This is a genomic window from Parabacteroides faecalis, from assembly GCF_022809355.1.
GTDB classification, from domain to species: Bacteria; Bacteroidota; Bacteroidia; order Bacteroidales; family Tannerellaceae; genus Parabacteroides; species Parabacteroides faecalis.
Window position 1 is genome coordinate 57,672 of record NZ_JAKZMM010000007.1, and the last position, 56,869, is coordinate 114,540.

59 protein-coding genes, 1 tRNA gene and 1 pseudogene (1 of these 61 running past the window's edge) are annotated in these 56,869 nt (G+C 46.2%); 16 read left to right on the forward strand and 45 right to left on the reverse strand.

Annotated elements, in window-relative coordinates; genetic code table 11:
- Nucleotides 1–128: 128 nt before the first annotated feature.
- Nucleotides 129–623 carry a thioredoxin gene (gene trxA, locus MUN53_RS03970; RefSeq protein WP_243323527.1) on the reverse strand — a complete coding sequence of 165 codons (495 nt, stop codon included), beginning with the start codon at nt 621–623 and terminating at the stop codon, nt 129–131.
- Nucleotides 624–824: 201 nt separating this feature from the next.
- On the opposite strand from trxA, the gene MUN53_RS03975 reads away from it, so the two are divergent.
- From MUN53_RS03975 to MUN53_RS04000, 6 genes are all read left to right on the forward strand, one after another.
- Nucleotides 825–909: transfer RNA gene (locus MUN53_RS03975), tRNA-Ser, on the forward strand.
- Between the two features lie 273 nt (nt 910–1,182).
- The gene (locus tag MUN53_RS03980) at nt 1,183–2,412 is read left to right on the forward strand and encodes a site-specific integrase (RefSeq protein WP_008648492.1); all 1,230 of its coding nucleotides are present in this window, start codon (nt 1,183–1,185) and stop codon (nt 2,410–2,412) included.
- Between the two features lie 84 nt (nt 2,413–2,496).
- Entirely contained in the window at nt 2,497–3,027 is a 531-nt protein-coding gene (locus MUN53_RS03985) for an ORF6N domain-containing protein (RefSeq protein WP_008648491.1), read from the forward strand.
- Nucleotides 3,028–3,661: 634 nt separating this feature from the next.
- Nucleotides 3,662–4,195, forward strand: coding sequence for an antirestriction protein ArdA (locus tag MUN53_RS03990; protein WP_008648490.1), 534 nt, complete (start codon nt 3,662–3,664; stop codon nt 4,193–4,195).
- Nucleotides 4,196–4,272: 77 nt separating this feature from the next.
- Nucleotides 4,273–4,494 (forward strand): DUF3873 domain-containing protein, encoded by a 222-nt coding sequence (locus MUN53_RS03995; protein ID WP_008648489.1) that lies wholly within the window; start codon nt 4,273–4,275, stop codon nt 4,492–4,494.
- Nucleotides 4,495–4,505: 11 nt separating this feature from the next.
- Entirely contained in the window at nt 4,506–4,988 is a 483-nt protein-coding gene (locus tag MUN53_RS04000; RefSeq protein ID WP_032852536.1) for a DUF7258 domain-containing protein, read from the forward strand.
- A gap of 203 nt (nt 4,989–5,191) precedes the next feature.
- Here the strand turns inward: MUN53_RS04000 and MUN53_RS04005 are convergent, their stop codons facing one another.
- From MUN53_RS04005 to MUN53_RS04080, 16 genes are all read right to left on the reverse strand, one after another.
- Entirely contained in the window at nt 5,192–5,512 is a 321-nt protein-coding gene (locus tag MUN53_RS04005; protein WP_004327301.1) for a hypothetical protein, read from the reverse strand.
- 12 nt (nt 5,513–5,524) lie between these two features.
- The gene (locus tag MUN53_RS04010) at nt 5,525–5,983 is read right to left on the reverse strand and encodes a DUF3872 domain-containing protein (protein WP_008648484.1); all 459 of its coding nucleotides are present in this window, start codon (nt 5,981–5,983) and stop codon (nt 5,525–5,527) included.
- Nucleotides 5,984–5,996: 13 nt separating this feature from the next.
- Nucleotides 5,997–6,578, reverse strand: a complete 582-nt coding sequence (locus MUN53_RS04015) for a conjugal transfer protein TraO (protein WP_007845747.1) — start codon at nt 6,576–6,578, stop codon at nt 5,997–5,999.
- 3 nt (nt 6,579–6,581) lie between these two features.
- Nucleotides 6,582–7,517, reverse strand: a complete 936-nt coding sequence (gene traN / locus MUN53_RS04020; RefSeq protein WP_008648483.1) for a conjugative transposon protein TraN — start codon at nt 7,515–7,517, stop codon at nt 6,582–6,584.
- A gap of 40 nt (nt 7,518–7,557) precedes the next feature.
- Entirely contained in the window at nt 7,558–8,889 is a 1,332-nt protein-coding gene (traM, locus tag MUN53_RS04025; RefSeq protein ID WP_243323528.1) for a conjugative transposon protein TraM, read from the reverse strand.
- On the reverse strand, nt 8,867–9,163 hold the full coding sequence (locus MUN53_RS04030) for a TraL conjugative transposon family protein (protein ID WP_005924209.1): 297 nt from the start codon (nt 9,161–9,163) through the stop codon (nt 8,867–8,869). Before MUN53_RS04030 ends, traM begins: the two co-directional genes overlap by 23 nt.
- Before the next feature lie 4 nt (nt 9,164–9,167).
- A complete protein-coding gene (gene traK, locus MUN53_RS04035; protein ID WP_004308760.1) occupies nt 9,168–9,791 on the reverse strand; it encodes a conjugative transposon protein TraK in 624 nt (207 codons plus the stop codon).
- A 20-nt stretch (nt 9,792–9,811) separates the two neighbouring features.
- Nucleotides 9,812–10,807, reverse strand: coding sequence for a conjugative transposon protein TraJ (gene traJ, locus MUN53_RS04040; RefSeq protein ID WP_007845741.1), 996 nt, complete (start codon nt 10,805–10,807; stop codon nt 9,812–9,814).
- Nucleotides 10,808–10,826: 19 nt separating this feature from the next.
- A complete protein-coding gene (locus tag MUN53_RS04045; RefSeq protein WP_008648479.1) occupies nt 10,827–11,453 on the reverse strand; it encodes a DUF4141 domain-containing protein in 627 nt (208 codons plus the stop codon).
- Entirely contained in the window at nt 11,453–11,803 is a 351-nt protein-coding gene (locus MUN53_RS04050; protein WP_004326111.1) for a DUF3876 domain-containing protein, read from the reverse strand. The genes MUN53_RS04045 and MUN53_RS04050 overlap by 1 nt, the downstream gene beginning before the upstream one ends.
- Nucleotides 11,804–11,814: 11 nt before the next feature.
- Nucleotides 11,815–14,328 (reverse strand): TraG family conjugative transposon ATPase, encoded by a 2,514-nt coding sequence (locus MUN53_RS04055; protein ID WP_243323529.1) that lies wholly within the window; start codon nt 14,326–14,328, stop codon nt 11,815–11,817.
- Complete coding sequence (locus MUN53_RS04060) at nt 14,325–14,660, reverse strand: DUF4133 domain-containing protein (RefSeq protein ID WP_007845738.1); 336 nt, start codon at nt 14,658–14,660, stop codon at nt 14,325–14,327. Before MUN53_RS04060 ends, MUN53_RS04055 begins: the two co-directional genes overlap by 4 nt.
- 10 nt (nt 14,661–14,670) lie before the next feature.
- A complete protein-coding gene (locus MUN53_RS04065; RefSeq protein WP_004308755.1) occupies nt 14,671–14,967 on the reverse strand; it encodes a DUF4134 domain-containing protein in 297 nt (98 codons plus the stop codon).
- A gap of 168 nt (nt 14,968–15,135) precedes the next feature.
- Nucleotides 15,136–15,798 carry a hypothetical protein gene (locus MUN53_RS04070; RefSeq protein ID WP_243323530.1) on the reverse strand — a complete coding sequence of 221 codons (663 nt, stop codon included), beginning with the start codon at nt 15,796–15,798 and terminating at the stop codon, nt 15,136–15,138.
- Between the two features lie 2 nt (nt 15,799–15,800).
- Nucleotides 15,801–16,202, reverse strand: a complete 402-nt coding sequence (locus MUN53_RS04075) for a DUF3408 domain-containing protein (protein WP_008648474.1) — start codon at nt 16,200–16,202, stop codon at nt 15,801–15,803.
- Nucleotide 16,203: 1 nt separating this feature from the next.
- Complete coding sequence (locus MUN53_RS04080) at nt 16,204–16,986, reverse strand: ParA family protein (RefSeq protein ID WP_004308752.1); 783 nt, start codon at nt 16,984–16,986, stop codon at nt 16,204–16,206.
- Nucleotides 16,987–17,547: 561 nt separating this feature from the next.
- Here MUN53_RS04080 and mobA point away from each other — a divergent pair.
- The 3 genes from mobA to mobC are packed head-to-tail and all read left to right on the forward strand — an operon-like array spanning nt 17,548 to nt 21,253.
- Entirely contained in the window at nt 17,548–17,970 is a 423-nt protein-coding gene (gene mobA / locus MUN53_RS04085; RefSeq protein ID WP_007754154.1) for a conjugal transfer protein MobA, read from the forward strand.
- On the forward strand, nt 17,955–19,223 hold the full coding sequence (mobB, locus tag MUN53_RS04090) for a conjugal transfer protein MobB (RefSeq protein WP_008648472.1): 1,269 nt from the start codon (nt 17,955–17,957) through the stop codon (nt 19,221–19,223). The genes mobA and mobB overlap by 16 nt, the downstream gene beginning before the upstream one ends.
- Before the next feature lie 20 nt (nt 19,224–19,243).
- Nucleotides 19,244–21,253 (forward strand): conjugal transfer protein MobC, encoded by a 2,010-nt coding sequence (gene mobC, locus MUN53_RS04095; RefSeq protein WP_007754157.1) that lies wholly within the window; start codon nt 19,244–19,246, stop codon nt 21,251–21,253.
- Nucleotides 21,254–21,296: 43 nt separating this feature from the next.
- On the opposite strand, the gene MUN53_RS04100 is transcribed toward mobC, so the two are convergent.
- Nucleotides 21,297–22,313 carry a nucleotidyl transferase AbiEii/AbiGii toxin family protein gene (locus MUN53_RS04100; RefSeq protein ID WP_007754159.1) on the reverse strand — a complete coding sequence of 339 codons (1,017 nt, stop codon included), beginning with the start codon at nt 22,311–22,313 and terminating at the stop codon, nt 21,297–21,299.
- 9 nt (nt 22,314–22,322) lie between these two features.
- Entirely contained in the window at nt 22,323–23,024 is a 702-nt protein-coding gene (locus tag MUN53_RS04105; RefSeq protein ID WP_007754166.1) for a DUF6088 family protein, read from the reverse strand.
- 545 nt (nt 23,025–23,569) lie between these two features.
- Here MUN53_RS04105 and MUN53_RS04110 point away from each other — a divergent pair.
- The gene (locus tag MUN53_RS04110; protein WP_008648469.1) at nt 23,570–24,892 is read left to right on the forward strand and encodes a DUF3945 domain-containing protein; all 1,323 of its coding nucleotides are present in this window, start codon (nt 23,570–23,572) and stop codon (nt 24,890–24,892) included.
- A 26-nt stretch (nt 24,893–24,918) separates the two neighbouring features.
- Nucleotides 24,919–27,006 (forward strand): type IA DNA topoisomerase, encoded by a 2,088-nt coding sequence (topB, locus tag MUN53_RS04115; RefSeq protein ID WP_243323531.1) that lies wholly within the window; start codon nt 24,919–24,921, stop codon nt 27,004–27,006.
- Nucleotides 27,007–27,104: 98 nt separating this feature from the next.
- On the opposite strand, the gene MUN53_RS04120 is transcribed toward topB, so the two are convergent.
- The 26 genes and pseudogenes from MUN53_RS04120 to MUN53_RS04245 form a co-directional block, all read right to left on the reverse strand.
- Nucleotides 27,105–27,623, reverse strand: a complete 519-nt coding sequence (locus MUN53_RS04120; RefSeq protein WP_243323532.1) for a dihydrofolate reductase family protein — start codon at nt 27,621–27,623, stop codon at nt 27,105–27,107.
- Between the two features lie 408 nt (nt 27,624–28,031).
- Nucleotides 28,032–30,104: a bifunctional DNA primase/helicase gene (locus MUN53_RS04125; RefSeq protein ID WP_243323533.1), complete on the reverse strand. Its 2,073-nt coding sequence runs from the start codon at nt 30,102–30,104 to the stop codon at nt 28,032–28,034.
- Nucleotides 30,067–30,495, reverse strand: a complete 429-nt coding sequence (locus tag MUN53_RS04130) for a helix-turn-helix domain-containing protein (protein ID WP_008648468.1) — start codon at nt 30,493–30,495, stop codon at nt 30,067–30,069. The genes MUN53_RS04125 and MUN53_RS04130 overlap by 38 nt, the downstream gene beginning before the upstream one ends.
- 35 nt (nt 30,496–30,530) lie before the next feature.
- A complete protein-coding gene (locus MUN53_RS04135) occupies nt 30,531–31,433 on the reverse strand; it encodes an RteC domain-containing protein (protein WP_004326095.1) in 903 nt (300 codons plus the stop codon).
- Between the two features lie 31 nt (nt 31,434–31,464).
- Complete coding sequence (locus tag MUN53_RS04140) at nt 31,465–32,307, reverse strand: helix-turn-helix domain-containing protein (protein ID WP_029427657.1); 843 nt, start codon at nt 32,305–32,307, stop codon at nt 31,465–31,467.
- Between the two features lie 30 nt (nt 32,308–32,337).
- A complete protein-coding gene (locus tag MUN53_RS04145; RefSeq protein WP_029427656.1) occupies nt 32,338–32,889 on the reverse strand; it encodes a hypothetical protein in 552 nt (183 codons plus the stop codon).
- Between the two features lie 13 nt (nt 32,890–32,902).
- Entirely contained in the window at nt 32,903–33,094 is a 192-nt protein-coding gene (locus MUN53_RS04150; RefSeq protein ID WP_029427655.1) for a hypothetical protein, read from the reverse strand.
- 30 nt (nt 33,095–33,124) lie between these two features.
- Complete coding sequence (locus MUN53_RS04155; RefSeq protein ID WP_029427654.1) at nt 33,125–33,637, reverse strand: hypothetical protein; 513 nt, start codon at nt 33,635–33,637, stop codon at nt 33,125–33,127.
- 67 nt (nt 33,638–33,704) lie between these two features.
- Complete coding sequence (locus tag MUN53_RS04160) at nt 33,705–34,676, reverse strand: hypothetical protein (RefSeq protein WP_138293998.1); 972 nt, start codon at nt 34,674–34,676, stop codon at nt 33,705–33,707.
- 84 nt (nt 34,677–34,760) lie between these two features.
- A complete protein-coding gene (locus MUN53_RS04165) occupies nt 34,761–35,378 on the reverse strand; it encodes an ankyrin repeat domain-containing protein (protein WP_015532925.1) in 618 nt (205 codons plus the stop codon).
- An 89-nt stretch (nt 35,379–35,467) separates the two neighbouring features.
- On the reverse strand, nt 35,468–36,058 hold the full coding sequence (locus MUN53_RS04170) for a T6SS immunity protein Tdi1 domain-containing protein (protein ID WP_243323537.1): 591 nt from the start codon (nt 36,056–36,058) through the stop codon (nt 35,468–35,470).
- A gap of 74 nt (nt 36,059–36,132) precedes the next feature.
- Entirely contained in the window at nt 36,133–36,507 is a 375-nt protein-coding gene (locus tag MUN53_RS04175; RefSeq protein ID WP_016274266.1) for a hypothetical protein, read from the reverse strand.
- A 57-nt stretch (nt 36,508–36,564) separates the two neighbouring features.
- Nucleotides 36,565–37,281, reverse strand: a complete 717-nt coding sequence (locus tag MUN53_RS04180) for a hypothetical protein (protein WP_016662390.1) — start codon at nt 37,279–37,281, stop codon at nt 36,565–36,567.
- Nucleotides 37,282–37,344: 63 nt separating this feature from the next.
- On the reverse strand, nt 37,345–37,749 hold the full coding sequence (locus tag MUN53_RS04185) for a hypothetical protein (RefSeq protein ID WP_027202915.1): 405 nt from the start codon (nt 37,747–37,749) through the stop codon (nt 37,345–37,347).
- Nucleotides 37,750–38,347: 598 nt separating this feature from the next.
- Nucleotides 38,348–38,905: a hypothetical protein gene (locus tag MUN53_RS04190; RefSeq protein WP_138273168.1), complete on the reverse strand. Its 558-nt coding sequence runs from the start codon at nt 38,903–38,905 to the stop codon at nt 38,348–38,350.
- 125 nt (nt 38,906–39,030) lie between these two features.
- Complete coding sequence (locus MUN53_RS04195; protein WP_055168128.1) at nt 39,031–39,258, reverse strand: hypothetical protein; 228 nt, start codon at nt 39,256–39,258, stop codon at nt 39,031–39,033.
- 69 nt (nt 39,259–39,327) lie between these two features.
- The gene (locus MUN53_RS04200; protein ID WP_065540254.1) at nt 39,328–40,434 is read right to left on the reverse strand and encodes a tyrosine-type recombinase/integrase; all 1,107 of its coding nucleotides are present in this window, start codon (nt 40,432–40,434) and stop codon (nt 39,328–39,330) included.
- A gap of 97 nt (nt 40,435–40,531) precedes the next feature.
- Nucleotides 40,532–41,146, reverse strand: a complete 615-nt coding sequence (locus MUN53_RS04205; protein ID WP_065537820.1) for a TetR/AcrR family transcriptional regulator — start codon at nt 41,144–41,146, stop codon at nt 40,532–40,534.
- 651 nt (nt 41,147–41,797) lie between these two features.
- On the reverse strand, nt 41,798–42,466 hold the full coding sequence (locus tag MUN53_RS04210) for an ABC transporter ATP-binding protein (protein WP_243323538.1): 669 nt from the start codon (nt 42,464–42,466) through the stop codon (nt 41,798–41,800).
- On the reverse strand, nt 42,457–43,299 hold the full coding sequence (locus MUN53_RS04215; protein WP_243323539.1) for a hypothetical protein: 843 nt from the start codon (nt 43,297–43,299) through the stop codon (nt 42,457–42,459). Before MUN53_RS04215 ends, MUN53_RS04210 begins: the two co-directional genes overlap by 10 nt.
- A gap of 314 nt (nt 43,300–43,613) precedes the next feature.
- On the reverse strand, nt 43,614–44,690 hold the full coding sequence (locus tag MUN53_RS04220) for a carbohydrate porin (protein WP_243323540.1): 1,077 nt from the start codon (nt 44,688–44,690) through the stop codon (nt 43,614–43,616).
- A 6-nt stretch (nt 44,691–44,696) separates the two neighbouring features.
- Complete coding sequence (mgtA, locus tag MUN53_RS04225) at nt 44,697–47,345, reverse strand: magnesium-translocating P-type ATPase (RefSeq protein WP_243323541.1); 2,649 nt, start codon at nt 47,343–47,345, stop codon at nt 44,697–44,699.
- A 147-nt stretch (nt 47,346–47,492) separates the two neighbouring features.
- The gene (locus tag MUN53_RS04230; protein WP_243323542.1) at nt 47,493–48,863 is read right to left on the reverse strand and encodes a HAMP domain-containing sensor histidine kinase; all 1,371 of its coding nucleotides are present in this window, start codon (nt 48,861–48,863) and stop codon (nt 47,493–47,495) included.
- Nucleotides 48,860–49,546 (reverse strand): response regulator transcription factor, encoded by a 687-nt coding sequence (locus MUN53_RS04235; protein ID WP_243323543.1) that lies wholly within the window; start codon nt 49,544–49,546, stop codon nt 48,860–48,862. The genes MUN53_RS04230 and MUN53_RS04235 overlap by 4 nt, the downstream gene beginning before the upstream one ends.
- Nucleotides 49,547–49,752: 206 nt before the next feature.
- Nucleotides 49,753–50,295 carry a GNAT family N-acetyltransferase gene (locus MUN53_RS04240; protein ID WP_243323562.1) on the reverse strand — a complete coding sequence of 181 codons (543 nt, stop codon included), beginning with the start codon at nt 50,293–50,295 and terminating at the stop codon, nt 49,753–49,755.
- A 30-nt stretch (nt 50,296–50,325) separates the two neighbouring features.
- Nucleotides 50,326–50,775: pseudogene (locus tag MUN53_RS04245) on the reverse strand (DUF4186 domain-containing protein); the annotation flags it as partial.
- Nucleotides 50,776–51,126: 351 nt separating this feature from the next.
- Here MUN53_RS04245 and MUN53_RS04250 point away from each other — a divergent pair.
- The 5 genes from MUN53_RS04250 to aroC all read left to right on the forward strand — a co-directional run.
- Nucleotides 51,127–53,628 carry a glycoside hydrolase family 95 protein gene (locus MUN53_RS04250; protein WP_243323544.1) on the forward strand — a complete coding sequence of 834 codons (2,502 nt, stop codon included), beginning with the start codon at nt 51,127–51,129 and terminating at the stop codon, nt 53,626–53,628.
- A 26-nt stretch (nt 53,629–53,654) separates the two neighbouring features.
- Entirely contained in the window at nt 53,655–54,323 is a 669-nt protein-coding gene (gene ung / locus MUN53_RS04255) for a uracil-DNA glycosylase (RefSeq protein WP_243323546.1), read from the forward strand.
- 91 nt (nt 54,324–54,414) lie between these two features.
- Nucleotides 54,415–55,587 (forward strand): MalY/PatB family protein, encoded by a 1,173-nt coding sequence (locus MUN53_RS04260; protein WP_243323547.1) that lies wholly within the window; start codon nt 54,415–54,417, stop codon nt 55,585–55,587.
- 83 nt (nt 55,588–55,670) lie between these two features.
- A complete protein-coding gene (locus MUN53_RS04265; RefSeq protein ID WP_022456263.1) occupies nt 55,671–56,249 on the forward strand; it encodes an FKBP-type peptidyl-prolyl cis-trans isomerase in 579 nt (192 codons plus the stop codon).
- A gap of 29 nt (nt 56,250–56,278) precedes the next feature.
- Nucleotides 56,279–56,869, forward strand: partial view of a chorismate synthase gene (gene aroC, locus MUN53_RS04270; protein WP_243323548.1) — the 5' portion only. 489 nt of this gene lie beyond the right edge of the window; 591 of the gene's 1,080 nt are visible here — the first part of the coding sequence; it begins with the start codon at nt 56,279–56,281; its stop codon lies off the right edge, out of view.

A 56,869-nucleotide genomic window follows, 5' to 3' on the forward strand; every position in this document is an offset into this window, starting at 1 on the left:
TTTTTTATGCGTAAAAAGAGGTATTCATTCTTGCCGTTCAAAGAACTGTCAGGATATAAAAAAGCAAGGTTACAAGCCTCTTGATCCTGATAAGAACGGACTTGTAACCTTGCCAATACGTTGTTGGTTTATTTCTTCAATAAGAAATTATCGATTTGTTTTACCAATTCTTCTTTCGGCAGCGCACCTTGTGATATCATCGGGTCGCCTGTTTGCGGAACGAACAGCATGGTCGGTATACTTCTGATACCAAAAGCTGTGGCCAATTCCTTTTCTTTGTCAACATTAATCTTGTAAATAACGATTTTTCCTTTATATTCGGCTGCCAGTTCCTTTAAAATAGGAGCAACAGCCTTGCAAGGTCCACACCAGTCGGCATAAAAATCAATAATACACGGTTTGTTGCCTTCGTAAACCCATTTATTAGGATTCTTTTCGTAATTGAATATTTTGGTAAGGAATTCAGCTTTCGTCATGTTTATCACTTCACCTTCAGCCGAAGTCGTTGTTTCGGTTGCTGCCTTTGGCGCATTCTCAGTCACCTTATCTGTTTTTGCTGACATCGAACAACTGAAAGCGGCGCATACAGTCAAAATAAATAGCGAGCTTCTTAATTTGTGCATAAAGTACTTATTAATGAAATTATTATCGTTCTGCAAATGTAACAAATATAATTCGGGTAAGGTTTATTTCCATGCATGAATTATGAAGGAGAGAGAAAAAATTAGAAAAATATACTTCAAAAATTTGCAGATTCGAAAATAATCCTTACCTTTGCACCGCAATTGAGAACAAAACAATTGCAAAACATGTTGGAAACGACTGGAGAGATGGCAGAGTGGTCGATTGCGGCGGTCTTGAAAACCGTTGAACTGAGAGGTTCCGGGGGTTCGAATCCCTCTCTCTCCGCTGAACGTGCTGGACAGAAATGGTCAGCAAACGGACAAAAAGCTACAAATCAATGATTTGTGGCTTTTTTTATTGCCCGAAAGTCCTGCTTCCAAGACTTCAAAAGTACGGTAAAAGACAAAGTTTCGTTACTAAATCGTTACCTATTCCCTGCCGGACAAAAACGGTAACGAATTGTCCATAAATGACCTGATAATGACTATATTAGTCCATAGTCTGCATAACTCGAAAATGAGAGGTAAAAACTAATTTTGCAACTAAAAATTTTGAGTTATGAAATCGACATTCAAGGTTCTTTTTTATTTGAAGAAAGGTTCTGAAAAGAAAAACGGCGAGGTTATGATTATGGCACGCATCACCATAGACGGCAAACTTTGCCAGTTCAGTACGAAACAGAGCATCCAGCCCGACAACTGGAGCATTGCTGCGGGCAAAGCCAAAGGCAGGGATGCCGGGAGGATAAACGCCCTTTTGGACGACATACGTTCTTCCCTGAATACCATTTACCACGAAATGCAGCGGCGTGACAACTACGTGACCGCCGAGAAAGTGAAAAACGAGTTTTTAGGTCATAGCGAGAGCCACGAAACAATCCTTTCATTGTTCCAAAAGCACAATGACGATGTGAAGCAGCTTGTGGGCATATCCAAGACGATAGCGACCTACCGCAAGTATGAAGTGACCCGCCGCCACCTCGCTGAATTTATCCAAAGCAAGTACAATGTATCGGACATATCCATAAAGGAGATAAGCCCGATGTTCATTACCGATTTTGAGTTGTATTTGCGTACCGCCTGCAAGTGCGGCTACAACACCACCGCCAAGTTCATGCAGTTCTTCAAGCGTATCATCATCATTGCCCGTAACAATGGCATACTGGTGGGCGACCCGTTCGCCAGCTACAAAATCCGGCTGGAGAAAGTGGACAGGGGTTATCTGACAGAGGACGAGATAAAAATCATCCTTAAAAAGAAAATGGTTTCCGAACGGCTGGAACACGTCAGGGACTTGTTCGTCTTTTCCTGTTTCTGCGGTTTGGCTTACAGCGATGTCGCCAACTTGCGGCAGGAGAATATCCAAAAGTCCTTTGACGGTAACCTTTGGATAATCACCAAGCGGCAAAAGACGAATACGGACGTGAATGTTCCCCTGCTGGATATTCCCAAGATGATTTTGAAGAAGTACAAGGGCAAGTTGCCGGACGGCAAGATACTTCCCGTAATCAGCAATCAGAAGCTAAACGCCTACTTGAAAGAGATTGCCGATATATGCGGTATTAAAAAGAACCTGACGTTCCACCTTGCCCGGCACACGTTCGCCACGACCACCACGCTGTCAAAGGGCGTACCCATTGAAACGGTGTCCAAGATGCTGGGACACACAAACATAGAAACCACGCAAATCTACGCCCGCATCACCAACAGCAAGATAGGCAGCGATATGCAGGGGCTTGACAAGAAGTTTGTCGGCATCGAGAAGATTTACAAGGAAGTCGCCATGTAATCTTGATTATTGGGAACTGGTCACAATTTGTGACCAGTCCTTACTATTATTCCAACATTGCTAAATCTCCTAAAATATACGATTATGGATTTGCAGATTATCCAAAACAAGATTTTTGAGGTCAGAGGTTGCCGGGTGATGCTCGATTATCATTTGGCAGAACTCTACCAAGTGGAAACACGAGCCTTGAAGCAGGCGGTCAAGCGCAATATCGAGCGTTTTCCGGGTGATTTTATGTTTGTACTCACCCAAGAGGAAGCTAACTTGCTGTTATCCATAGGGGTATCACAAAATGTGATACCCCCTGATTACAACTTCGGCGTTGCTATGCCTATGGCTTTCACCGAGCAGGGCGTAGCCATGCTTTCTTCGGTTCTCCGCTCCAAAGTAGCCATAGAAGTAAACATTTCAATCATGCGGTCTTTTGTCCTCATGCGCCAAATGGCAATCGGTTACGAGGAACTGTCAAGGCGCATCGAGGAACTGGAGGTAAGCACCGATGCGCAGTTCAACGAACTGTACCAAGCCCTTACCCAGCTTCTAAGCCAGTCGAAACAACAGAAAGAACGCCGTCCGGTAGGTTTCGTTACCTATAACCGTGACAAAAACGAATAGGTAACGATTTCGGTAACGAAATTCCGCCTAACAAACTATATCCCAATAAAGTACATTCTTCCACCTTGCGGGCAGTCCACCGACTACCCGCATTTTTTATATCCTTTTCCAACTGGCACATTCCCCGAAACGCCAGCCGTGCGTGGCATGGCTGACTGTATTTCGTGAAAAGAGCCGTTGGAAACCCGCACAAGCGTACCGCAAGGTAAACTTGCCATACCCTTGCCTTTCCCGCCCGCATGGAGTGTTCCCTAAAAGATGAAAGAGAACAGGCACTTTTTCCCGGTTTCCCTATCTGTAAATCTTCCTCTTACGCAGTCCCCCAGCCGGGACAGTCGTTTTAATCATTTCAATAGGCAAAGGTAGTTACGTGTTCTTCACGATTTTGCAAGGTCGAGCCGTTCCGGTTTGGCGAAAAAATCTTCCCTGCCTTGCGAGGTATTTTTTGCCCAAAACCTTGCAAACTCTAAACACTACCCTTTTACGCCTATGTGAAACGAAAACGACCGACCCGACCGGAAGACGCATAAAAAAAAAGTCGGATTTACGGGAAACAGGAAAAAAGTTCAGTGAAACTTCAACTCCCTCACCTCTCAAATCCGCATAAAATTAAAAACTTAAAAATTACAGCAATATGGAAGCAAAGGTATTATCGGAAGCAAAAGTTTATGTAGGCACTTATGCCAAGTACAACAACGGTTCATTGTCCGGCGCATGGCTCGACCTTTCGGACTATTCGGACAAGGAAGAATTTTATGAAGCCTGCCGGGAACTTCACAAGGACGAGGAAGATGCGGAATACATGTTTCAGGACTGGGAGAACGTGCCGGAGGGCTTAATCGACGAAAGCTGGATTTCTGAAAACTTCTTTGCCCTGCGTGATGCGGTGGAGGATTTGAGCGACACCGAGCAGGAAGCCTTTTTCGTGTGGTGCAACTATAAAAGCCATGATTTGGGCGAGGAAGATGCGGACGACCTTGTACGGGATTTCCGGGATGAATATCAAGGGGAATATGACGATGAAGAAGATTTCGCCTATGAAATTGTAGAGGAATGTTACGACCTGCCGGAGTTCGCAAAGACCTATTTCGATTACAAACAGTTTGCCCGTGACCTGTTCATGTGCGATTACTGGTTTGATGACGGCTTTGTGTTCCGGGCGTCATAACAACCAATCCGGGCGGGGTGTCAAAGCCCTGCCCGCTTAAAACAACCAAGTTTATAACCATAAAAAAATAAGACATCATGCAGTCACTTAACAAAAACGGGGTAAGCATCACCCAGACACCGGGAGAAGAAAAGTTCGTGAAATGCCGTTTAGGGGCTTTCAGGGGACAAATTTATTATCAATATGACTACCGCCACACGGACGGCGAACTTTTCAGCATGGTAGCCAAAACGCTGGACGAGTGCCGCCGCAGGCGTGACGAATGGGTAGTGAAGAAGAACGGAGTAATAAACAAGTAAATTTCAGGGACATGAAAACAACAGAAGTAAACAAGAAGCTTATCGGCAGGCGTTGCGAGTGTATTTTTACGGGCTTAATGGTAACGGGCGTTATCGAGGACACAGAAGAAAACGAACACACCATAGAGGTAAAAGTCCGTTTCGACCACCCGCACCAGTGGGGCGATGATTTGTATAATGATGTGTGGGCGTGGGGGCGCAAAATAGACGAGTTCGGCACGCTGCACCATTTGCAACTGTTGGAGGACAAACCGGACTTTCAGATAATGACGGTAGTTTTCGGCGAGCCAATCAGCCGGATAGACCGCAGTGTTTTTGAAGATGTGGAAACGTGGGGCGTCTGTTCCCTGCAAGGTTGGGTAAACAGCTATGAAAGTGTCCGGTTTGTAGCCATAGACGACCATACGGCAATCATCACGGGCGAATATAACATGGAGCAGGTAAAGGTGTGGTTAGAGAAATACACGTCCATAAAGAGCCTTAAAACCAGTTGATAGAGGACGGCGGCTGCTTGCCGCCGTTACTTTCTTCCGTGAGCCTGCCAGCGGGTGAAGAAAGTAACAAAGAAGCCTTTCGTTTTCCCTATCATGGAAACAGCCCGCCGATGCTTCCCGGCGGGCTGTCTGCCCGATATTTACGCTTTGCGTATCATTCCATACCCGGTTTCCCAAGAGGATGATAAAAACGGATGTCGCAACTATAAATCCTCATAGTGAATAAATTTTACCCCAAGTATGCACACGGTTTCTTCTTCCTCGATGTCATATTTCCATGTCCGTTTAGTGACAAGCATTTCCGTTTCGCAATCGAACCATACCATTACGGGCGCATCATCTTCTTCGTCCGCCCATTTGAAAACCTGATTGGACGGCGTTTTCCATAATTCAGCACTGTCACGTTCGGAAATACAGTCCTTGTCCACAATGATGATGTCACCTACTGCCGGAACTGTATCTGTTTCCAACGTGGTTTCTATGTACCACGAGATACCTTCTATATCCAATTCTATTTTTACCATGTCGTTTTATTATTAGGGGGTTATTGTTTCCGTTCCTTCTTCGCTGTTGTCATTATTAAATGATAGTGTAAGTTGCTGCATCTGCCCGAAGCTGTCGATGATATAAATGTCAATCGTCTGCTGGTCTGTCGATGCCGAGGTGTAGTAGAGCCGGAATGTTTCTTTCTCCAGCGGGTAAAAGTCATTGGGCAGGAACACCGTGCCGTTATCCATTTCCAGCTTCCCTTTGCCGTCCGGCTGGAAGTACCTTATCTGATAGGTAGTCGGCTGGTAGTAGCCGCCACGCACCAGTCGGCAGCGTATTTCGGCGGTTTCCCCGACTTTCAGCCTTTTGGGTACTGGCAGTGTTTCGATGCTGAACGGGTACGCCTGCTGAATATCCAAGTTGTCATTACAGGCGGTCACAAGCACGAGGGCGGCCACGATGCAGCAGCCCATGATGATTTTATACATTACATTCTTCATATACATTATTATATAGCGGTCAGTTGATAATGAATTTCAGTCCCAAAGATACCTGCGTGTGGAACTTGCCGATGTCCGAGCCGAACAACGCCCGTTCCCTTGCGTTCAACAGCAGAGCCACCCGGTCGGTCAGGTAGGTTTCCAGTTCCAGCGTCAGCGCACCGCCGTAAATGAAGCAGTCCTTATCCAGCAAGGTAGAGCCGTCCGGCAGCAGCTTTTCGCTTCGGTTGCTTGTTTCGTACCCGGCGAGAGCCGACAAGCCCAATGAAAGGAAAAAGGTCTTTCGTCTGTCCGATAGGAATTTCAGGTAATAGCCGCCCTCTGCGGTGAACTGTTCTACGGGTATCTGCATATCCTTGTAGTCATACTTCTTGTGCAGGTATTCGCCGCCAATCACCCAGCGGTTGGCGTTCTTGGTGTAAACGCTGTACGCCGCCCCGATGTGGTAGGCGAAATCACTGCCAGCGTTCCAATGCACCCCGTCCGTCATGCCCGCCGTGACCTGCAAGCCTTTCATGCCCGGCAGGTATCTTTGTGCGTGTGCCTGAAACGAGGTCAGGCACAGCGCAAAGAGCATCATTATAAAGATGTGTCTTTTCATTCCCTATTTGATTTTTAGTTCGTCAATCACTTCTGCGTTCACGATGTCGGCGTTTTCCACCCGTATGGTCTGATGCCGCCCGCCGTTCTTCTCGTAGAGTTCCACGACCAGCAGCTTGTCGTCAGGAATGGTAAACTTCGGCAGGGCGTACACCGTGCGCACGGTCGATTTCCCGGCAATCTCTATCACCTCGTTGTAGCTGCGTACCGCATCCAGTACCGTTTCCTGAATAGCCGTGCGTTTGGGCACTTTTTTATCGGTTATCTTAAACCTGATGAAGTCCGTGTCGAAAGGCACGTTGGAACTGTTCTTTGTCTGCGTGTGCACGTAGAGCATCCCGTTATATGTGTAAATCCCCTTGATTAAGAACTGTATGCCGAAACGCTTGCTACCCAAGTGGCGCACTTTCCGGTCATTGTTCTTGTAGATACTCTGCATTATCAGCTTCACCAGCAGCGGGCTTTCATTACCCAGTTCCCGGAAATAGATGTTCATGCGGGTATGCGAAAAGTCGCTGGTGTCCTCGTTCTCCAAGAAGTCTTTCATTTCGATGTTGAGCATTTCCGGTTCACGTGCATATTTGGCGTTGAATGAAAAGAAACTCCCGTCCTCGCAAATGACGGAGAAGTTCGTTTCTCCCGGAAAGCCCTCTGTCGTGGCTTTCACCCGGATTACGTTCTCCGCACCGTCCGCCTTGCCCGCTATGATGTGGTTGCTTCCCAAATCCACGTAGCGGACGGCGGCGGGGAAGATGATATGCACCGTCTTGGCAAAGGTCACTTCCACGCCGTAGGGCGTTACCATTTGTCGGTACGGGAGTTTCCGGGTAATCCCCCGGTACAAGTCGTTGCCAGCCGCATACTTCACTGTGTCGGTTTCCTGTGCGTTTGCTGCACACACGCCCAGCAAGAGGGCGAGCAATACAAAAATCTGTTTCATTGTCAATTAAAATTTTAGTGGATGAATATTTGTTGAGTAATTATTGCTGTTTGGCGTAAAGCATCACCCTGTACCCGGCTTTCAGCTTCACTTTCACGGTTCGGAACTTCTTGGCGAGGTAGCCGGACGTTCCTTGCAGCAAGCCCCTTGTCACGTCCATAGCCACCTGCTGCCCGGCACTTTGGGCAAAGGATATGCTTGTACCCAGCCCGCTTCCGATATTCGCCATAGCTTCGTTGAACGCTTCCTGCTCCATAGAGGACGGGACGGAAAGCCCCTTTTGCCCGTCCGTGTCGAACACGGCGAGTTCCACCGGGATGATGTTGCCAGCGTACTCAATCGAGGACACCAGTATGTCGAGCCGTTCGCCCTGCACCTTTGCCGTTCCCGCCACAAGGGTATTCTTCGGCACAACGATATTTCCCGCCTGCATGGGTTCGAGCAACCGGAGTTTCACCGCCTGCCCGTCCACCAGCGTTTGGTCTTGGTGTATGCAGGCGGCTACCGTGTTCTTTCCCATAGCGTACCCCGTGCCTACCGCCGTGTTGAAGCCGTAGTTTCGTGGCTGGCTGTAAGCCCGGATGAAGTCGGCATCGCTCATGGGCTGCTGCAATCCCGAAACGGTCGTTTCCCGGATAGCCTGCACCGGAATAGCCGGAGTGCCGATACCGCCACCGTTCTGCCCGGCTGTCGGTATTTGGGCAATCTGTCCCCTTTGTCCGTCCTGCCCGTTCATATACTTTGCCGCCAGCTCGTAGGACTTTTCCAAGAGTGCCATTTGGTCGTCAGCCGTAGGCGTGGCGTTCTGCTGCTGTTTCAGTCGGTCGGTCAGTTCCGCCACCTGCCGTTTCAATTCCTCTTTTTCCTCGTCCACAGGGGGCGTTTCGTAGAACGTGCTTAACTGGCGGTTGATGTCCCGGTAAGCCGCCCTTGAAGAAGCACCGCCGCCCCTTTGTGGCTTCGGATCTTCTTCCGGCATCAGATTGATTTCCTCTTGTGGTTCTTCCGTATCATCGTCCAGCGTGAAACCGAAGTCCTGCAAGGATTGTATCTTGTCCTGCTGTTTGCGGTTTGTCACCGCCTGCTCGTAAGCCTTTTGCTTGTCGGCTATAATCCCGTCCTCTGCGGGCAGGGGTATGTCGGCATTGAAGCCGCCCACGCTTTCCACATTCACGTCCTCTTTGCCGGAGGGTGCGAATATCAGGTACATGCACCCTGCAAAGGCAAGGAACATCAGCGGGAAGACTATCATTTTCCTGCGCTGCTGCACCTGCTGCGGGGTAAGTTCCCGTTTGGGTTTATCTTCCTTTTTCGGCTTCCCGTCCGCCTGCGGTACGGTCGTGCCGTTCTCATTCTTCTGTACTTCTTCCATATTGCGGTCTGTTTAACGGGTTGATACTTTTGGTTGTGTCATTGCCGTGCAACGGCAGTTGTCTGATGTGTTCTATTTGCAGCCTTTGCCCGTCCCGTTTCCCGATATTGTAGATTGATGAAACGGTGATGTAGATAGACAAGCCGCCGAAAAAGAAGAACATCAGGAGGATAACCGCCAGCCTTTTGCCCGGCGTAATCCGTCCGCACATTCGGCGCAGGCGGTCGTCCGCCCAGTCCCGCACCTTTTCGATGTGGTTTCGTTTTCTTTCCATAAGGCTATCTTTTAATGGTCTGCAAATCCTTGTTCTCGGTAATGGTGAACGCTTCGATGATAAAGCCGTGCGGGTTGTTGTCGCTCCGTGTGGCGTTAAGCAACCGGCACGAGGTGACAAGGCTTCGCACCGTCAGGCTGCTTTCCCGGACAATCAACTGGCGGGCATACGTGTTCACCTTGTAGGGGTACTGGTCGAAGTCGCACTTCACGCTGTCAATCTCCACCGTCTGCGTGACGTTTCCGGAAATCACCCGGTTGTAGTAGCCCTTTTCCGCCAAGTCCTTGTAATAGTTGAAAGCGGTCTTGTCGGCGAGAAACAACGAGCGTTTGATGTTGCTTTCGATAGCCCCCTTTTCGGGTGATAAGGTGAAGAAAAGTTCGTGGAAACGCCGCACGTGCGACTTCGCTTCCACGGGTCTGTTCTGCGCCATGTCCTGCGAGAGTGCCAGCATCAGGCTTTTGCCGTTGTCGAGGACGTATATCTTCTGCCGCTGCTTTTCGGCGAAGCTGTACGAGTTCCACACGGCAAAGCCCGTCACCAGTGCGCACAGGCAGATGAATACCAGCGCAAAGAGCCGGATTTGCCGGAAACTCGTTTCGATGTTCGTTAATGACTTAAATTCCATATACTAAATATTGATGTTGGTTATTTGAGTAGTTTCCCGGTTACTTTCCCGCTTGCCGCACCGACCGCAGCCCCGGCGATTGAACCAGCCCGTGCCACGTTGCGGTTATAGGCAGACGTACCGCCAGCCGACACTATCCAGCTTGCCACCGTTGGAATGGTGAAGTAGCCCACGATGCCGATAATCATAAAGATTATATACACGGTGCTGCTCCCGTCCGGGATGAAATCCGGGTCTGAAAGCTGCTCGATGTCTTTTTGGAGCATCAGGGTTTGTATGCGTGCCAGCACGCTGCTGAACAAGTCCGACACGGGCAGCCACAGGTAAATGGAGATATAGCGTGAAATCCACCGGGTCAGCGTGCTTTGGAAACCGTCATAAACGGAAATCGCAAACGCCAGCGGACCCAGTATGCTTAACACGATTAGGAAGAACGTGCGCAGCGTGTCTATAATCAGCCCCGCCGCCTGAAAGAGCATTTCCAATAACTCCCTGAACCAGTCCCGGACGGACTTCTTGATGTTGTAAGCCGTCCTGTCCATGTACATGCCCGTCATAGTCACCATGTCGGAGGGCGACCAGCCCAGTTCTTCCAGTTGTCGGTCAAATTCCTCGTCCGATGCGAGGTAAGCCGTTTCGGGGCTTCGCATCAGGGCTTCATATTCCAGTCGGTCTTTCTGCGCCCGGTACTCGTTCATGTCGAAAGTCTGCGTTTCCATAAGCTGGTTGCACCCTTTTACCACTGGCGACAATACCGTGTTGATAGTCCCCAGCACGAAAGTTGGAAAAAACATGATGCACAGCCCCAACGCAAAGGGACGCAGGAGCGGGTACACATCTATGGGTTCGGCACGTGCGAGCGACTGCCACACTTTGGCGGCTACATAGAACAAAGCTCCCAGCCCGGCTATCCCTTTGGCTACCCCCGTCATGTTGCTGCACAAGGGCATCATTTCATCGTACAGCACCCGCAACACTTGGTGCAGGTTGTCAAAATCCACCGCTGCTAATAACATAGGCATACCGATTTATATGTTACCAGTAGCGTTCATCCGCCGAGCCGTAGAGAGCCAGCACCCGGTCGGTGTCGTTCTTCTTCTTCGCCCGCAGGTAGGACACGGATATGTTCTTTCGGGTGTAGTAGTTCACGAGGTTGCGGTAGTTGAGCAGGCTTTTATAGGCGTTGTTGATTACCGCCAGCCTTTCGGCATCCGTCAGCGACATGCCCGTCACGTTCACTACATTCTTCAAGTCCTGCAACACGTCCGCACTTTCGGAGAGCAGCTTGGCGTACCCGGCTGAAATGGCGGTGAGTTCATCCGGCGTGTAGTTCGGGTCTGCCAGCATGTTCTGATAGTTTCGCACGTAGATTTCGGATATTTCCGCCACCAGCTCAATGGACTTCTTCACCTTGATGCCGCCCTTGACAACATCGTGTACCGCTTTGAGCGCATCGTAATATTTTTTACCCTGCTGGAAAATCTTCTGCGCTTCCATGAAGCCGTCCAGCGTGTTCTTGGCAGTGGTGGAAGTCTGCACTATCTGCTTGGTGGTGTTGATGATGCCCTGCGCCAAGTTGCCGGGGTCTGACACCACCCACTGTGCGGATGCCTTGCCGATGAAGCAAAGGCACACCGCCATAAGGAGAATTGTTCTTTTCATTATCTTTTGTTTTCAGGGTTTGTAACTCGTTTGTATTCGCCGCCGGGCATGAGCGTTATCCGGTCGGTCTTTTTGTCATAGGTGAACTGTATGCGGAAGCCCGTTTCGATGAACAGGCAGCCGTTCCGTTCTGTTACCGGGTAAGCCGTTTCCAGTATTCTGCCCCTGACATTCGCTTTCCGGGTGACGGTGTATCTGCCGCCCGTTTCCGAGAGTGTGAAAGCCGGGTGTCCCCTGACGTGTACCCAATAGCCCTGCATCCTTTCCAGCTCCTTGCTTCCGCTGTCCTCGCAGCCCGCCAGCAGGCAGGCGGACAATAGCGTGTATATCAGATTGTCAATCCATTTCATGTTCCTAATTTTTAAGTTGTTGATGATTGGGGATTTCTTTTGCTTTCTGCAAGCCGCTTGATAGCCAGTTCAAGGTTGCCGTCCAGCTTCTCGGCAAGAGCGAACAGTTCCATTTTTTCGCTTTCCTCGGTCGTGTACGTGTAATATTCTTCCAATGAAACTTCCGTGGCGTACACCGCCGATTGTGTGCCGCCCAGCGAGAAGAAAACTTCCTTGTACTTCCGTCCGGGGTGGTTCGCCATGTTGATAGACAATATCTGCGAACGCTCCTTGTCGGTCAGTCCCAAGAGGTTCTGTATGCTGTCGAACTTGTTAAGGTATTTCCTTTGGTCTAACAATATTTTGCAGTCCGAGTTATTGATGATACTCTCTTTCACGATAGGGGAAGAAATAATATCCTCTACCTCTTGCGTGACTACAATCGCTTCCCCGAAATACTTTCGGACGGTCTTGTACAAATATTTTATGTAGTCCGCCATGTTCGCCGATGCAATCGCTTTCCACGCTTCCTCGATTAGTATTAACTTCCTTATCCCCTTTAACTTGCGCATCTTGTTTATAAAAGCTTCCATGATGATGATAGTCGTTACCGGGAATAAAATCTTGTGGTCTTTGATGTTATCCAATTCAAAGACAATGAAGCGTTTATGCAGCAAATCCAGCTCTTTGTCGGAGTTCAGCAGGTAGTCGTACTCACCGTCACGATAGTACGGTTCAAGCACGTTCAGGAAATTGTCAATGTCAAAATCCTTTTCCCTGACGTTCTTCTGTTCAAGCTGTCGGCGGTAATCATCCCGGACAAACTCGTAGAACGTGTTGAAGCAGGGCGTTACCGAACTGTTTTTGCCTATCAGGTCGATATAGGCACTTACCGCATTGGACAACGCCACTTCTTCCGACCGTTTGGGGGCTTCATCGTCCCGCTTCCACAGGGTGAGTATCAGGGTCTTGATACTCTCTTTCTTCTCGATGTCAAATACCCCGTCTTCGACATAGAACGGGTTGAACGCTATCGGGTTCTCGTTGGTGTAGGTGAAATAAATCCCGTCCTCGCCGTGCGTGCGGTTGTGGATAAGCTGGGACAGCCCCAAGTAACTGTTACCCGTATCTACCAGCAGCACGTGCGCACCCTGCTCGTAATACTGGCGCACCATGTGGTTGGTAAAGAAGGACTTACCCGACCCGCTCGGCCCAAGTATGAACTTGTTTCTGTTGGTCGTGATGCCTTTCTTCATGGGCAAATCCGATATGTCGATGTGCAGCGGACGACCGCTTACCCTGTCCACCATTTTGATGCCGAACGGCGAAAGCGAACTCTTGTAGTTCGTTTCTTCCACGAACAGACAGAGAGCCTGCCCCAAGAACGTGTAGAAACTTTCCTCTGTGGGGAAGTCGGCTTCGTTGCCGGGTATGCCCGCCCAAAAGAGCGTGGGCGTATCGACCGTGTTGTGGCGTGGCTTGCACTCCATTAGCGCAAGCTGGCTTCCCACATCGTTGCGTATGCGTTTGAGTTCGTCCCTGTCGTCACTCCATGCCATGACGTTGCAGTGGCAGCGTACCGAAATAAGCCCCTTACTGTGGGCTTCGTTCAGGTACTCGTCTATCCACTCCTTGTTCACTTGGTTGGCACGGGAATAACGGGAGAGCGATTGCATATTCCGGGCGGTCTGCTCGAAGTTCTTCAGGTTTTCGGCGTGGTCGTCTATGAAGATGAACTGGTTATAGACGTGGTTACACGACAACAGCACGCCCACCGGGGCGGCGAATGACAGTCGGCAGTCGCTCCGGTCAGTGGATAGCTTCTCAAATCGGCAGTCCGTCCCGACCTTTCCGGGCAAATCTTCCACGTCCGAGAGCGTGTGCAGGCACAGTATGTCGTCCCCGACCCGCATTTCTTCCGGGTACAGCCCGATGTCTTTCAGACAGGTGGTATCTGTTTGCGAGAGCGAGAAGTATTTCTCGATGATGCCCGCCTTTCCGTCCTGCCCGGTGATTTCCGATGCCGCCAGCCGGGTAAGGGTGACAAAACCGCTGTCGTTCATAATCCTTTCAAACTGCCCGACCGCTTCGATGAACTTTGCCGCCGTTTCCTTGTCGGCTATCTCCTGCGGAACAATCCTGCCCCGGCATAGGGTGGAGAAATCGCTCTGTCGGCGGCTTCTCTCCCTTGTCGTCTTTGTCAGGAACAGGTAGCAGTAATGGTTCAGGAACGGGCGTTCATTGAAGTGCCGTTCAAAGGAGCGGCTTAAAAAACTAAGCTCGTCCCTTTCGGTGTCGGGCTGGTAGTTCTCCTTGATGAAGAAGTCCTGCTTGTGTACTATGGAGTAGTCGGGCAGCACCTTGACCGCCTTGTACCACGCCGAATGTATAGCTTCGTACTCGGCACTGGTGACGGTGAACAGTTCGGGCAGTTCCACCCTGAAAGCCACCGTCAGGTCTGCATCCTTTGATATGATGCAGCCGTTCTCCACCGCCAAAAGGGGAAATTTCCTTTCCAGCGTGGTAGCCTTTAACATATTCCTCATGTTCTTTCTTCCTTTCTTCTTTTGTAGTTGAACAGCCGGGGTATCGCCTTTCGGCTGATAATGAAGCGTGGGTGTCTTTTGCGTGCGGCTGCTTTCATCAGCCCGTGCGTGCCGTACTTGGCGTTGAGCCGGAACGTCTGCCACACGAGCAGCAGCGAAGCCGACACGATGAAACCGATACATAGCCACTGGTTCACGCCTGCCATGAACAGGACGATGAACACCACGAAGACAGCGAGCAAGCCGCCGCAAAAGATAAAGAGGTACTGGCTTTTCAGCCCCTTGAACTCCACCGGCTTCCCGATACCCCTGTTTACCGGATATTCAGACATTGCCGCCTTTTTAGAGGAAGAACGAACGCAGGATAGTGGCGGCGACAATCAGGAAGATGCACGCCCCGAACCAACTGGCGGCGGTCTTTGAGGTGTCGGGGTCTCCGCTTGAAAACTTGTTATATACTTTTACCCCGCCAATCAAGCCGCAGACCGCCCCGATTGCGTACACCAGTTTTGTTCCGGGGTCAAAATACCCGGTGATTAGGTTCGTGGCTTCGGTGATGCCCGCCTGCCCGTTTCCTTGTGCGTAGGCACTTACCACGGCGGCAAGTATAGCCGCCGACAAGAAGATTTTCTTTCTCATTGTGATTTGTTTTTAATGCCGGGCGGCGGGTGGATAGTCCGCCTTTCCCGGCTGGTGAATAATTTGAAATTTTAGTGTCGGGGATAGTCCCGTTTGTCTGTTTGTTTTCAGGTTGCCAATCAACCGTAATCCCGTTGTTTCATGCTGTCAGGCTTATACATTATTATATTATAGGAAGTCGTTCATGTCGAACGCTTCGTGTTCCTCGCTTGTATCGCCAGTTCCGGCAGGGACAGCAGCCGTAGCCAGTTCCGCTTCGTTGCGTCCCAGCAGTTCCGCCACCCTTGCCAGCCCGCCGTTGATGTTCTCCACCACCGCATCGTAGAGGTTCGTCCCCTCAATGCTTGCCAGTGTCCCGGCGGCTTGCCGTTTCTCCGCTTCGGTGGGGTTGTCGGCGTTCGCCGTGCGTACCGCTTCGCCCAGTTCATCGAAGCTCACGCCCGTAGCCCGCTCGGTATCATCGTCACCGTCCATGTACCCGGCTATTTCCTCGTCCTCGTGGTCGAGTTCGTCATTCTCGTAACCGGGCGTTTCTTCCGCTTCGGCTACTGCTTCCGGAATGTTTTCTTCCGGCTGTCCGTCAGCCTGCGGCGCAAAAATAGTATCATTTTCAGCCGCTTGCGGGAGGTGTCCCGATTTGTCCTGCTCTGTCCCGATTAGTCCGCCCTTGTATCGGCTTTCACCTATCAGCGTGTAGCCCGAAACCCCGTTTCGTGGGAGTGGCGCATCATCCGTTCTGCCCGGTGATGTCCGGCTGTCCGTGTAGCGATACCACAGCCATAGGGCGATATAGTACACCAAAAGCCCGGTAAGTATGCAATAGATTATCATAGTCAGACAGGCTTTTGGAAGTGGCTTTCGTACAGGGTGTTTATCTCGTCTTGGTACTGCTCGAAGTGCCGCAGCAGAATGTTTTCCACGTAGCTGCTTACCGTCACCTTGCGCCCGCCTATCACTGTCACGATACGCATCAGCTTCTCGTGCGTGGTACGGCTCACGTATAAGGGCTGTCGGTCTGCCAGTTCCACTTTCTGAAAGTAGGTTTCCCGGTAGTCGCCCGAACCGCCCTTGCGCCTGCGGGGTGTCGGTTTCTCTACTTGCACCGTTTCTGTTTGTGTTTCTTGCGGTACATCATTCGTCTTATTATTATCTTGTTTACTGGGAACACCCTGCGAGATAAGCTCTTTCATGAAATCCTCGTCTATCTTCGGCATCCCGCCGCTTTGCTTTGCCATATCATTTTAATTTGATGTAGTACGTTATTTCGGTTATCAGTTCTTCCAAGTTGCTTCCCCTTACCAGCGGGCGGCTGGCGGGAAAGAGCGTGGAGCGGAACACCGCCTTTTTATCCGCCACCAGTTCCTTTTTGTAGCGTTTGGTATCGGGGATAAAGGTTTTCATCAACGGCAGTTCCAGTTCCTTAATGGTCTTGTCGTAGGCGGTGTAAAGGTCTGTTTTCTCCCGCCCGTCCACCATGTTCCAAAAGAGGTACAGCCCGGCAAGTCGGCAGGCTTCATTCCTCACCAATAGCTTTTGGATAGCCATTGCGAACGACAGGCTGCTTTCCAGTACCACCTTGTCGGCTGAAATGGGGGTGAAAATGTAGTCCATGCCCGCAAGGGAGTTTATCACGCCCTCGCTGTTCACCGTGCCGGGCAGGTCGAAAAACACTATATCCGGCACGTGTCCGGCGGCTATATATCCGTCAGCCGTTGCAATCGCCTTTTCAGGTGAACTGCACAATACCGGGTAGGCTTTCTTTCCCAACCGGGTGAACTGTTCATACGCCATGCGCTTGTAATCTTCATCCGCCCCGACCTGCTCGGCATCCCGCTTTCGCATCCCGGCAATGGAGTGTTGGGGATAGTCGCAATCGACCACCGCCACATCGTAGCCTTTGAGGTAGTAGAGGTAACTCGCCGCCAGCACGGTAAAGGTTGTTTTGCCGACCCCGCCCTTTTGGGTGGAAAAGGCGACATACAGGGGTGTTTTCTCGTTTTCCATATTGCTTCCGTTCATTATTGGTTGATAGATTTATTTATTGCTTTCAATCATTCATTCCATATTGCAATCTTGAAATATTGAAAGATTGTTTTATTTCAATCTTGTTTTCCTGCTTTCATTCTTTCTTGAAATATTGAAATCCTGCAATCACGTTTTATTGCAATCCTGCTTTCAATCATTCTTTCCTGATTGGAATATTTCTTTCAATCTTGCTTTCAATCTTGAAATCCGATGCAAAAAAAGGGAGAAAAAACGTCCCCTGAAAACCTTGTCCCGATTTGTCCTGCGCTGTCCCGTTTTGTCCACCAACCACCTATTTTACAGCATTATAAATCACCGTTACTTTGCAGCGGAGTAACGAACCGCAGGAGGCGCAGGTGTAAAACCGGGCTGGTGAACGCAGGGCTTACCGTTCCACGCTAACCCCAATCCGTCCGTGACGGATTTCGATTTTCGTCAGAAAATAGCAAGGTGTGTTCTATGGCACATAGAACCGTTTTCCGTGCCTGAAAACGCCTTGCCCCTTGCGGGGGTGAAAATCACTCCGAAGTCGTAATTTTTTTAATCCAAAGAAGCATGGAAACAAGAAAACCTAACAAGGGCGGTCGCCCCGCCCTCGCAGACCCGGCGAAGCATCGCCATGTCCTTTACCTGAACGACCGGGAGAACGCCCGCTTCCTCTCGCAATGGGAGCAGTCGGGCGTCACGAGCAAGTCCCGTTTCATCGCCGCCCGGCTGTTCGGCGAGCCGTTCCGGGTGGTGAAAGTGGACAAATCGGCAGTAGAATATTGCGCCCGGCTGACCGAATTTTATGCACAATTCAGAGCCGTGGCGGTCAATTACAACCAAGTTGTAAAGGCGTTGCACAACAACTTTTCGGAGAAAAAGACACTGGCTTTTCTCTATAAATTAGAGAAAGCGACCACCGAACTGGCGATGTTGAACCGTCAGGTTATCGACCTGACAAACGAGTGCAAGGAACTATGGTTGCCAAAATAAGCACGGGCGGCAATATGTTCGGCACACTGGCGTACAACCAAAACAAGGTGGACAGCGGGGAAGCAAAGGTGCTTTTCTCCAACCGGATGCTGTTGAGCGAGGACGGGAATTTCTCTATCGGCGAGTGTATGCGCAGCTTTGAAATGCAGATGCCCGTCCAGCTATCCACCAAGAAGCCGATACTTCATATTTCCATAAACCCGCACCCGGAAGACGTGCTGACCGACCAGCAGCTTTCCGACATTGCCAAAGAGTATATGCGGAAGTTGGGCTATGGCGACCAGCCCTATTTGGTGTACAAGCATACCGACATCGACCGCCACCACATCCACATCGTGGGGTTGCGGGTGGACGAGAACGGCAAGCCGCTGAATGACAAGTTCGAGCATCGGCGCAGCAAGCAAATCACCCGTGAACTGGAAAAGAAATACGGGCTGCACCCGGCAGAGCGAAAGGAACGTGCCGAACGCCCGGAACTTAAAAAGGTGGACTATGCCGCCGGGGACGTGAAGCACCAAATCGGCAATACCGTGAAAGCGGCTTGCTATGGCTACCGCTTCCAGTCGTTCGGGGAGTACAAGGCTTTGCTTGCCGCTTACAACGTGTGCGCCGAGGAAGTCAAGGGTGAAGTGAACGGCAAGCCCTATCAGGGCATTGTCTATTCCGCCATGAACGACAAGGGCGAAAAGGCGGGCAACCCGGTAAAGGCTTCCCGCATCGGCAAGTCGGTGGGTTATGAAGCGGTGCAGCGCAGAATGGAGAAATCGGGCGAAGCAATCAGGAACGGGAAACTGAAAGAGCGCACCCGGAAGATTGTAGCCACTGCCATGCAGACCACCCGCAGCCGCAAGGAACTGGAACAACAGCTAAAGAAGCAGGGCATTGACGTGGTATTCCGTCAGAATGACAGCGGGCGCATCTATGGCGTTACGTTCATCGACCATGACAGCCGGGTGGTGCTGAACGGTTCACGCTTGGGCAAGGAGTATTCGGCGAACGTGTTCAACGAACGTTTTTCGGGCGAAACCGGAAAGATGCACCAGCCCGAAGTGTCAGCACCGCAGCAAGACCAGCCCACGCATCAGGAACAACCGGGGTTCATGCCGAAATCCGACATCGTTCCGGGTGTGGCTTCCGTGTTGGGTGCGTTCGGTGGATTGCTGGGCGGCGGTGCATCAGGCGGTGACGATCCGCAGGACACCGCCCGCCAAAAGAGAAAGAAGAAAAAGAAGCGCACAAGGCGCATCGACTAACTTAAAAAAACATTACAATCATGCAACAGGAAGATGATTTGAGAGGGCTTGCAAGGGTCATGGACTTTATGCGGGCTGTCAGTATTCTATTCGTGGGAATAAACGTGTACTGGTTCTGTTACTCCACCCTGAAAGAGTGGGGAGTGACCTTTGAAGTGATAGACAAGATACTGTGGAACTTTCAGCGCACCACCGGGCTGTTCTCGTCCGTTCTTTGGACAAAACTATTTTCGGTGGTGTTCCTCGCCCTGTCGTGTATCGGCACTAAGGGCGTGAAAGAGGAAAAGATAACGTGGGCGAAGATACATTGCAGCCTTGCGGCAGGTGTCGTGTTGTTTTTTCTGAACTGGTGGCTGCTGGAACTTCCGCTGCCACACACGGCGGACACTGTGTTTTATATCGCCACGCTGTCGGCGGGCTATATCTGTATGCTCATGGCGGGTACATGGATGTCCCGGCTGTTGAAGAACAACCTAATGGATGATGTCTTTAATACCGAGAACGAAAGTTTCCAGCAGGAAACAAGGCTTATCGAGAACGAGTATTCGGTAAATCTGCCTACCCGGTTCTACTATAAGAAGAAATGGAATAACGGTTGGATAAATGTCGTGAACCCGTTCCGTGCCAGCCTTGTGTTGGGTACGCCGGGTAGTGGCAAATCGTATGCAGTGGTGAACAGTTACATAAAACAGCAAATCGAGAAAGGTTTTGCGCTTTACTGCTATGATTATAAGTTTCCCGATTTGTCGGAAATCGCTTATAATCATTTGCTTAACCACTTGGACGGGTATAAGGTAAAGCCCAAATTCTACATTATCAATTTTGACGACCCCCGCAAGAGCCACCGATGCAACCCGATAAACGCCAGCTTCATGTCAGACATTGCGGATGCCTACGAAGCCAGCTACACGATAATGCTTAACCTCAATCGAAGTTGGATAAGCAAGCAGGGCGACTTCTTCGTGGAAAGCCCGATTATTCTTTTGGCGGCTATAATTTGGTATCTCCGTATCTATCAAGGCGGTAAGTATTGCACGTTCCCCCATGCCATTGAACTATTGAACAAGAAATACGCCGATGTATTCACTATTTTGCGCAGTTATCCCGAACTGGAAAACTACCTTTCGCCGTTCGTAGATGCTTGGGAATCAGACGCTCAAGAGCAGTTGCAGGGTCAAATAGCAAGTGCGAAAATCCCGCTTTCAAGGATGATTTCACCCGCTCTTTACTGGGTAATGACAGGTGATGATTTCTCGCTGGACATCAACAACCCGAAAGAGCCTAAAATCTTGGTTGTCGGCAACAATCCCGACCGTCAGAACATCTATTCGGCGGCACTGGGATTATATAACAGTAGAATAGTGAAGCTGATAAACAAGAAAGGTCAGCTTAAAAGTTCGGTGATAATAGATGAATTACCGACTATATATTTTCGTGGGCTTGATAATTTGATTGCGACCGCCCGAAGCAACAAGGTTGCGGTTCTGCTGGGCTTTCAGGATTACAGCCAGCTTACCCGTGACTATGGGGACAAGGAAAGCCGTGTGATACAAAATACTGTGGGCAACGTGTTTAGCGGTCAGGTAGTCGGTGAAACGGCAAAAATACTGTCGGAGCGTTTCGGAAAGGTGTTGCAGAAACGGCAGAGCATGACAATCAACCAGCGGGAGAAGTCCACCTCGATAAGTACCCAAATGGACAGCCTGATACCCGCCAGCAAAATATCCAACCTCACGCAAGGTATGTTCGTGGGGGCTGTGGCGGACAATTTCGATGAACGGATAGAGCAGAAGATTTTCCACTGTGAAATCGTGGTGGACAATGAAAAGGTGAAGCGGGAAACCGCCCGTTACGTGAAGTTGCCGCAGATAATTGACTTCACCGACAAGGACGGCAACGACCGGATGCAGGAAGAGATACAAGCCAACTATGACCGCATCCGTCAGGAAGTCCGGCAGATTGTCGAGGACGAGATAACCCGGATTAAGAACGACCCGGAGCTATGCCACTTGATTAAGGAGGAAGAATAGCTGTATATAATAATGTATGGAGTGAAGAACAGCCGATGTAGCTTTACGGTTGTTCTTCATTTTGCTTTTTGGTGCGGTAGGCTTCAAAACGCACTAATATTTCGTGCAGGTTCTTCAATGCTTCCACAGCCTTGCCTATCGGCGGCATCTTGCTTTTGTCGAAAGTCAGTTTCTTCAAATCGGCAGTGTACGCCGTAGCCACTTCGGGCAACGCCATGACCGCTTCGGCATCCTTGAATATCGGTGCATCAGCCAGCGACAAGTGCGAACGGGAGTTTTTATTTAGTCCGTCCTCTATCGTCACCCGGTACATGGCATCCAAGAAATCTTCCGAATGTAGGTAATCGTTATATTCCTGATTGTGGTAGAGTGCCGACAAGTCGTAAACGTCACGGATATGCTTTGCCAACAGTGCGGCTGCATCCTCATTGTAAGACAGCTTTACCAGCCTTGAAACCTTGTCGCAGATAGTCTTTCGGGGGTTGATACACTGCGTTTCAAAACTTCCCAGCCCGTAGGTGCTTATCAGTTCCTCTTGCCCGATGCTTTCAAGAAAGGCGGTCACAATCGGTTTGATAACCCGCTTGTCCGCCGGGTAGAACATCCGTTTTTTGTCCGGCAGGTCACAGGATTTTATCTCTACTTCCAAATGTTCTTTCAGTCCCACGCCTTGAAATACATTGTCATACGAGAAATACAGTTTACGGTAATTACCGCCCGTTTCCGACAAATCTTCCTTGTATATGTCACTATTGAGTTCGGCTATGTATTTGGAAAGTTTCTTGTTCAATGTCTTTTCCGCCTGCTTGGACGCACCTTTGTCACCCGTGAACACGAACAAGTCCAAATCTTCCGAGAAACGTTCTATCAGCCCGTAGGCTTTGGAAAGTGAAGTTCCGCCTTTGAAGTAGGTCTTATCCGCATATTCGGACATGGAAATATCCCGCAGTATCTTCGATACCCAGTAATCCTTTTCCACGTGCGACTGCTCGTAGCCGAAATGTTCAGCCGCCAGTGCGATGATTTCCTTGAACGCTTCCTTGTCCGAATGTAAATTCATATTTCTGTCCTATGCTGTTTTATAATCCAAGTTGAACCGTGTCGTGGGAAGAATGGTCTTTACCATTTCCGTTTGCAACACGGTTTGTCTGATGTCGCCCAGTATGTCCGCCACCACCTTTCTGACACGTGGCGGGTAACTTTTCGCCAAAGATACGATTTTTTCCAGTTCCGGCAGGCTGTACCCGTTGAAATATTGGCTTTTGACCCGGTTGTAGATGTCCTGCCCGGTTGTTCCGGGTATGCGCTTCATGTCCTTTATCGCATCGAGCAGCCGCAAGTATGGGACAAGGCTTTCATCCGGATAGACCATGCAGTAGGCTTTCACGCACTCTATATCCAAGTTCTTGAAACGGAAACGGCGAACCGGGTTAGGAGTGGCTATCGTTATGGTTGTGGCTACCTGTTCGGTCAGCCCCATTTTGTTATAGACGTAAGCCCCCGTGATATAGCCGTTCAGTTTTTCAGTCAGGTAGCGGAACTGTTCATCCTGATAGACAGGCAGCTTTCCCAGTCCCAGCACTGATTTCTTGGGACGGTAGTACGCCCCCTTTTCAACCCGTACCAGTACCCCTTTGCGGCTCTGTTCGGAAAGTAGCACCGCAACATTGGCGGTCTTTTCCGTTTCAAACGACAAATCCCGGAACGTGAATATACGCCCGGTATCTATCCGTTCAATCTGCCCAAGTATCTCTTTTCTGAATGAAGCCATATTTATGTCCTTTGTTTCTATATGCAAAGATAGTATATTATGTAATCACCTGCAAAAACATAACAAAGATTTTGCCGAAGATGTTTTCTTTTTGTCGTGTCACCTGATAATAGAAGAATAACGGAAACTCAATCAAAGGCTTGCCAAACGCTTCACAAACGTTCCAAAAATAAGCTGTATTTCAGTATTAATTTTGATATGTAGCTCATTATTAGCCTATTGATAAAATAGCAAACGTTTCATAAACGCTTCACAAATGGCTCGCAAGCATAATGCAAATTTTAATAAGTCGTTGATTATAAGGCATAAGGTCTATAATTAAATGGCTCATAAATGGCTCACTCCAAGAGAGTGATTAACTTCGCTCTCTTTTTTATGCCCTTTTCAATTCTGCAACCAATGGTTGCAGAATTTCATCCCACCCGGACAATTTCAGACAGCGCAGGACAAATTCGGACAGTCCTTGCCGCCCGTCCAAATATAGCATATTTAGTCGCTACCTTTGGGCGGGACTATTCCCGTAACCACTAAAATTCCAATTATTTATGGCAAACAGAATGACCCCGCCCGCAGAGGGGCAGGAAAAAGACGTGCTGCTGGTCTTGGATAAACAGCAGGGAAAGGTGAGTGCCGTTAAGGGTATCGACAAGGACGGCAATTTGCAGACCGTGCCACCCACTACCGGACACGGCGGCGAGTTCATGCAGGTGGACAAGAACAGCGATGTGTTCAGCAACTTCATTTCCAACTTCTACCGCAAGTATCAGGACACTTCCGGGCTGGAACTGTTCAGCGTCAAGGCTTCCGAAGCGGAGCGGGACGCAAAGGCAATCGAGGACAACCACCGCAACCCTACACCGGAGGGTGACAAGCGGGCTGAAATGCTTCGAGTTCCGAAGCCCGACTTCCACGAGTTCAAGCAGGGCTACCGCTTCGACCCTGCAAAAATCGACTGGGAGAACCTGAAAAAAGTCGGCATCACCGCCGACACCCTGAAAAACACGAGGGACTTCGACCGGGTGATGCGTGGCTACAAGTCCCGCAACACCTACACCGTTTCGGGGACGGTGGGCGGCTTCTACCTCAAACCTACCGATGTCAAGCTCTCTTTCTATCAGGCAAAGGACGGCATGGTAGTACCCAAGCTGCACGGCGTGCAGCAGGACGAGAAACTGCTGCAACGCCCGTTCCATGAACACGAGTTCACCAAGCAGGAACAGGGCAACTTGCAAGGCACTGGCAACTTGGGCGGCATCGCTGAAATCAAAGACCCCAAAAGCGGCGAGCAAATCCCCGTGTTCGTCAGCCGGGACAGGTACACGCACGAACTGGAGTATATGCGGGCTGACAAGTGGAAATGCCCCGATACAATCTGTAACGTGCAAGTCAGTCCGGAACAGAAAGCCGCCTTTGAAGCCGGGCAAGCGGTGAAAATGGAAAACCTGCAATTCAGGGACGGCACGCAGCGCAGTGCCTATTTGCAGGTCAGTGCGGTGGAGCGTGGCTTGGAGTTCCTGCCCCGTGCCGCCGTCCAGTTCTTGCAGCAGTGGCAGCAGCCCGCAGAGCGGCAGGTCGCCGGGCTAAAGGACGGCAAGGGCGTTGAGTTCAACGGTCATGTACAGCCCGGCGCACAGGGCAAATCCCCCGACAAGGTGCAGCCGAAAGACGTTACCCCCACCGCCGAGAGCCGGACGCAGGTGGCGGTCAATTCGGGGGGCAAGACCAACGAAGCCACCAAGCAGGGCAAAGAGCCGTTGAAACAGGGTCAGGACAAGCCCACCGCCAAGCAGAAAGAGAAGCAGGAGAAAGCGCAGGACAAGAGCCTGAAAGCTGACAAGCCCAAGAAGTCCAGAGGAATGAAAATGTAATATCCACCATTAAAAAGTAAAGAATTATGATTGCATTGATAGCAGAAAAGCCCAGCGTGGCAAAGGACATCGCCCGCATCATCGGTGCGACCGGGCGTAATGACGGTTATCTTTCAGGCAACGGGTATATGGTGACATGGGCGTTCGGCCACTTAATCCAGCTTGCCATGCCGGAAGCCTACGGCGTGGCGAACTTCCGCAGGGAGAGCCTGCCCATACTGCCGCCCGATTTCCAGCTAATCCCCCGTCAGGTAAAAGCGGAGAAAGGCTACAAGGCAGACCCCAGCGTGCTGAAACAGTTGAAAGTGATAAAGGAAGTGTTCGACCAGTGCGACCGGATTATTGTCGCCACCGATGCCGGGCGTGAGGGTGAGTTAATCTTCCGCTATATCTTCCATTACCTGAACTGCCGGAAACCATTTGTGCGCCTGTGGATAAGCAGCCTTACCGACAAGGCAATCCGTGAGGGGCTGGATAACTTGCAGCCGGGAGAGCGTTACGATAACCTTTACCTCTCTGCCAAGTCCCGCAGCGAAGCGGACTGGCTGATAGGGATAAACGCCACCCAAGCGTTGAGCGTTGCCGCCGGGCAGGGGGTGTTCTCGCTGGGCAGGGTGCAGACACCCACGCTCGTGATGATATGCAGCCGCTATTTGGAGAACAAGAATTTCGTACCCGCCAAGTTTTGGCAACTCAAAGCGGCGACCGCCAGCGGGGGAATAAATTTTACCGCCCAATCGACCGCCAAGTGGGAACAGCAGCCCGAAGCCATAGCCGCCCTGCAACGGGTAAAGGATGCCGGGCAACTTGTGGTTAAATCCGTTGAGAGGAAAGAAGCCTGCCAAGAACCGCCGCTTTTGTACGACCTTACCACGCTGCAAAAGGAAGCGAACACGAAGCTGAACTTCTCGGCTGACAAGACGCTTTCCATAGCGCAAAGCCTGTATGAAAAGAAAGTGATGTCCTACCCAAGAACCGGAAGCCGCTATATTCCGGAGGACGTTTTCGATGAAATGCCGGAACGTGTCGCCCTGCTGGGGCAATACCCCCGCTTTGCCGGGTATGCCGCCGGGCTGGACGGCACACCCCTGAACCGCCGCAGCGTGAATGACGGCAAAGTGACCGACCACCACGCCTTAATCATTACCGAGAACCTGCCCGGCGAACTTTCCAAAGACGAGCGGGCGGTTTACGAGCTGGTAGCCGGGCGTATGCTGGAAGCCTTTTCGGGCAAGTGCGTGAAAGACGTTACCACCGCCTTGCTGTCAGGGGGAGATACCGACTTCACGGTGAAAGGGTCTGTGATGAAAGAAGCCGGGTGGCGTGCCGTGTTCGGCGAGCAGGAAACGGGCGGGGATGAAGAAGCCGCCAGCCTGCCGCCACTCCAAGAGGGAGAATATTTGCCACTCTCCGGCGTGGATCTGCTCGAAAAGCAGACCAAGCCGAAACCGCTGCACACGGAAAGCAGCCTGTTGGCGGCAATGGAGAACGCAGGCAGGGAACTGGAAGATGCCGAACTGAAAGCCAGCCTGAAAGATGCCGGGATAGGCACGCCCGCCACTCGTGCGGCGATTATCGAAACGCTGTTCGCCCGCCAGTACATCGTGCGTGAGAAGAAGAACCTTGTGCCTACCGACAAGGGGCTTGCCGTTTATGGGATTGTCAAGGACAAGAAGATCGCCGATGTCGAAATGACGGGCATGTGGGAAACCGCCCTTGCCAAGATAGAAGCGGGCAGCATGGATGCGGACACGTTCCGGAAGGGCATCGAGGTGTACGCAACGCAAATCACCGCAGAACTGCTATCGGTGCAGCTATCTGTCGCTGCTGGTGAAACCTGCCCCTGCCCGAAATGCGGCAGCGGGCGCATCCTGTTCTACCCGAAAGTGGCGAAGTGTTCCAACGTGGACTGCACGCTTACCATATTCCGCAACAAGTGCGACAAGCAGCTTTCCGACAAGCAGATTGTCGAGCTGGTGACGAAACGCAAGACCGGGCTAATCAAGGGCTTCAAGGGCAAGAACGGCAAGGCTTTCGATGCTTCGCTGGTACTGGACGAGCAGTTCAATGTCGGTTTTTCATTCCCCGAAAAGAAAGCGAAACCGAAGAAATAGCTTATCTTTGCCGCTGAAATTTCATTGTGATAGGTTTTACAGCTTATAATAATTGAAATTTTAGTGGTTGCGCCCGGAGGGAAACCGGGCGCATTTTTTTATATGTTCCCGCCAAACAGGTAGGTCGAACAGACCACCCCGTTATCCAGCACCCTGCTTTCCGAGAGCTTCCACAGCGAGCCGGATGTTTCCCCGACAAAACCGATGCCTTTGCCCGCCATGACCGGGACGGTGTAGATTGTCAGGCTGTCCAGCAGTCCGGCTTTAATCAATGAAGTAAGCAGCTTGCCGCCACCCACCACCAGCATGTCGGTTTCCAGTTTCAGTTCATAGACCCTTTGCAGCGGTTCTTCGGTCAGGAACTCCACCCCGCAGTCCGGCGTCACGTTGGTATCGTAGTGTGACACCACAAAAGACCGTTTGCTTTTGTGCGGCCACCCGCCCCAGTGTTCAAAGATGTAGTTGTAGGTGTTAGCCCCCATAAGCAGGCAGCTTGCGGCGGCGTGTTCCCTTGCCGCCAGTTCCTTGACCTCACGGGGCATCCAGTCCAGTTCATAGTCCGGCGTGGCGGTATGCCCGTCCAGCGATACGGCGATGTGCGCTTTGATTTGTTCCATATTGTCAGGTATTAAAGTGATATAAATCCCTACTGTCTTGGCACGTTAGCCGCCACCCCCAAAAAGAAAGCGTGGCATGACGCTGTTTCAAAGTAGAGGTACTGGCATACCCAAAAGAGGAAACAGTGCAGCCACGCTATGACAAACGCATAGCATATCCTGCGCTGAATATCCCCTCTTTTTGAAAAGTGCCAGTTTTCTACTTTGGGACGTTCGGCGAACGTATATGTTATATATAAAGGCAATATTCCGGCAACCGCCGTCCAACTGCCGTTACTTTTCCGTGTAACTTCTGCAAAGTTAAGCAAATACCCTGAAAAATCACGTGCAAACAGAAAAAATCCTGCCGTGTTATCACAACAGGGCAGGACACAAGCACCTAAAAATACACAAGTTCAGCCCATACGCCTACGGGCAGCTTGCGTTCCTTTGAAGATTATATGAACCGATGACAAAACAGCTTTGGTTCGCCGTGTCTTTGGTGATGATGTCCCTTTCCCGCATGAAGCGGATATAGCTCTTTGCGGTGCGCTCCTTGATGTCCAATACCTGCTGCAACTGCTCGCAAAGGTCTATGTAGGTGATGCGTGTCTGCCGCCCGAAGATGTCACGTGCGACATTCACCAGTTCCCTTTCCTTGCGCTTCTCCTTTTCCTCACGTGGTTTCTCGCCCTTGTACACGTGCATCCCGGCTTCCTTGTCCCAAGCAAAGAGCATCAGCGGCACGTCCAGCGGGCTTCCGTCCCTTACTTTCAGGGCTTTTACCACCGACTGGGTAGGTTCTTCGTCTTTCTCAATGGACAGGATAGTAGCCGCCTTGCGCTGCAACTCGCTGCCCAAATGTCCCCGCAGTTTCAATCCGTTGGGGACGAAGTGCAGCACGCACAGAATACACGTGTTGTAGATGCCCGCCAGCCGATAAAGTTCATCTATCACCGCCACGCTTTCCGCTTCATCGTTGGCACTCTTAACAAGGTCTGCGATGCCGTCAATGACGACCAACTGGATGCCGCCGTACTGGTAGTAGAACTTGTCCATGCTTTGTACAATGGCGTTCAGGCGTTCTTTGCGTGACATACCGGTAAGACAAAACGCTTTCAGTTCATCGGGTTTGTCCGGCTGTTTGGCACGTGCCAGCAGGTTGCTTACGTTCTTGAACAGTTGCACTTCCGACTGTTCGGTGTCGTAGAGCAAGACCGCCTTGTGTTTGCCGTTGGCGGTTATCTGTATGCCCAGCGTATCTACTTCCGCACCAGCCGGGCAGATGCAGCCCGCCACGATTGCGGCTACGTAATTGCTCTTTCCCGTTCCCTCGCCCCCGGTGATGCCGAACAGGTTGCCTTGCGTTCCTAACGGAACGTCACCCGCCGAAATAATCTCTTGCGCTTTGGCGGGCGGGTTGTTGAAATCTATCTCGCACGATTTAAGCATAATCAATGTATCGCTATACAGGTTGTCTAAAAATTCGATAAACAGTTTCAGGAAATCTTCACGGGTGTTCCCGGCTTTGAAGTAGTCGGATATGTCCTTTTCCTCTTTCGTTCCCGGAAGCGGCAGCAGCAGGCGTTTCACGCCAAATTCTTCCAACAGTTTTTCCTGCTTGCATGAACTTTCCCTGCCCGTCTTGTCCATGTCAAAGAGCAGGACGATGTGTTTGAAGCGGAACGTCAGCCGATAGACCAGCGTGGGCGGTATCGTCACCGTTTCGCTGTTGAAGCAGATAGCGTGAAAACCGTGCGCCGCCAGCGAAAGCACGTCTTTCTCGCCGCCCGTGATGAATAGCGTGTCGCCTTTGGCTGGCAGTTGTTCCAGCCCGAAACAGTAGTTCTCACCGAAGCTGCCGCCGTAGAGGAAGCGGGGCGTGGAGAACGGGCGGTACAGCTTGATGTGCTGTTTGCCCTTGTAGCCGTACATGGGTTCTGCCACCGATGAAGTGTAGGTGTACGGTTTGCCCTCTGCCGTTTCGCTGTTGTATTCCCGGAGCGAGCAGACCTTGTAACGTTCCAGCAGTTCGGGCGTGATGCCGTACTGTTGCCAGTACACCAGTTCGGCAAGCGGGAACTTCTGTTCCCGGAACTGGTAGGGCTTGACGGGCTTTTCGGGCGTTTCTTCGGGTTTGTCCGGCACTGCCCGGCAGACGGTTGCCGGGGGAACGGAAACCAGAGTGCCGGAAGCCAGCCCCAAGCCCAAATCCCGGTCGATGATTTCCAGTATCTCCACGAAGTCAGCCGCCCGGTTGCAGTCCAGCCCCTTTAACTGCCCCACGAGGAAGAAACAGTCGCCGCTGTAACTGTCGTTGCCGAAGTCTTTCATCTTGTAGATACCGCCCCGGCGGTCGAAATAGATGTTGCAGGAAGCCTTGCTGTCCTCGTACAACGGGTTAAGGAAGTTGCGACCTATGCGCCAGTTGCCGGGCAGGTAGTGTTTGAACACCGCCAGCCCGTTACTTGTTCTTTCTAAGATTTCCTCTTTCCTTAGCATACAACTGGTGGTTGGTTATCAGGTTGTCGATGTTCTCCTTGTTGCTCCTTATCAGGCGTTCTTCCAGCATCCGGCGTATCTCGCTGACCTTGTAGAAGTAACGTCCCCTGATGTTGGAATAGGCGATAGTCCCCGACACCCGCAGGCGTTGCAGGGTCTTTTCGCTTATTTTCAGGAACGTGCAGACCTCGTAGCTGTCCACCCACATGTCTTCCTCGCTTTGCCTTGCCGTTTCCATGTGGTTGAAGATGTAGTCGGCAATGGCGGTAATCTTGTTGTCCAGTTCCTTGTAGGCTTTGGACTCGAATGTTATTATTTCCATAACGGTAACTAATTGATTTGCCGCAAAGTTCGGGTGTCCTGAAAAATAAAACGCCACAGATGTACCCACCTGTGGCGAAATAAATTTTGTTAAAGCACGGTTGCCTAATCCTGCTCCCTCATGCGCATCAGCAACCTGTCTTTCAGGGTGGAGAGGAAGCCCGTTCGGTCTTTGGTCTTGGCTTTTAGTTCCATGTAGGTGTGGTAGAAGTCGCCGAGGTCGATGTCGAACACGTATTCAAAGTAGGCTACAATCTCCTTAATATCAACCGTCCCCTTGTTCAGACAGCCGCAGGCGTCCAGTGCGTAGATAAGTTCCACCAACGCCCTTTTCGTCCCCGTCCAGCGCAACACCTTTCCCATGAAGCCGTTCTTCACCCGCTTGCGTTGTTCCCGGCGTTCCAGCTCGTGCAGACGGTTGGTGAGGTATATTTCCAGCAGTTCGTTGGCTAAAATCTTGGCTACCTTGAAATCGTGACTGGTGCTGAACTGTGGGTCTGTTTCGTAATAGAAACTGTCCACGATGATTTGTATGTCAGGCTTCCCACGCATGAAATACTGCCTGTCCAAGTAGGTGGCTTTCGTTCGGTGGTACTGGTAGAACGCCAAGTTCCGCTGGAACGACTTTGAAATCCGGTCGGTTTCCGACAGCAGGTAGTCCCTTTGCACTTCCTCGCTGCCGCTGGGGAAGCGCACCTCTATCTTGTAAACGGTGTTGTAATAGATGATTTTGCTCGCTAAAAGCGGTTTCAGTTCCTTGAAGAAGTGTATTTCCTCTTCCGTGCTGGCGAACGGGTAGGAGATTATAAAGTTTTTGAGTTCGCCCAGTATCTCTTGCAGGTAGTCCACGCACAGGCGGCAGAGCGTCAGCGTGTCCGCTGCGGTGTCCTCGTATTCCTGTATCTGCCATTCCACTTTTTGAAGCAGTCCGGCGAAGTATGTTTCCAACGGTATCTTATGTTCCATAACCTTGTGCTTATCTTTTATGAAGCACAAAGTTACGGGCATAAAAAATCTGTTTTATTCTTGATTTTTCACATTACGTTCTTGTAACTGTGCATTTTCTTGTTTCCTGCGCTTTTCTGCGTATCTCGCCCGGTGTGTCCAGCAAGTAAGCCTTGCAAAAGTCGTTCAGGTTCGATGTCGATGCGAACCCGGTGGTGAACGCCACTTCGGTAAGTGTGAGGTTGGTGTTCTTCAGGTAGTGTTCCACGTCCTTTGCACGCTCCTTTATCACCCATTCCTTAGCCGTGTACCCGGTCATTTTCTTTACCTTCCGTCGGAACGAGCCGTATTCCATGCCGCATTTGTCCGCCAGTTGCTCGGCATCATAGACCATGTAGCCTTTCAGACGCACCATTTCGGTGAATGTCTGCCTGCCCAGCTCCGGCAGCATCCGTTCGGCGTGGCGCAGTTCCTTTTCCGTCACCAGCAGGCGGTTGTCCCTTACCGGGTTTCTCCGTAGCAGGTGGAAAGCGTGGCATACCGTGTTGTACACGTTGCAGAGGTACTGCCGTCCCGGTCGCATCCAGTGGAGCGCATCGCAGTAGGCGGTCAGTTCGGGTATCTCGTCCCGCTTGCGGTGCTGTTCCGCCAGTTCGTCCAGTATGGCGTAATGGGTGGTGGACATACCCAGCAGGATAATGATTGCCTTGTAGTCCTTGTATGTCGCCAGTGTCGGCGTTTCCGGCAGGCTCTTGAGCGTGTCGCACACGTGGGCGCACAGCCGCCCGTCCTTGCTGAACGGTTCAAGTTCCAAGTAGTTGTCCATTTTCCGGCTGTTGTGCAGCAGCCATGTTACCTTTTCGTCCAGTTCCTTGCAGGACGCTTCCAGTTCCGCTTCGGGAGCGGGCAGCAATAATGATGTAATCCGTTGTTCCATATCTGAATAAATTGATTTGTTTTCTGTACGTTACCCGGTAGCCCATAGCCAAAACTTTTGGATTAGCCGCCAAACCACGTGATAAAGGAACATGGCGGCAAGCATAAGAAAACCTGCCCGCAGGAAATATTCTTCAATGCGCTGCCAAACGCTCGTTTTTTGTTCGGGCATCAGTATGTCCGCCACTTCCTCAAAGGTCTTGCAGGCGAAAATCGCTTGCCGGAACTCGTCTGCGCTGTTCCAGCATTCTTCCTTGAACCACCGTGTCTTGGGGTATCGTTCCGCTACCAGTTCTTGCAGTTTTCGTAGTGGGAACGGTTCGGGGTTGTCCCCGTACTCGTATTCAATGGAAATCACACGTCCCTGCATCCTGATGCAATATCCGAATATCCCTTGCCACTTCACTTTGTGCGCCCCCTTTTCAACATATTTCGTCCCGGTTGCATCCACAACAATGTAGTTCTTCCGCTTCTTCAACAACTCGGTATTGGTCGTTGTGTATAGTTTTTCCTTGCGAAACACGTATATCATGTTGCCTTTGGGGGCAAAACTGAATATCGGGTATTTTAACTTCACTTTCATTGTAAATGGTTTATTATCTTATAAAAGCAAAATAAAGCAGGATAATACCCAGCGCAATTCCAAAAAAGACAAGCCCTGTCAGGAGAAAGACCCAATCCGAATAATGGAAATCAATCTCCTTGTAAGGAATGGCAGTTTTCTTCACATACTTGTTCCATGCCCATATAAGAACTCTTCCCAATCGTTCTGCTTCAATATAGCTCATAATTATTTTTACTTTTCAATTAGAATTTCCTCATACACTACTAAACAACAAATAAAAGGTTGCAAACTGGATAATCAGAGAAACGACATAGATACTGTAATAGAGCAAATACTTTTTCTTTTTGTCAAACTCGGCGAAATACTTCTTGTATTTGTCCCCCTTTAATAAGAATATCTCATTGACGTAATATCCGCATATCCCGATGAGTATCAAAAGCAAAATAAAGACACCGTTTCCCAAAATGCTTAATAGGCTTATCCTGAAAATCTTGATGTAAGCAAGGCAGACAAGACAACATATCCAAAGGCTGATGAAACATGGGGTGCTAAGTGCCATAGTGCTGTAAGGAAGATAGATGCCTTTATCCATTCCGCCTTCTTCTATTTTCTTACCAGTCGAAACTAACCATTTTATGTAGCGGTTGTCCCATTTCAAGAGGCTTAGCCAATACAAAGGGTTTAGCATCCTCCAAAAAATGAAAAACAGCAGCTTATAAGTGCAGTAATAATTGATGTTGTAATATTTCTCTAATAATTTCCTCATGCCTTTAATGGCTTGACAAGGAGCTGCGTTCAGCAGCTATCTTGGCTCGTTAATAATAATTACAATGTTATTCGTATAAAAGATTCACATTTAGCAGAGGAATACTTTCTTTTAAGCACCCCTCGCTTCTATGAATTAGAAATGAAACTAATACTGTTTCAAATTCATAATCTTCAAGGATATAAGGAGTTAAGTGTGCTATTTTTCCTTTGCCATTCAATGATATTTTAGTCCATTCTTTTTGTGTAAATTCCGGCCACTTCCTTAATTCGTAGCCCGGAATTAAACTCAACTCTCTTATGTCTTCCTTGATGTAAAAGCGACCCTCTTGCTTATACTCTCGCCCCAATAAAGGACGGATAGAATCAACATTTTCAGAACTGTAAATCGGATAAGAATAGGGATGAATACCCCAAGTTATCATGATTATTTCTTGGCTGAACAGTTCATCGATTAGCTCTGTATTGGAAAATTCGTCTATTAAGTCCAACTTCCGATTGCCATATTTTCGAGTTATTATTTCTTCCATTTTTGCTAAGTCCACAAGAATGAAGCCGAGATAATCATAAGAATCAAAGTATTTGTCAGATATAGAGTAAACCAAATTTTCATTTAGTTTCATTTCTGAAAAATAGAAGTAAATAGTGATAATTTCAACAGGTATTGGAAGAACATCAATAGCGGGCAAGGTGTGAACAGGCTTGTCCTTAAAAATCTTAACATCTATATTAAATTCTCCTTGTAAGCTAAAATCTATTTTATGTTCAGACAAACCACTATTCGGAGAAAGCAATCGTATATCTGACTTGTCATTGATATAGACTTTCCCCAAATAAGTTTGATTTATTAGTTCGCCTAAAATGGAATCACTAAAGGTTAATTGGTTTTCAACCTTTTCAAACACACATCTAACATTATATTGACCTGATATACGATTCATGACATCAGGAATCGTATAACTAATCCGGTCAATACATAGCTGTAAACTGGCAATTAAATCGTTGCCACCTCTAAATGCTATTGTTTTTATTCTTTCCATCTTATGTGAATCTTTTTTTTACGAACTCATTTATTATTAATGGTTAGCAGGGAACGGCTTGTCCGTTATCCTGCGTTGTTAGCATTATTTTTTTTGTTTCATCCATTGCAAAAGTAAATTTTCAATCTCTTTTACACCTGTTTCCTTAGCCAAAGCAAGAGGGGTGCTGCCGTTACTATCTTTTATATCAAGGTCTGCATGATATTCTAAAAGCAACTTCACCAGTTCTATGTTATTATTGGCAATGGCTTCCATAATCGGATATATTTTATAGGTGTCGCATGGACTTTGGTAACCATTTACGTTAATGCCATGCTCCAGCAAGATATGGGCTAACTTTACGTTAGACAATTTGCAGGCGTATGTCAGGAGCGTAAGTCCATACTCATCGCTATATACTCTATCGTTTATGTCCTTGTATCTGGTAAGGGCATATTTTAGTACATCTTCTTTGTCAAAGTAGATTGCCGTATAGAGTATATCAAACTCGTAACAATCGTTACCCATTGCCATAGGTTCATCTTTTGCTGCCAGCAACTGTTTTATGGTTTCCACATCATTGTTGCGGCAAGCAACCCCTAACGGATAAAGCTGGTAGGTTGCATCCCGTATAGTATCTTGCAGCAATGGGCTTGCTTTCACGCTATCCAAACTACAAAAAAGCGTTGCAAGAAAAAGTAATGTCCAATTTATTATTTTCATATTAACTTTTCTAAGTCGCATGTTAATGCTAATGGTTAGCAGGGAACGGCTTGTCCGTTATCCTGCGTTGTTATCAACCTGTTCTAACCTCAAAGTTTATCAGACCGCTTAAATCTGCCGATTGTTTGCGTGCTAATATCAATGTATGGAAGTGTCTTGACTATCTCAATATTTTCAAAGTTCTCACTTCCACCCATTGCCAATAGAGGGGAATACCCGAAACATTCATCAATGTTAGGCGTTCCGAGTTTCTCTTGTATTACAGGATAATTTTCTAAATCAAACCAACCTTTCAAGAAACTTTGATTGAAAATTATCTTATTAAGAAGTACTGTAAGATTATCAGGGAGTATTAAATACGTTCCGTATCTGACATTCAGATAAACGATGTAGTTATTCAGTTTCGGGTTCTTTACGTAGGCAAAGACATCACCGAAAGCCGTACACATGAACGGCAGAAACGATTTATAATACTCCATGACATAACAAGAGTTTAGCACATATTGGTAATCAGACGGATTTATGATTTTAAGCATCCCGTCACAATAACTGCCCAGCCCGACTTCTTGCCATAAAGTAGTCAGTTCGGTATAAGACAAATCGGCATATTTAGCAATAAAGGTATCATCTACTGATTGTCTGATACTATTGAGGTTCTTTTCTAAAAATTTCTCGTACATATTTGTGCGCTTTATGGTTGATAATGGTTCAGCAGGGAACGGCTTGTCCGTTATCCTGCTTCGTTAATGGTAAATTATATTTTTCCTTGTCTGTGCAATGCCTCTATGAAAAAGCAAATAAAGGTTGCCACTATATATACAGTAAGTGCCCACACTCCAACTTTACGTTGCACAGAGTTTTCATCCTCATACTTGGTTATAATTCTTCTGTACCTTTTCTTGAAGAAAAATCTGCCACACAGCAATGCTATTAAACTGCCTTCAATGATATAGTATTGAGTATCGGACGGATAATCAATGATTCCGTATTGGGTTAATATACCCCATGCGGTTAATACATTTGTACTTAACATGACCGAAAACAAAAGCATTGCCAAAAATGTGGCTCCTTCCGATACAGAAGAATGAAGCCATAATCTATAAAACCTATAATATAAATAGTCTATCATATACCTTATTACCATTAATGGTTAGAAAGGAGCATCGTCAGATGCTATCTTTCGTTGTTATAAACTTAATTGTTCTTGCTCACTTACATTTTCGTTTATTAGTCTGCACATATATTCTTGCAGGCAATAATTATATATTTCAGCAGTAAGTAATGATTTTATATATTCCACATTTTCATATATGTATTTCATTTTATAAGCTAATATTTCAAAGGGCATATCTTCGTTATTATATGTAGCCATTATCTGCCATAAATTTGAAATCGTTTGGCTTATGTCATTATCTTGGTACTGTTTATTGGCTTCCATATTCTGATATTTATAGATGTAATATTCTGTGTATGCTGGTATGCGGTATGTTTCATGTGCAAAGCCAGTTCCGCCCCCGGCAATACATCTCAACATATCATTTACACAATAGAATATTTTGTTTAATGTCTTACGTTCACAACGATAGTGTTTCCTATTATTGGCATTAAACTGTGCATACCATATACAATATAAGTCAAATCCAGTTTCTCCATAGAAATAACCTTGCAATGAAGTATATTGTTGGCGGTATAATGTATCGGGATAAACCGCTGCCGAATTTGCAAACAATCTTTCCGCATCTTCTTCTATATAGCGGTACTCTTTTTTACTTTGTTTACGGAATTTATCAATATTGAGTATATCATCTTGTATGTTACGTTCACACAGAGTTTTACTACAAGAGCAACCCATTACCACGAAAATGGCAAGAACAAATAGTACTATGTTTGCAATGCGATACATATTGTTTATAATGGCTTGACAAGGAGCTGCGTTCAGCAGCTAACTTGGCTTGTTAGTAATAATTCATTCCTCTTTCTGTTCATCCAAACATTCATTTACCCATTCTCTAAGTCCTTCATCAATATCTTTCTGCAATGTTTCTTCTAAAATATCTATGCCTTCTGATTTTTCGGAAGTGTCAAGAGAGTTTAAGAATCTGTTAAGCATCCATATATTATATTCAGTAGGCACTCTATGAATAGAAGCATATAAAAACGGAGCGTAAGTGCCATCATCAAATTTTTCCAAATAATGGACTACACGACCGGGATTGCCAAAGTTGAAATGTGGATGCCTTTCAAGCAATCTAAATAAAGGCTCAATTAAAGCATTATCCATTTCAGTTAAAACAGATTCTACCTCTTGCAAATCTTCTTCGGATTGAAGATTCATATTGTTGATTTTAGAAATAATCTCATTTACATTCATACTTCGTTTATGTTTATCAAGTTATTACTAATGGGTTGGAAAGGAACACCGTTTAGGGGTTATCTTTCCTTGTTAATATTGTTTTGTTGGGTATTTCAATTTGGTATATACATAAATTTTCCTTTGTAAGAAAACGCACAAATAAAGTATATTACAAAAATCACTAATGTTAGCATGATACAAATCACATTCTTCTTTTTCTCATTCTTTTCCCGATAAATGCTTCTTCCTATCCTTGCTTTCTTTTCCGACCAAAACAAGAATCCATTAAAGCAATAAATCATTATTATAAAAATGAAATGTGAACAAGGATGCGCAATATACTTTAGAATTGAGTATTCAAGCATCATATTTGTATAAGCTCCCAATAAGCTATATATCATATATATGATAAAACTAAAACACACCACAGAAAATGCCTTATTCTGTTCTCTGTCTTTACCAAAGGAATCATAAATAAAGAAAATTGTGTAATACCAATACTTATACCAACTCATAACAGATTTAATATTAATGGTTCAGCAGGGAATGGCTTGTCCGTTATCCTGCTTCGTTAACATCATATTTTATTTTCACATCAGTGTACCATACACCATAATCACAAGATTTTATATATTTCATTTGTCTGTTGTTCAATATATTTATAGGCATATTGTTTCAATTCTGTATCTTTGGGAAAATTCATTATTAACGTTTCTGCCTCTTGTGAAAATCCTCTTATTTTCCGTCGATATAAAGCATACAGCAATTGAAACGCCATGCGTGATGAATTCCAAAAATCCTTTTTTTCAATGGCAATTTGTTTTAAGCTATCATCCATTTTTAGGATATAAAGCAAGTAAATAAATCCGCTTCTCCCTTTTTTGTATTTTTCGGTGTTAATAACATCTAATATAAACTTTCGGATAACGTGTGATTTTTTATTCTTCTTGTTTTTTTGTAAATGGGCATCTATGCTTAATGCAATATCTGTAATTTCAGCTTCAAACTCTATGTCATATCCTTCATAGATGTTTTCAGGCTCTTTCAAATTGTCATAAGCATAATCTACCGCTTTTTGTGTCATATCAACAACCTGCGTATCTTGATAATCAGAGCTATTGAATCTAAGTTCTTTTTTTAGACTAATATAGTCATTCCTATTTTTTATATTCATATGCTAATAAGGGATGAAGAACATTCTTTGTACTTAATTCTTGTTTCCATATATGGTACACCGTCTTGATGTTAATGGCTGGCAGCTAATCGCTGTTTAGGCGATTTAGGTGCGTGTTACTGATATTATTTGTTAGACTTAAATAATTCATAAATATATGAACAAGCATCCTCTTCATTACAAAAAACTTTTTCGCAATTCCGTCCTCCACGTTCATCAAAATAAAAAACTTCCCATTTGCTATAATTTTGATATAGGACTATTTTGTCCGACTCAATGTTCCCATTAAGCGAATATTCATTTGGATTAACACCCAGCTTGTCTAATTCTTTTTTTAATATATCTTTGTTCATATATATTATCAGTAATGTTATTTATAACCGCACCTTATGGTGTCGTTCCTACACTTCTATAACTGCACCTCACGAATTATCCAGTGTATCAAGAGGATTAGGGATTTTTGCTTTATGGGCACTTGACACATGAAGATAAATGGTTGTGGTCTTGATGTCGTTGTGTCCCAGCAATTCCTGTATCGTGTGCAGGTCTGTTCCCTGTTCCAGCAAGTGTGTGGCAAAGGAGTGGCGCAGCATGTGTACGTGTACACGGTGTTTGATGCCTGCACGATGTGCGGCTTCTTTCAGCACTTTCACCAATGCACTTGCCGAATATTGCTCTCCGGGTGTTTCGCCCTCAAACAACCATTTTTGTGGACGATATTCCCGAAAGTAGTGCCGTAGTTCTTCCAGCAACTTGGGCGAAAGGAGTGAATAACGGCATTTCTTCCCCTTGCCCATGATACGAACCGACATTGTTTCACTGTTGATGTCCTGCGGGGTCAGGTTAAGCAATTCGCTTCTTCTAAGTCCGGCAGAGTAAACCAACGAAATCATGCAGTGATGCTTGATGTTGGAAATTTGTGCAAGGATGCGCTTAATTTCATTCTTGCTCAACACTTCGGGCAGGCTCTTGTACTCTTTGGCACGGGTGATACCGCCGTAGTATTGCCGTTTGCCGCCTTTCACCTGTTCGTAATAGAACTTGATAGCATTGATGCGCATATTCTGTTGCGACACCGAGATTTTCTTCTCGTTCACAAGATAGAGTATGTACTTGTTGATGTCCGGCACTTTCAGGCGGTCGATGTTCCGTCCCTTGTGATATTCCATGAAGTCGCTGAAATAGGCACGGTATGTTTTGACGGTCGAGGGGCTGTAACGCTTCTGTTCCAGCAGTTCGAGGTAGCCTTTCGGCAGTGTGTATTCCCTTTTAGGTTTGGGATGCCGCACGTAAACCCGGCTGTAATCAATATAGGCGTGGGGCGAATAGCGGTCGTAGAAATCCGGCAGGCTGAAAGCGGCTGATGCCATGTATGCAGAGCCGTTGCCAGCCATTTCCATACCCGTGTCTTGGGCGAGCAGTTGGGTTACAGCCTGACTGTTCGCATATTCTATCCGTATGTAGTCTGCACCGTCCCTTGTTTCTTTGTGTAGCACGATGCTTCCTCTTTGTTTCTGAACCTTATCCATGTCGCTGAATTTTGCTTCATGCTCCAAAGATAAAACAAAAACGCCACATTTTGAACATACGTTCAAAAATAATAGAAGTTAAAAAAACAAAACTGTATCAGGCTTTAAGCAGCGAATAGATATAGCGAAAGTTTTCTGCCAGTTCGTCCACGTTTAGACCGTTCAGAAATGCTTGTTCGTATGACAGTCCTAAAAACATTTGCCGGAACATGGTAGCCGTTTTCTTCACGTCCGTGTCGTTTCTGATTTCCCCGCTGTTTTTTGCTTTTTGTATGACTTTCTCCCATAGGTCATAGTCTTGTCGGTAGATTTTCTCAATTTTCTGCCTGATGCCCGGATAGTACATACGCACTTGTGACAGGAAATGAAAGTAGTAGAAGTTAGGGCTACAATCATGCGGGCTGCTATTATCGTCAATCAGTTCAACAATCCTTTTCATGGAAGCGGCTACCCCCGCCACGTATTGCCCGATGAACTTCTCCAACGTATCGGCAGGAGCGGCAAACTTGTTTCCCGGTTCGTGCATTTTTAGCACGTATTTGTCTGCCACAGCCATGAATAAATCCAGCTTGTGCGGAAAATAATAAACGATGCCCGTTTTTGTCACTCCGCAGGCTTTGGCAAGCGTGATGATGCTTGCTTTCTCGTAGTTCATCCTGACAAATACTCCGAACGCTTTATCTATTACTTCTTCACGGTTAGTTATTATCATACACGTTTGTTTTTAATCGGTTACGAAGATACGGATTTTGTTTTAACCATTTGTACCCCAGTGCTTTTTTTTAGTGCAAGGTGCAAGTATATATTTATATATATAGCTTGCACCTTGCACTAACCCAAAAATATTTATTATCAGATATTTGCGAGTTTCAAAAGAATGCCGTATCTTTGAACCCGAAAGTTAGGCAGACAAACAGCGGTCAAAGTTGGACAGGCTTAACGGTTGAAAATCGTTACTGTTTCGTTACCTATTTGAAATTTTGAAAGCAAAGTAGCTGAAATATAAGCGGTTAGAGTCATAGGTTCAAAACCCTCTCTCTCCGCTGAAAGGGTGTAAATCAAGTAATTACGAGATTTATTCCCTTTTTTATTATCTACTAAAGTAGTGAAGCCAATATAATTGGCTTCGTTTTGCAACGGAAAATTCAACTTGAAATCATTAATAAATTATGTTATTGGTTATAATTTCACTTTGCTTAATATCTATCGCTTGTATGATAAAAAATAAGAAATTGAGATATACTTTATTTGTATTAGCTATTCTTATTTCTGTATTAAGTATGGTTTTATAATATAATATTGGACTTGTAAAAAATAATGCGTGAATTTGATGATTATTTAGATAGGATAAAATACATATTCTCTATGTTGTTTTAAATTCTACCATATTAAGTATTTCCTTCTCTATCTCATCAATTGATGCATGAATATATCTTTTTCGAATACAATGACTATGTAGAAAATCAATCTCATCACATAGTTCATGTAATGTATTGATAAGATGAGATGATATTATGATAGTCTTCCCTTTGTTTTTCAAATCCCGAATAATTCTTTTTAGTTGAATACATCCGTAAAGATCAACTCCGTTGAAAGGTTCGTCAAGAATGTACAGGTCATTATCTTGAAGGAGCAAGGACATAAGCGCGAGCTTTTTCTTCATCCCGGTAGAATAGTCTGAAGCGAATCTTTCCAGTGGCAGTTGAAAGATTTTATTCAAGGAATCTATGGCTTTAGCATCCATCTTCTTTCCTTTGGCTTTAATACAGAATTCAATATATTCTTTTCCGGTAATGAGGGAATAGAAAAAACTTTCAGCCGGCATATAGCCAACTTCTATTTGGGATGATTTCCTTATCTCACCGTCATAATCAGTTGCTCCCATAATACAGTTGAAAAGTGTTGTCTTTCCGGCTCCGTTTTCTCCCACCAATCCGTAGATCTTTCCGGATTCGAAAGAAACGGAAAGGTTGTCAAGGACTTTCGTTTTACCGTATGCCTTGCTCAAATCTTTTATATATATCAGTTCCATATATGCTTATATTTTTTCTTGACCGAAAGAGTCAGACCAATATTCAAAACCAAATAGGGAATCAGTACAATAGGGATCATAATTGAAACTAAAAACAAAGGTAATGGTAAAAGTAACCAGTATATCCCCATTACAGCTTGTGTCTCAAAGGAGAATCTTGCCATTCCCATATTCCAAAGATAAAGCATGGCTGAAGAAAACAATACAAGGCAGAAATACATAGTATCTGTATCATGTATAAGCACAAGCATAAGTAGGATAAAAGGAAACATGGTTATAGACATATTCCTCAGACCTGATTTAACTAACATCAGCTGATACATGCTGAGGCCGTTATAAACAGAAAGTTCATGCTTCGGTGGTGTCACCATATATGCTGTTCCCTGAATAATTCCCCAGAATATCAGGCATACTTTACAGAGATTGATATTGTTATGCAGTACTCCCATGAAAGACAGAATGAGCAATACCGCATACATTGGTACTTGCTTTCGAAACATCCTTCTATACAACAAGTCTCCGCTGTATAATAAAGGCAAAGGCAGAACGATGGTATGATACCTGATAGAATGTATCCACGGCATAATAACCGCAGTCAGTATGATAATCGGTACAGAAATGTAATTAGTAGCAATAATCCCAGAAATAACAAACGGTAAACTGAGCAATAAATACTCTGCTATAAATAATCTTTTGACTCCATGCTCCTGTAAATACAGAAACTCCTTGTCCTTTCTCCCGTTATGATACAACCAAAGTATAAGCAGATAACACACTGGCAATATCCACACATTTGTTACTTTAGTGCTTACATAAAACAGCATGGTCGCCATACTAAGAAGAAACAGACACCGGAACGGTCCGATGCCTACAAGTATACGCACAATCTGTTTGGAGCGTAGATTTATATAGATTGAAATGTTATTATTCATGACTTTAAATAAATGTAGCAACAAAAATATAACTTTTCCATCTGATAAGATAAAAGCAACTACCAAAACTTCAATCCTCTGCTTTTCCTTGGTTTTTCTGTTGGTCTTCGTAAACTTTGCCGTAATTTATCGAACATCTGTTTCAATAAAATTGCAAGTTATTAACTCGTTACTGAAAAAAGCTAAAGTGTTTCTGCTTCGAATAGTAGAATGGATCAGAAAGTTGATTGGGATTTATGTGCATTCCAATTCAAGTTGTAACCGAATCGGATCATGCCGACCAGTTTTTGTCCGTATGTGTTTTTAATGAAGTGCAAGGCCGGTTGTAAATATCCGTTTTTCAGGCAAGGAAATTTCCAGGTAATTTCGCAAGCGCATTCTCCCATGGAAGAAAAGTCTGCGTAGTCAATAAAGAAACCTCCTTCTGATCGGGTTGTAGATAAGATCAAACCTGTACCGAGGTAATATCGGCATCCTTTGTTTCTTGGGGTATTGATTGAATATTGAGCCAATACTTTCACTTGGGGAACTAATGTTTGTTCTGCATAAGTCCATAGTGTAGCGTTCATTCCTTTCTTTTGTGTCTTGATTGTTTCTTCTTGGTTTCCCACTTCATTACTAGGAAACATCCCGTTATATAAAGCAATACCCATAAAATAACTGTTGCCATAGTTTTGATAATTTAAGGATGTGATACTGAATATTCCGTCTGTTTGTGGACAAAAGCGGAAAATGTTTTCTTTACCTGATAAGTTCCGGTATCCGGTTCCGTTGTAAATAGAGGTTTCGAGAAACCATTTCTTCAAGTTTAGTTTATAATCTATTCCAACCGAAGCTACCGGATAATTGGCTATTGGATAGTTAGCCGAAATAGTAGGAAAAATACCACAGGAACTATTTGTAAACAAGGCCGTACATGGCGAAGTAAAATAGTCTTCGTTGACATTACGTATGCCGATGAAGAGAGAAGAGTTTTTCATCTGCCAATTGATGCCTAGAACAGCCAGTGTCCATGGAATGTTTTCTGTATCGATGTTAGAAAAAGTCTGTAAGTCATTTGCGATGTATGTATCACTGGTCTTTGATACGCTGAAGGATGCTAATTCAAATCCTATCTGATTGTTGACTGGAAAACACAGATCTGTCCGAAGCAGATTGATCCATTTAAATCCTTTGTGGAAGTTAGTCTCTAATTCTGTTATATAATTCAGATCCAAGCTCTGGGCAACGAGGCGGTGGCTGCCAATCGCAGCTACCGTCATCGTTAAACATACAATTATTTTTCTCATCATGGTTCATTATAGCCATTTTACAAATCGTTTGATATACCAGTTCTTGATAATTTGAGTCAGTATGCAGTAGGATAACAGGATTCCTATTAACCAAGGGAAATAACTGAGAGGTAACGGCTCTAATCCAATAGAATGTCCGATTGGAGAGAATGGTATCAGGATGCCGATTGCCATGACCAGAAAAGTCATTCCCGTTACTTGCCAGGAAGCACAGCTTTGGAAGAAAGGAATCTTTCGGGTACGGATCATATGTACAATTAATGTTTGCGAAAGAAGCCCTTCGATGAACCAGCCGGATTGGAATAAAGTCTGCTGTCCGATGCTGTTACAACTGAATACATACCACATGACGAGGTAAGTCAAGATGTCAAAGATGGAACTGATCGGACCGATAAATATCATGAATCTGCTCAAATCAGAAGCTTCCCATTTGCGAGGACTCTTTAGATAATCCGCATCCATCCGGTCAAAAGGGATGGTTGTTTGTGAAATATCATATAGTAAATTCTGTATGAGCAAGTGTATCGGGAGCATGGGCAGGAACGGAAGGAAAGCACTGGCTGCCATCACACTGAACATGTTTCCGAAATTGGAACTGGCCGTCATCTTAATGTATTTGGTGATATTTCCAAATGTCTTTCTGCCTTCCAAGACTCCATCTTCCAATACCATCAGATCTTTTTCCAGCAAAATGATGTCGGCACTTTCTTTAGCTATATCAACTGCCGAATCGACCGAAATACCAATATCCGACTGGCGGAGAGCCGCTGCGTCATTAATGCCATCGCCTAAGAAGCCAACTGTGTTTTGTTGGTCTTGAAGCAACGTGATGATTTGTGTCTTCTGCATAGGTGTGAGCTTGGAAAAGACAGTTGTCTCACAGACCGCTTTATGCTGTTCTTCTTCGTTCATGGCTTCCAGCTCAATACCTGTAAGCGCATTGCTGGTGTCGATTCCTACTTGCCGGGCAATGGTTTGTACGACTGCATCGTTGTCACCGGATAATATTTTAACCTCTATTCCATATTCATGTAGTTGTTTGATGGCTCTTGCCGCTGATTGTTTAGGTGGATCCAAGAATGCCAGGAAACCTATTAATACCATGTCTTGTTCGTCCTCAATACAGAAATCGGAAGCCTTGCTCAAATAACTTTTGTGGGCAATGGCAAGAACGCGCATACCTTGTTTATTCATTTGCAAACTGATTTCCTGCGCCTTCTTTTTCAGGGCGGAAGTAAAAGGATGAACCGAACCGTCGAATTCGGCATGTGAACAGATTTCCAGCATTTCTTCTACGGCTCCTTTGGTAATAATTTGTCTTTTCCCTTGTTTGTCTTCAACGACGACCGACATTCTTCGACGGGTGAAGTCGAATGGTATTTCATCCACCTTCTTATAATCTTCTTTCAGATACTCCAAACCAAGTTCTTTGATGTGTGAAAGAATGGCTTTATCCATCAGGTTCTTTAATCCTGTCTGGAAGAAACTATTGAAATAAGCGTGTCGTAATATACGTTTGTCGTGATCACTGCTGCCATCGGCGTTGATATATTTCTCCAATACAATCTGGTCGCAAGTAAGTGTGCCGGTCTTATCCGTACAAAGGATATTCATGGCTCCGAAGTTTTGAATGGCATTCAAATCTTTTACGATGGTCTTCTTCTTCGACATCGCCACGGCTCCTTTGGCAAGATTCGCCGTAACAATCATGGGTAACATTTCAGGCGTTAATCCAACTGCTACCGAAATCGCAAAGATGAAGGCTTCCAGCCAGTCTCCTTTGGTTAATCCATTCACGAGGAAAACAAAAGGAATCATAACCAGCATAAAGCGGATCAACAGAAAACTAACCTTACTGATTCCTTTATCGAAGGCAGTAGCTGCACGATGACCGGCAATACTTTTAGCAATGGTTCCCAAGTATGTATTGTTTCCAGTCTCGAACACAATACCCGTTGCGGATCCGCTGACGACATTCGAACCCATGAAACAGATGTTGTCTAACTCAATGACGCTTCCTTTATGATATTTCCCTTCTTTTACCTCGGCATGTTTCTCGATAGGATCTGATTCTCCAGTAAGAGAAGATTGGCTGACAAACAAGTCTTTGGCTTCGATGATACGGATATCTGCCGGAATCATATCGCCTGCTGCTATGTGAATGATATCGCCCGGAACCAGGTTGGCTATATTTATTTCTTCATCACTTGTACCACTTCGTTTGACATAGCAAGTGTTTGTTACCATCTTCAACAGAGCTTCGCTTGACATGTTGGCTTTCCATTCCTGATAAAATCGGAGAATGGCACTGGAGATCACCATGGTTGAAATGATAATAATGGCAGTCCAGTCTTGTTCTCCCGGATCGGCTAATAGAATGTCAAGGAAAAAGGAAATAACAACCAGACCGGTCAGAACACCGATAAAAGGATTAATGAAAGCTTTGATGAAGGTTGAGAACGGATTCTTTTTCTGTTCATGTTCTACTTCGTTCTTTCCGTAGTGGGATAACCTTTTTTCTACCTCTTCCGACGTTAATCCGATCCGGCTTGTCTGGAAATAACTGAAGACAGAACCCAGTGGTTGAGTAGCAGCTAAAAATACCTTTTCCGTATTAAAAGAGAATTGCTCTTTTTGTTTCTTTTTCTTCCACATTGTACCTTTAATTTATTAAGCGTTACTACTATGTTTCGTTTTGACGACACAAAAGTAGGCAAGGCTCTTTCTGGTACCTGTTAGAAAACTATTAGAGTGCTATTAGAAAACTATTAGAAACATGGTTCGTACCTGAAACAAGGCTTGTTAGATGTGCGGTAGTTCGATGATAAAAGTTGTTCCTTCGCCTTGTTGGGAATGTACGGCAATGCTTCCCTGGTGAAGATGGATGATCTTTTGGGATAAAGTCATCCCAATGCCGTGTCCTTCTACTTGCTTTTCCTGTTCTCCGCGGTAGAATAAGGTGAAGAGTTTTTCTTTTTCGGTATCCGTCATGCCAATACCATCGTCGGAAAGACGGATAATGCTCCATTTATCCCAATAAGAGATTTGAACGAACGACGATTTATCGGCCGAGTATTTGCAATTGTTTTCTATTAAATTGGAAAAGGCAATGTTGAGCAGATATAAATTCCCCTTGACTGTAATCAGGCGGTCGTCGTCTGCATCTTCTTCTACGAACAAGAGATGGATATTGTATTCCGGATGTGCTTTCAGAATATATTCCCGAACGTCGAGCAGAAGTTCATCCAAACGGATTTCCTGCATCTTGATCTGTTCTTTCTGATAGTCGGCTTTGGCCAGATTAAGAAGACCGTCAATGAGCTTGGTCATTCTTCGGGCATCTTGTAATGCATGCTGAATGGCTTCTTTGTATTGTTGTTCGCTTCTTTCCTTTTGTAAAGACAAATCCAGTTCGGCAATCAGGGCTGCTAATGGTGTCCGCATTTCATGGGAAACATTACTGACGAACATCTTTTGGGAGTTGAAAGAAGCTTCCAGCCGATTCAGCAAAGCATTGAATGTAATGCTCAGTTCGCCCAATTCGTCTTTTTCGTTCTTGACCGGTAAACGTCGGTCCATTTGTGAACTGGTAATCGTTTCTGCTTCCTGCACGATATCTCTGATAGGTTTCAGGGAAAACCGGGCCAGTAAGTAGCCAACGATAAAGAGTAAGGTCAGTCCTACGATGAAAAGGACAGACAATGTCTTTTGCAGTTCGTACAGGTTGTTGTAGCCGTAACCGTCGTAAGCGGCGGCTGTAACGATATAGTCTTTTCCCTGAAACGAGTAAAGCATACCGAGTCCTTGGTATTTGCCGATATAGAATTCTATTTCCTTTTCTTGCAAGATACGGTTTATCATCGCCCTATCTTCTTTTATGATGTCATTCTGTATGGCATCATGATAAAGCATCCGAAAATCGGTTGTATAGACAGCTACTTCTACTTCGTTGATGAATTGCTTGTTGTTGAGGTAAATGGATTGCATGGTTTGTGCATCCACCTGGCTCTGAAGAAACAAGTGGGCTTTGGTAATGGCTTCACTTCTCAGGTCATGGAAGAATGTAGTACTGCGGGTATGTTCACTGACGAAGTAAATCATCAGCATACAGAGTAGAAAGACCGTCGCTGTTGCTCCGGTATTCTTGAGTGTGAGAGCCGTGCGTATTTTCATAGCTTATCGGATAAAATGAATCCTACTCCGGGTTTTGTGTGAATCAGCTTTTTGCCGAAGTCTTTATCTATCTTTTTACGGAGATAGTTGATATATACATCGATGAAATTAGTCCCTGTATCGAAGTGAGTATTCCAAACCTTTTCGGCTATCTCGACGCGGGTAATAACTTTCTCTGCATTCTCCAGCATGTATAAAAGCAGATTGTATTCTTTCGGAGATAGTTTGATAGCGATATTGTTTCGTGTTACTTCGCGCAGATTCAAGTTGACAGATAAATCAGCATAGGTTATCTGTTCGGGAGGTCTGACCACTGTTTCTGCATTTCTTTTCAATAATACTTTGACACGCGCATTCAATTCACGGAAATCGAAGGGTTTGACCATATAATCGTCGGCTCCGGCATCGAATCCTTCCAGCTTATCGTCGGCCGAACCCAAGGCTGTCAACATCAGGATAGGAATTCGTTCGTTTAATTTCCGAATTTCCTTACATAGTTCGAAACCATCCAGTTTCGGAAGAATAATATCTGAGATGACCAGTTGGAACGAGTTGGATTGGAAAAGGCGTAAACCCATGGCTCCGTCGTAGGCAACCATGGTTTGATATCCGTTCTCTTCCAAGCCGATTTTCAGTAAGTCGGCTACTCTTTTCTCATCTTCAACAATCAAAATGGTTTGCATACAATGTTTGTATTAAGGTGATTAAAAACGGAACCGATTTCTGGCCTTGATATTTGGCTAGAATAAACGGTTATCTTTTCCTTCTCTCTTTATCGGCAAAGATAGGATTTTTGCCCTTTGAGAACAAGTGTTTTTCTTTACCTCCTTGTCTATATACCTTATATTATATAACATTCTTCCGGGATTACTTGGGATTTTGACTGCATTTATGGAATGACTGTCGGTGATGTTTCTTCTTTCCTGACACAAAATACATAATGAGGCATGTAGATTCCCCGGTAATGTTTTATGATTGTGTCAATCGGTTGCATCCCGTTGCGGAGGGCTACGCGCTGGGAAGCCTGATTGGTATCTCGGATGATGGAATACAATGCCGGGAATTGTAATGTATTAAAGCCGTATTCCCGGCAGGCGATGGCTGCCTCGGTGGCATATCCTTGGTGCCAGTACCGGCGTTGTAACAGGTAACCTATTTCGGGAACTTCCTGATCCTTGTATGCTTGCATGGTGATGCCGCATTGCCCGATCCATTCCTGCGTATCTTTTCGGATCATTGCCCATAATCCGAAGTGATAAGTTTGGTAACGGTTTAGCTGTTTGTCCAACCAGGCTTGTGCTTCCTGGTCACTGAAAGCGCCTTCATAGGCATACATTGTTTCGTCGTCTTGCAGTAACCGGCAGAGGTCGTTATAGTCTTCTTGTACAAGTTCGCGCAAGATGAGCCGTTCGGTTTCAAGAATTGTTTTCATGTGAATATGTATAGGTGTTTTTGCAATAGGTTTCGGATCGAATTGCCTTCGTATCCATTCCATGATCACGGCGACGGCATACTGTTGTTCTTCACTGGTCAGTTTTCTGCCGGCAGGTATGTGATGCCATTTGGAAAAACAACCACGACAGCAACAACCCGTGGCATGTTGGGCAATGAATACAGGATGTCCCCGCATGGGAGTTTGTTGTCCGTCGTTGGGAATGAAGGCAGGAGCCAGGCGTTTCCGGATGAAGTCTGCGGCATGTTGACGGATTGTGTCCCATCCTTTTTCCTGAATATAGGCCTTGTCTTTCGCCTTCAGGGCAAAGCGGCTTCGGAAGTTCGATTGGGAAAGTCGGACAAACAGTTCGTCCAATGAAGCGTTCTTTCCGGTCTGAACTACTATCGTCTTGTCGGTCGTCTTGTCTACCTTGTCGGAAGAAAAAAGATCGCCTTGTATATACTTCTCCATATAAATCCTGTTTGATTCGTAGGGTAAAGATACATGAATTCCCGGATTAAACGGAGCATACGTCCGGTAATAAATTTTCGGAGGCGATTAAATCCGGGATTACAATCGGATAAAGATGAGGAAACAGGCAGTGAAAATGTGATTTCATGTAGTCAATTCTTTAGTTCACGGCGTGAACTAAGTAAACCACGACGTGAACTACTTAATCCACGACGTGAACTAAGTAATCCGCATCGTGAACTAAAGAATGATTCAGGAAGTAAATAAAAATAATAGACGGGATCTGTATTTTTTACTTACTGAAATGACTACATTTGCCAATGTATGTATTAATGAAAGCCGGATAAAGAAAAACGTATGAAAAACAACCTCATGTATGTCCTTTGGGCTTGTATAAGTTTGTTGCCTTATTATGGTCAGGCCCAAAAAGAAACCTCTGTGTCGGATACGGGCAGATGGAAATTATGGTATAAGCAGCCAGCCGAACGCTGGTCGGAAGCATTGCCTTTGGGAAATTCCCGTTTGGGAGCCATGGTTTATGGTGGAATCGAACGAGAAGAGATCCAGTTGAATGAAGAAACCTTTTGGGCTGGTGGTCCGCATCGGAACGATAATCCGGCAGCTCTTGCCCATCTGGATTCGGTCAGACACCTGATTTTTGCCGGAAAGAATGCAGATGCCCAAAAGTTGATCGACAAGACTTTTTACAGTACTTCGCATGGAATGCCTTATCTGACGTTGGGCAGCTTGGTAATTGAAGGGACTTCGCCTGAACAAGTGTCGGATTATTATCGGGATTTGAATCTGGAAACCGCCATAGCGACAACGCAATATCAGGCGGATGGCGTGCATTATAAGCGGGAAGTATTTGCTTCGCAGGTTGATCCTGTTGTGATCATCCGGTATATGGCTGATAAGTCGGGACAACTGGATCTGACAATCGGATATGATTCTCCGTTGAAAAGCAAGATTTTGCGAAAAGGGCAGAAACTGATTATGCAGAGTAGGGGAACGGATCATGAAGGAATCCGGGGTGTTATTGAAGTGGAAACGCAAACGCAAGCTGATGTGTCTGGAGGAAAAATGAAACTGGATAACCAGCACATTTATATAGAAGATGCAGATACGGTAACGTTGTATGTGACGGCTGCCACAAACTTTGTCGATTATAAGACCGTCAACGCGAATGAAGGGAAAAAGGCTTCCCAACAGTTGTCGTCGGCCATGCAGAAAAACTATACGAAAGCCCGTCGTGATCATATAAGTCGGTATCAGCAACAGTTCAATCGAGTGTCGTTGGATTTGGGAAAAAGTGAAGCCGAACAGTTGGAAACAACCGAACGCATAGCCCGGTTTCAGGAAGGAAATGACTTACCTTTAGTGGCGTTGATGTTTCAATATGGCCGTTATCTGCTGATTTCTTCGTCGCAACCCGGTGGACAGCCCGCCAACTTACAGGGTATTTGGAATAATATGCTGTTGCCCCCGTGGGATTCGAAATATACGATCAATATCAATACGGAAATGAATTACTGGCCGGCCGAGGTAACCAACTTATCGGAAACGCATGAACCGCTGTTTGCGATGTTGAAAGAGCTGTCGGTAACCGGACAGGAAACGGCTCGGGTTATGTATGGAGCCAAAGGTTGGGTGGCTCATCATAATACGGATTTATGGCGGATAACCGGTCCGGTGGATAATGCTTTTTACGGGACATGGCCCAATGGAGGTGCCTGGCTTTCAACTCATTTGTGGCAACATTATTTATATACGGGAGATAAAGCCTTCCTGAAAGAAGCTTATCCGGTTCTAAAAGGTGCCGCCGATTTCTTCTTGTCCTTCCTGGTAAAACACCCGCAATATGGCTGGATGGTCAGTGCTCCGTCCATGTCTCCCGAACATGGTCCGGGCGGAGAAGATGTCAACCAGGCATCAACCATTACAGCTGGATGTACCATGGATAATCAAATCGTCTTTGATGTATTGAATCAGGCGAAAGAAGCAGCGGAAATATTGGGAAAACCGGTTGCTTATCAGGACTCATTGCAGCGAATGTTGGAACAGTTGCCTCCGATGCAGATCGGAAGATACAATCAGTTGCAGGAATGGCTGGAAGATGCCGACGATCCCAAAGATCAGCATCGACATATTTCGCATGTGTATGGCCTTTATCCCAGTAATCAGGTTTCGCCTTATTCCCATCCGCTTTTGTTTCAGGCAGCAAAGAATACGTTGATTCAACGAGGTGACGAAGCAACGGGCTGGTCGATGGGTTGGAAAATTAATCTTTGGGCACGTCTGCTGGATGGGAATCATGCATTTAAGATGATCAATAACCTGTTGGAATTGTTGCCAAGTGATGAGGTAAAAGATAAGTATCCGCAGGGCCGTATCTATCCGAACATGTTGGATGCACATCCGCCTTTCCAGATTGATGGAAACTTTGGTTATACGGCCGGTGTTGCCGAAATGTTGTTACAAAGTCACGACGGAGCATTGCATGTCTTACCTGCTTTACCTGATGCCTGGCAGGAAGGCGAAGTAAAAGGTCTGGTAGCTCGTGGTGGATTTGTTGTTGATATGAAATGGAAGAATGGGCAGTTTATGTCTGGTAGGATTCATGCTCGTCTGGGCGGACTTTTACGGATTCGTTCGTATGTGCCGTTACAAGGAAAGGGACTTACTGAGGCAAAAGGAGAAAATCCGAATCCATTTTATAAAACGGCCCAGATAAAAGAGCCCTTAGTCTCTGATGAAATTCAACCGCAATACCCGTTGTTGCTGAAAGTTTATGAATATGATCTGATGACCGAAGCCGGGGAAGTCTACGATCTGGTACGAGGTACGGTCAATGAATAAGAACCTTTTTAGCAAGGAGATTGTATATGCAAGTCAAAATAGCAGACAGTTGGCAGAAAAGACTTCAGAAGGAATTTGACCAACCCTATTTTGCCCGGTTGGCGGCCTTTGTGAAAGATGAATATGCGCATTATCATGTACTTCCCAAAGGATCACAGATATTCCATATCTTTAATGCCTGTCCGTTTGAACAAGTCAAAGTCGTTATTTTAGGACAAGATCCGTATCCGACTCCGGGACAATATTACGGCGTTTGCTTTTCCGTACCGGAACATACGCCGATTCCAGGTTCGTTGTTCAATATCTATCAGGAAATCCATACTGATCTGGGACTTCCTATGCCTGTTTCCGGTTGTCTGGATAAGTGGGTTGAACAGGGAGTCTTCTCGATGAATACGGTTTTGACCGTCCGGGCCTATCAAACCGGTTCGCATAAAGGGAAAGGATGGGAAACTTTCACCGATGCCGTTATCCGCTTGTTGAGCGAAGAACGGGAACATTTGGTCTTTATGCTGTGGGGCGCTTATGCTAAAGAGAAGATACCATTGATCGATCAGCATAAACATTTGATATTAACCGCGGCTCATCCTTCTCCGCGTTCGGCTGATCATGGTTTCTTCGGATGCCGTCATTTCAGTAAGGCGAATGCTTTTCTGGTGCAACACGGCATGACTCCAATAGATTGGTCTGTCTGAGAAAGCCAGAAAAGAATCAGGTGAATATGAATATAGATTCGTGATTTATATTATTTTTGTCCCCTAAAAAGATATAGATATTATAAAGGAAATGAAACATTATAATTTTGATGAGATAATAGACCGTAAGGGAACCAGTTGTGTAAAATACGATGGACTGAAGAATGCTTATCAGGGAAAAGAAAATCTGATACCTTTATGGGTAGCGGATATGGATTTCGCAACTCCGGATTTTATTGTAGAAGCCTTGAAGAAACGTTGTGAACATCCTGTTTTCGGATATACATTCGATGACGATGAATACTATGAAAGTATCCAGACTTGGCTGGACTATAAGTATCATTGGAAGACAGAACGGGAGTGGATTTCTTATATTCCCGGCATTGTGAAAGGCATCGGATTAGCCGTTCAGTGTTTTACCCAACCGGGAGATAAAGTAATCATACAACCTCCAGTATATCATCCGTTTCGTTTGGTCCCGACCCGTATGGGACGCGAAGTGGTTTATAATCCATTGAAGCTTGAAGATGGTGTATATAAGATGGATTTCGAGCAGTTGGAAAGCCTGATTGATAAGGACTGCAAAATGCTTATCCTTTCTAACCCGCATAATCCGGGTGGAGTTGTATGGGAAAAAGAAGCATTGGTGAAGTTGGCTCAGATATGTTCGGCTCATGGAATTCTGGTTATTTCGGATGAAATCCATGCAGAGATGACCTATCCGCAGTTCAGACATCATCCGTTTGCTACGGTTTCGGAAGAAGCAGCTGCTTGCAGTGTGACGTTTATGGCACCAAGTAAGACTTTCAATATTGCTGGAATTGTTAGTTCGTATGCCCTTGTTCCGGATAGTCGGATAAGAGAGAAATTCTATTCTTTCTTGGAAGCAGGAGAATTGAATGCAGGTACTATCTTTGCTTTTACCGCCACAAAAGCAGCTTATACGTATGGAGCCGAATGGTTGCAGCAGATGCGTTCATACGTTATTGAGAATGTAAACTTTGTGGATGAATATCTGAAGAAAAACATTCCGCAGATCAAGGTGTATCGTCCGCAAGCTTCTTTCTTGGTTTGGCTTGACTGTCGGGAACTGAAGTTAACTCAATCGGAACTGGTTCAATTGTTTGAAGACAAAGCCGGATTGGCCCTGAACGATGGAACCATGTTTGGAAAAGAAGGCGAAGGCTTTATGCGCTTGAACATCGGTTGTCCGCGTTCGATATTGAATCAGGCACTTGAGTCGTTGAAGAAAGCGATCGGTTAGTATTTTCAAGGAAAGCCGAAGGCGCACATGAAAAATAAGTTGTATATTTGTCCACTGTATATCAATCAAAATAAAATAGACAGATGAAAATTTCAGCAAACAAATTCGTTGCAGTAACCTACGACCTGTATGTTGGTGAAGGAGAAGAACGTGAATTGATGGAAAAAGCGACACGCGAAGTTCCATTGAAGTTTATTTATGGAACAGGATCCATGATCCAGGCATTTGAAGATGCTTTGATGGGATTGGAATCGGGAGCCGCTTTCGACTTTACGATTACTCCGGAAAACGCTTATGGCGAATACAACGAAGACTATGTGTTGGATTTGCCGAAGAATATCTTTGAAGTAGATGGTAAGTTTGACTCAGAGATGATTCAGGAAGGAAATACAGTCCCGATGATGGATTCAAACGGTAACCGGATGAATGGGTCGGTATTGGAAGTCCGCGATGATGTAGTTGTCATGGATTTCAATCATCCGTTGGCAGGAGAGACTTTGCATTTCAAAGGTGAAGTAATCGACGTACATGAACCTACAGCTGAAGAAATAGCAGCAATGACAGCTCCGGCAGGAGGTTGTGGCTGCGGTTGCGACAGCTGCGGAGGCGGTTGTGGTGATCATGAACACGGCGATGGCTGTGGTTGCAGCGGTTGTCATTAAATAAATCGTATCATCCAGGTTCGGGTTTTATGAATACATTTGGGAATATATTCAGACTTACTTCTTTTGGTGAGTCGCATGGCCCTGGAATCGGTGGCGTGATTGATGGTTGTCCGTCGGGTTTCGAACTGGATATGGAAGCAATCCAGAAAGAACTGAACCGAAGAAAACCCGGACAGTCCCGGATTACAACTCCAAGAAAGGAAGATGACGAAGTTCAGTTCCTTTCGGGTATTTACGAGGGAAAGACAACCGGAACACCAATTGGATTTATTGTTTGGAACAAGAATCAGCATTCGGCTGATTACGATAATATGAAACAGGTGTATCGTCCGTCGCATGCCGATTATACATATCAAATGAAGTATGGCATCCGTGATCCAAGAGGCGGAGGCCGTTCGTCGGCTCGAGAGACGATTTCACGCTGTGTGGCTGGTGCGATTGCCCGTCAAATCTTGGCAAAGCAAGGGATCGATATCAAAGCTTATACTTCTCAAGTAGGAAATATCTGTTTGGATAAACCTTGGGAAGCTTATGATTTGAATCGGATAGAAGAGAATCCGGTCCGTTGTCCTGATCCTGATAAAGCTATCGAAATGGAAGAACTGATAGCTAAAGTA

What these genes read in the sequence shown, in the direction of transcription:
- MUN53_RS04110 (WP_008648469.1), top strand. Translation starts at nt 23,570, where the DNA reads ATGGCAAACAGAATGACCCCGCCCGCAGAGGGGCAGGAAAAAGACGTG.
- ung (WP_243323546.1), top strand. Translation starts at nt 53,655, where the DNA reads ATGCAAGTCAAAATAGCAGACAGTTGGCAGAAAAGACTTCAGAAGGAA.
- MUN53_RS04185 (WP_027202915.1), bottom strand. Translation starts at nt 37,749, where the DNA reads ATGAATGTAAATGAGATTATTTCTAAAATCAACAATATGAATCTTCAA.
- MUN53_RS04080 (WP_004308752.1), bottom strand. Translation starts at nt 16,986, where the DNA reads ATGAACGGAAGCAATATGGAAAACGAGAAAACACCCCTGTATGTCGCC.
- MUN53_RS03985 (WP_008648491.1), top strand. Translation starts at nt 2,497, where the DNA reads ATGGATTTGCAGATTATCCAAAACAAGATTTTTGAGGTCAGAGGTTGC.
- MUN53_RS04215 (WP_243323539.1), bottom strand. Translation starts at nt 43,299, where the DNA reads ATGGCGACCATGCTGTTTTATGTAAGCACTAAAGTAACAAATGTGTGG.
- MUN53_RS04265 (WP_022456263.1), top strand. Translation starts at nt 55,671, where the DNA reads ATGAAAATTTCAGCAAACAAATTCGTTGCAGTAACCTACGACCTGTAT.
- MUN53_RS04015 (WP_007845747.1), bottom strand. Translation starts at nt 6,578, where the DNA reads ATGAAAAGACACATCTTTATAATGATGCTCTTTGCGCTGTGCCTGACC.
- traM (WP_243323528.1), bottom strand. Translation starts at nt 8,889, where the DNA reads ATGGAAGAAGTACAGAAGAATGAGAACGGCACGACCGTACCGCAGGCG.
- mgtA (WP_243323541.1), bottom strand. Translation starts at nt 47,345, where the DNA reads ATGTGGAAGAAAAAGAAACAAAAAGAGCAATTCTCTTTTAATACGGAA.
- MUN53_RS04220 (WP_243323540.1), bottom strand. Translation starts at nt 44,690, where the DNA reads ATGATGAGAAAAATAATTGTATGTTTAACGATGACGGTAGCTGCGATT.
- MUN53_RS04195 (WP_055168128.1), bottom strand. Translation starts at nt 39,258, where the DNA reads ATGAACAAAGATATATTAAAAAAAGAATTAGACAAGCTGGGTGTTAAT.
- MUN53_RS04045 (WP_008648479.1), bottom strand. Translation starts at nt 11,453, where the DNA reads ATGAAAAGAACAATTCTCCTTATGGCGGTGTGCCTTTGCTTCATCGGC.
- MUN53_RS04050 (WP_004326111.1), bottom strand. Translation starts at nt 11,803, where the DNA reads ATGAAATGGATTGACAATCTGATATACACGCTATTGTCCGCCTGCCTG.
- MUN53_RS04140 (WP_029427657.1), bottom strand. Translation starts at nt 32,307, where the DNA reads ATGGAACAACGGATTACATCATTATTGCTGCCCGCTCCCGAAGCGGAA.
- MUN53_RS04240 (WP_243323562.1), bottom strand. Translation starts at nt 50,295, where the DNA reads ATGAAAACAATTCTTGAAACCGAACGGCTCATCTTGCGCGAACTTGTA.
- MUN53_RS04120 (WP_243323532.1), bottom strand. Translation starts at nt 27,623, where the DNA reads ATGGAACAAATCAAAGCGCACATCGCCGTATCGCTGGACGGGCATACC.
- traK (WP_004308760.1), bottom strand. Translation starts at nt 9,791, where the DNA reads ATGGAATTTAAGTCATTAACGAACATCGAAACGAGTTTCCGGCAAATC.
- MUN53_RS04165 (WP_015532925.1), bottom strand. Translation starts at nt 35,378, where the DNA reads ATGAAAATAATAAATTGGACATTACTTTTTCTTGCAACGCTTTTTTGT.
- MUN53_RS04180 (WP_016662390.1), bottom strand. Translation starts at nt 37,281, where the DNA reads ATGTATCGCATTGCAAACATAGTACTATTTGTTCTTGCCATTTTCGTG.
- MUN53_RS04010 (WP_008648484.1), bottom strand. Translation starts at nt 5,983, where the DNA reads ATGTATATGAAGAATGTAATGTATAAAATCATCATGGGCTGCTGCATC.
- MUN53_RS04065 (WP_004308755.1), bottom strand. Translation starts at nt 14,967, where the DNA reads ATGAGAAAGAAAATCTTCTTGTCGGCGGCTATACTTGCCGCCGTGGTA.
- MUN53_RS04000 (WP_032852536.1), top strand. Translation starts at nt 4,506, where the DNA reads ATGAAAACAACAGAAGTAAACAAGAAGCTTATCGGCAGGCGTTGCGAG.
- MUN53_RS04135 (WP_004326095.1), bottom strand. Translation starts at nt 31,433, where the DNA reads ATGCCCGTAACTTTGTGCTTCATAAAAGATAAGCACAAGGTTATGGAA.
- MUN53_RS04150 (WP_029427655.1), bottom strand. Translation starts at nt 33,094, where the DNA reads ATGAGCTATATTGAAGCAGAACGATTGGGAAGAGTTCTTATATGGGCA.
- MUN53_RS04250 (WP_243323544.1), top strand. Translation starts at nt 51,127, where the DNA reads ATGAAAAACAACCTCATGTATGTCCTTTGGGCTTGTATAAGTTTGTTG.
- MUN53_RS03980 (WP_008648492.1), top strand. Translation starts at nt 1,183, where the DNA reads ATGAAATCGACATTCAAGGTTCTTTTTTATTTGAAGAAAGGTTCTGAA.
- traN (WP_008648483.1), bottom strand. Translation starts at nt 7,517, where the DNA reads ATGAAACAGATTTTTGTATTGCTCGCCCTCTTGCTGGGCGTGTGTGCA.
- MUN53_RS04210 (WP_243323538.1), bottom strand. Translation starts at nt 42,466, where the DNA reads ATGGAACTGATATATATAAAAGATTTGAGCAAGGCATACGGTAAAACG.
- MUN53_RS04075 (WP_008648474.1), bottom strand. Translation starts at nt 16,202, where the DNA reads ATGGCAAAGCAAAGCGGCGGGATGCCGAAGATAGACGAGGATTTCATG.
- MUN53_RS04200 (WP_065540254.1), bottom strand. Translation starts at nt 40,434, where the DNA reads ATGGATAAGGTTCAGAAACAAAGAGGAAGCATCGTGCTACACAAAGAA.
- MUN53_RS04060 (WP_007845738.1), bottom strand. Translation starts at nt 14,660, where the DNA reads ATGTCTGAATATCCGGTAAACAGGGGTATCGGGAAGCCGGTGGAGTTC.
- MUN53_RS03995 (WP_008648489.1), top strand. Translation starts at nt 4,273, where the DNA reads ATGCAGTCACTTAACAAAAACGGGGTAAGCATCACCCAGACACCGGGA.
- mobC (WP_007754157.1), top strand. Translation starts at nt 19,244, where the DNA reads ATGCAACAGGAAGATGATTTGAGAGGGCTTGCAAGGGTCATGGACTTT.
- MUN53_RS04125 (WP_243323533.1), bottom strand. Translation starts at nt 30,104, where the DNA reads ATGCTAAGGAAAGAGGAAATCTTAGAAAGAACAAGTAACGGGCTGGCG.
- mobA (WP_007754154.1), top strand. Translation starts at nt 17,548, where the DNA reads ATGGAAACAAGAAAACCTAACAAGGGCGGTCGCCCCGCCCTCGCAGAC.
- MUN53_RS04175 (WP_016274266.1), bottom strand. Translation starts at nt 36,507, where the DNA reads ATGATAGACTATTTATATTATAGGTTTTATAGATTATGGCTTCATTCT.
- MUN53_RS04160 (WP_138293998.1), bottom strand. Translation starts at nt 34,676, where the DNA reads ATGGAAAGAATAAAAACAATAGCATTTAGAGGTGGCAACGATTTAATT.
- MUN53_RS04070 (WP_243323530.1), bottom strand. Translation starts at nt 15,798, where the DNA reads ATGATAATCTATTGCATACTTACCGGGCTTTTGGTGTACTATATCGCC.
- MUN53_RS04190 (WP_138273168.1), bottom strand. Translation starts at nt 38,905, where the DNA reads ATGAATATAAAAAATAGGAATGACTATATTAGTCTAAAAAAAGAACTT.
- MUN53_RS04005 (WP_004327301.1), bottom strand. Translation starts at nt 5,512, where the DNA reads ATGGTAAAAATAGAATTGGATATAGAAGGTATCTCGTGGTACATAGAA.
- MUN53_RS04030 (WP_005924209.1), bottom strand. Translation starts at nt 9,163, where the DNA reads ATGGAAAGAAAACGAAACCACATCGAAAAGGTGCGGGACTGGGCGGAC.
- MUN53_RS04260 (WP_243323547.1), top strand. Translation starts at nt 54,415, where the DNA reads ATGAAACATTATAATTTTGATGAGATAATAGACCGTAAGGGAACCAGT.
- MUN53_RS04230 (WP_243323542.1), bottom strand. Translation starts at nt 48,863, where the DNA reads ATGAAAATACGCACGGCTCTCACACTCAAGAATACCGGAGCAACAGCG.
- MUN53_RS04170 (WP_243323537.1), bottom strand. Translation starts at nt 36,058, where the DNA reads ATGTACGAGAAATTTTTAGAAAAGAACCTCAATAGTATCAGACAATCA.
- MUN53_RS04100 (WP_007754159.1), bottom strand. Translation starts at nt 22,313, where the DNA reads ATGAATTTACATTCGGACAAGGAAGCGTTCAAGGAAATCATCGCACTG.
- trxA (WP_243323527.1), bottom strand. Translation starts at nt 623, where the DNA reads ATGCACAAATTAAGAAGCTCGCTATTTATTTTGACTGTATGCGCCGCT.
- topB (WP_243323531.1), top strand. Translation starts at nt 24,919, where the DNA reads ATGATTGCATTGATAGCAGAAAAGCCCAGCGTGGCAAAGGACATCGCC.
- MUN53_RS04105 (WP_007754166.1), bottom strand. Translation starts at nt 23,024, where the DNA reads ATGGCTTCATTCAGAAAAGAGATACTTGGGCAGATTGAACGGATAGAT.
- MUN53_RS04145 (WP_029427656.1), bottom strand. Translation starts at nt 32,889, where the DNA reads ATGAAAGTGAAGTTAAAATACCCGATATTCAGTTTTGCCCCCAAAGGC.
- MUN53_RS04205 (WP_065537820.1), bottom strand. Translation starts at nt 41,146, where the DNA reads ATGATAATAACTAACCGTGAAGAAGTAATAGATAAAGCGTTCGGAGTA.
- MUN53_RS04055 (WP_243323529.1), bottom strand. Translation starts at nt 14,328, where the DNA reads ATGAGGAATATGTTAAAGGCTACCACGCTGGAAAGGAAATTTCCCCTT.
- traJ (WP_007845741.1), bottom strand. Translation starts at nt 10,807, where the DNA reads ATGTTATTAGCAGCGGTGGATTTTGACAACCTGCACCAAGTGTTGCGG.
- mobB (WP_008648472.1), top strand. Translation starts at nt 17,955, where the DNA reads ATGGTTGCCAAAATAAGCACGGGCGGCAATATGTTCGGCACACTGGCG.
- MUN53_RS04155 (WP_029427654.1), bottom strand. Translation starts at nt 33,637, where the DNA reads ATGAGGAAATTATTAGAGAAATATTACAACATCAATTATTACTGCACT.
- MUN53_RS03990 (WP_008648490.1), top strand. Translation starts at nt 3,662, where the DNA reads ATGGAAGCAAAGGTATTATCGGAAGCAAAAGTTTATGTAGGCACTTAT.
- MUN53_RS04235 (WP_243323543.1), bottom strand. Translation starts at nt 49,546, where the DNA reads ATGCAAACCATTTTGATTGTTGAAGATGAGAAAAGAGTAGCCGACTTA.